The organism is Streptomyces sp. NPDC048257, assembly GCF_043201855.1.
GTDB lineage: Bacteria > Actinomycetota > Actinomycetes > Streptomycetales > Streptomycetaceae > Streptomyces.
In genome coordinates this window covers 54,147-107,190 of the sequence record NZ_JBICZI010000023.1, presented here as the reverse complement: position 1 = coordinate 107,190, position 53,044 = coordinate 54,147, and the positions used below count along the sequence as shown (strand labels likewise).

Genomic DNA, 53,044 nt, shown 5'->3' with positions numbered 1-53,044 from the left:
GCCCGCGCCCCCCCGCCCCCCCCCCCCCCCCCCCACACCCCCCCCCCCCCCCCCGCCCCCCCCCCCCCCCCCCCCCCCCCCCCCCCCCCCCCACACACCTCACCGACCCCGCCCGATCAGCCCCCGCCGCCCCCGTACAGCCCCGCTATCTCCCTCGCGTACCGGTCCGCCACCACCCCCCGGCGGAGTTTCAGCGACGGCGTCAGGGTGCCCGCCGCCGGGGTGAAGTCCTCCGGGAGGATGTGGAAGGCGCGGATGCGGGAAGGGCGGGAAAGCGTGGTGTTGGCCTCCGTGACCGCCGCATCGATGAGGGCGTGGACCGCCGGGTGCGTGCTGGGGGCGGGGCCCAGGTCGAGGGCCTCTCGGGCCGCCCACGCGCTGATCTCCTCCGCGTCCAGGGTGATCAGGGCCACCGGATACGGGCGGCGGTCTCCGATCAGGACCGCGCGGGAGACGTAGCGGGAGCGCTGGACGGCGAATTCGACCTCCGTCGGCGTGAGGTTCTTCCCGGCGGAGGTGATGATCAGCTCCTTCTTGCGGCCGGTGATGCGGAGATAGCCGTCGGCGTCCAGTTCGCCCAGGTCACCGGTGTGGAGCCAGCCCGCGGCGTCCAACGCCTCCGCGGTCGCGGCCTCGTTCGCGTGGTAGCCCGGGAACACCATCGCCCCGCGCGCCAGCACCTCCCCGTCCTGTGCGATCCGCACCTCGCAGCCCGCGATCGGGCGGCCCACCGTTCCCTGGCGCGCCGCCTCCGGGTGGTTGATGGAGATGACACCGCCCGACTCCGTCATCCCGTACCCCTCGTACACACGGATCCCGCAGGCCCGCAGGAAGTCCAGGGTCTCCGGGGCGATCGGGGCGCCGCCCGTGAGCACCCACTTGAGCCGGCCGCCGAAGGCGGCCCGGACCGGCGCGTACAGGGACTTGTCGGCGGCCTCGTGCTCCGCCCGGAGCTCCTGCGGCAGTCGGCCGTCCGCCGCCAGCACGCCCACCCGTACGGCCGCCTCGAAGCCTTCCCGGCCGCCCTCCTGCGACTCCGCCAGCGAGAGCACCACCGAGTGCAGCTTCTCGAACAGCCGTGGCACGGACGGCAGATGCGTCGGCGCGACCTCCGCCAGCTCCGCCAGCACGTCCTCGATCCGGCCGCCGAAGTAGCACAGCTCCCCGCCCTCGATCAGCGTCGTGTACTGGATCAGCTGGGCCAGCATGTGCGCGAGCGGCAGGTACAGGTACGTCGAGTCCCCCGGCCCGCCCTTGATCAGCGGGCGGGTGGCGTCCTGGATGGCGCCCAGGTTCCCGTGGGTGAGGCGGCAGCCCTTCGGCAGGCCGGTCGTGCCCGAGGTGTAGACGATCGACGCGTCCTCGCCGGGGGCGACGGCCGCCGCACGGGCCAGCAGTTCGGGCTCCGCGGCCGCGCCCGGCAGCGCGGGCAGTCCGTCCATCAGCACCACCGCCCGCAGGGCGGGCAGTTTCGGCCGCAGGGCCTCGACGCGGGCCGCCTGCCGTTCGTCGTCGCAGACGACGACCACCGCCTCCGAGTCCGCCAGGACCCAGCCGACCTCCTCCTCCCCCGCCGTCGGGTACACCGGTACGAGGACCGCGCCCGCCGCCAGGACCCCGAAGTGCGTGTACGTCCACTGCGGCCGGGTCTCGCCCAGTACGGCGACCCGTTCCCCGGCGGCCACGCCCAGGCCGAGCAGTGCGCGCCCGACGGCCCGTACCTCCGCGCCCAGTTCGCCGTACGTGCGGGTCAGCCAGCCGCCGTCCGGCGACCGGAACCGCAGGGCGGGCTCCGGCCCGTACCGCTCCCCGGTCCACTGGGTGAACACCGCCAGCGTGCTCGGCCGACCGTCCATCGCATGCCCTCCCGCGGGTTGGTGACCTCCGAACCTCCGGACCTCCGACGCTATGCAGCCGGAGGGCCGCCGCGGCATGACCGGAAGAGTCACCCCCGCTGACCCGAGCGCTCATCGGTGTGAGCGCGTCCGTATCGCCCCGCGCCGCGGCGGGCTACCGTCGGATCCATGGGGAGGCGGACGATCACCGTGCACCATGTGCGTGCCCTGCTCGCGGGGGCCCGCAGCAGTGGCATCGACACCGTGCCGCTGCTCCAGGAGGCGCAGATCCCGCCGCTGCTGCTGGGCGACGACCGGGCGCGGATCACGCCCGCGCAGTTCGCCCGGCTCTTCCGGGCGCTGTACCGGACCACTCAGGACGAGTTCCTCGCCCTGAGCGCCGTCCCGAGCCGCCCCGGGACCTTCGCGATGATGTGTCACGCCTCGCTCGGCTGCCGCGATCTGGGCGCGGCCGTGGAGCGTGCGGCGGCCTTCTACGGGCTCTTCCCCGGCGGGCCGGAGCTGGCGCTCGAAGTGGCGGGCGCGGAGGCCCGGTTCACCGTGCGCAACGAGTTCGCCCGGGACGAGGACCGGTTCCTCACCGAGTGCGTGCTCGCCATCTGGCACCGGCTCAGCAGCTGGCTGGTGGGTCGCCGCATCCCGCTCGCCTACGCCGCCTTCCGCTATCCCCCGCCGCCGCACCGGGAGGAGTACGCGACGCTCTTCGACTGTCCGGTGCGCTTCGGGGAGGACCGTACGGGCGCGGTCTTCGACGCGCGCTGGCTGACCGCGCCGCTCGTACGGGACGAGCCCGCGCTCGACGCGATGCTCCGCCGCGCCCCCTTCGACCTGCTGTCGCGTCCGGAGTACGGGACCACGGTCGCGGAACAGGTACGCCGCACCCTGACGCAGCGGCTGCGCACGTCGCCGCGGCTGCCCGCGCTCGGTGAGGTGGCGGCGCGCCTCGCGGTGTCCCCGGCGACGCTGCGGCGCCGGCTCCAGCAGGAGGGGACGTCCTTCCAGCAGCTGAAGGACCACGTGCGGCGGGACGCGGCGATCGCGGGCCTGGCGGAGAGCGGCGAGCCGATCGCGGAACTCGCGGCCCGGCTGGGCTTCTCGGAGGACACGGCCTTCCACCGGGCCTTCCGCCGCTGGACGGGGACGACTCCGGGGGCCTACCGGATCGCCTCGGGCGGCTAGGGCATCTCTTCCGGATCTTGCCGGGCCCGGAGTCGTCCCCGTCCGGCACGGGGTGCGAGGCCGGGTCAGGAAAGGTGAGCTGCGCGGTCAGCGACCTCCCTACCGGTCGGTCACTACCTTCACCTCACCTACCCCCCGCACGGAACGAGCCCCTGGGAGAGCCGCCCATGCGTTTCCGAAGCACCCCCCTCGCCACCGTGACCGCGCTCGCCGCCCTGGCCGCCTCGGCAGCGATCCCCACGGCCACCGCCGCCACCGCTTCCGCCGCCACCGCCGCCCCGGGTGATGTCGTCAGCAGCGCCCCCTCCGCCTTCCACCCGCTGCCCGGCCAGCCCACCGGCACCAAGGCCTGGAAGATCCACTACCGCTCCACCACCGCCGACGGCGCCCCGAACGTCGTCTCCGGCACCGTCATCGTTCCGCAGGACGGCCGCACCGGCCCCCGCCCGCTGATCACGTACGCCGTCGGCACGGTCGGCATGGGCGACTCCTGCGCGCCGAGCAACAACCTCCCGTACGGCACCGCCATGGAGGCCAACCTCATCCAGCAGCTCACCCTGCGCGGCTGGGCCGTGGTCGTCACCGACTACGAGGGCCTCGGCACCCCGGGCGTCCACACCTACACCGTGGGCCCCTCTGCCGGGCACGCCGTCCTCGATGCGGCGCGCGCCGCCCAGCGGCTGCCCGAGGCGGGCCTCTCGGCGACCGGCCCGGTCGGCATCATGGGCTACTCGCAGGGCGGCCAGGCCGGCAGCTGGGCCGCCGAGCTGCAGGGCTCGTACGCCCCCGAGCTCCAGGTCAAGGGCACGGCGACCGGCGGTGTCCCCGGGGACCTGCTGAAGGTGGCCGAGTTCAACAACGGCTCCTACGGGGCCGGGCTCATCTTCATGGCGGCCGCCGGGCAGGACGCGGCCTTCCCGGAGCTGAAGCTGGACTCCTACCTCAACCCGGCGGGCCGGCTGCTGGTCAACGGGATGAAGGAGAACTGCGTCGCGATCGACGCGATCGCCGGCTCCTTCAAGCGGATCTCCGACCTGACCACGCGCGACCCGCTCGCCCAGCCGGACTGGCGGGCCCGGCTGAACCAGAGCCGGCTCGGGGGGACGGCCCCGGCCGCGCCGGTGTACCAGTACCACGCGCTCGCCGACGAGTTGATCCCGTACGGGGTGGGCCGCCGGCTGCGCTCCGACTGGTGCGCGCGGGGCGCGAACGTCGAGTTCGACACGGTGTGGGTCGGTGAGCACGTCAGCGGCGTGATCACGCACTCCCTGGCGGCCGGGAACTGGCTGGCGGACCGCTTCGCCGGGCGCCCGACCCACGCCAACTGCTGATCGGCCGGGCCGGGTCCACTCCCCGGCCGGGCAGGACCGGGTGCCGGACGGCAGGCGCCCGTACAGGAGGAACGGTCGACGTCCCCCGGACCGGGCCAGGTGGCCCGGTCCGGGGGACGGTCTAGTCGATGGGGCGGAGCACCCGCTCCGAGCGGAGCAGCAGTTGAGCGAGCAGGGCGAAGGCCACGGTACAGACGGCGACAAGGGCCGCACTGACCCCCGGCGAGGGCTGCGGGGAGACCTGGACCCAGAAGTAGAAGCTGTATTGGGCCTCACCCGGGAGGGCCATCAGGTTGGAGATCCACGCGTGCGGGAGGAAGGGGCCGATCGGGAGAAGCAGCAACGGGGCGGTCACGAGCCACGGGCCGGCTCCCAGCGCCAGGGTGCCGATGGAATTGCGGAGGAACGCCGCGGCGCACCACCCGACCGAGAGATACAGCGCCTGGCCCAGCAGGGCACCGCCCATGGCGGTGAGCGCCTCGCCCCAGTCGGCCGATCCGGCATCGAGCACGCCGCTCGCGGACCCTGCATCGAAGGCGTTCGGCGGCAGTGCCGGAGTCGGCCGGAGTACGGCCATCCCTCGCATGACGATCCAGAGGGTCAGGCCGTTCACCACCTGCACCACGGCGAGGAACCCGAGGGCGGCGCAGAGCCTCCGGCCGTACAGCACGTACGTGCGGTGTTCGTACAGCCGGAGCGCACCCCAGGTGCCGCTCTCGATGAACTGGGCCACCCCGATCGTCACGATCACCGTGGCGAGGAGGAGGCCGCCCAGGGTGGCCGACTGCCACGCTGCGGCCCGCAGCGCGGACGCGGGTTCGACAAGGGCCGCCACGGTCGGGTGCTGGTACCCGAACGCCGCACCGCCCCACCACTTCCGGGCGCCTGCGGCTGCCGTGGCCACGGCCAGCAGAGCGCCGGTCACGTACACCGGGGGAACCCAGAGGGCGCGGAGTTCGCCCCTCCAGGCGACGCTCCGCCGATACCGCGCACGCTCTCTCGCTGTACTCCGACTCACACCAGGTCCCTCGTCCGAGCACGGCGCTGAAGGAAGGTCCAGAGCAGGGCGATGCCCAGCAGCGTCGGTACGGCCCTGAGGACGGCGGGCACCGTCGACGGGGCAGTGAACACCCAGAAATGGTCCCAGACTCGATCGAATCCACTGAAGCCGACGATGTCGGGCAACGCTCCGCCGGGCAACCAGGCACCCACGACCGGCGTACCGGCGGTCTGCACCACGAGCACCAGGAGCAGGAAGCCCGCGAGGGAACTGCGCAGGGGCAGGCGGACGAGGGCGGCGAGGGCCACGGCTGTGGCGACGGCGGCCGCCAGAACCGCAGCGCCCGCGACGAGGACCGTGGCCGTCTCGGCCAGGACCTCGCCGAGCGCACCGGGACTCGGCAGCGGAAACGCCGAGCGGGTGTAGAGCATGCCGACGGCCGCCGTCACGGCCGACGAAACGGTCACCAGGGTGAGCATCCACATCCACACCGCAGCCGCCTTGGCGGACAGCAGGCGGCTGAGACGGGCCTCGTAGAGCAGGCGCGGCACGATGCTTCCCCGGCTCCACTCACCCGCGACGAAGAACGCCGCCACGAGGATGACCAGTGCCAGTCCCGGGATGGACGCCGCGAGCTTCATCGTCCAGATCAAAGAGGCGACGGGGTGCTGCCCGTTGGCCGCCCTGCGGCCGTGTTCGGTGAAGTTCACCTCGTACTGCTGCAGGGTCTTCAGCTCAAGGGGAACGCTTTTCAGGCAGAGGGCTTTCTGCTCAGGGCTGTTCAGCCCCGTGTCGCACCCCTGCTCGACCGTCTCGATGTTGCTGCGGACGTTTCTGAGACTCTCCGACGCGGAGCTCTGACTGCCGAGTGCGCAGTAGAGGGATCCGAGCACGAAGAGAACGGCGAGCGTCATCCCCAGGGGATGACGGCACAACCGGCGGTACTCACCGAGGATCAATGACCTCATCGGGAGCCTCCGCCGCGCTGACCGACCAGTCCGAAGAACCAGTTCTCGAAGGCGTCGGGTCCGCTGTCGGGGTCATATCCGAGTTGTTCCAGCGTACCGGCGGCCGCCACACGACCATCGGCCACCATGATCACGCGATGGCAGATGCGCTGGATCTCGTCGAGTTGATGGCTGGAGACCAGAACGGTGGCTCCACGGGCCGACTCCTCGGCGATGACGCGACGGACCATCCGCAGACCCTCCGGGTCGAGGCCGTTCGTGGGTTCGTCGAGGATGAGCAGGTCCGGCCTCTTCAGCAAGGCCGCAGCGATGGCCAATCGCTGCCTCATGCCCTGGGAGTAGGTGCCGACCCGCTTGTCGGCCGCATGCGCGAGACCCACACGGTCGAGCACCGCTCCCGTGCGGCCGCCGTCGGGGCGCCCCGCGCTTTCGAGCAGCATGCGCAGGACCGCCCGGCCCGTGAGCCAGCGGGGGAAGGACGGCGCGTCGAGTGCGGCGCCGATGCGGGCGAGCTGCGCGGGGCGCATCGGCAGCGGCTCCCCGAACAGGTGGATGTCACCGGAGCTCGGCAGCGCGAGCCCGGTCATCAAACGCATGAGCGTGGTCTTGCCGGCACCGTTGAGGCCGAGGAGGCCGACGATTTCGCCGGCCTCCAGGCTCAGACTGATCCCGTCCAGCACGGAGTGCCGCCGGAATCTCTTGGTCACTTCGCGACAGGAAAGGACAGTCATTGTGTGCGCTTACTTGTTGTAGTTGACGCGCCCGTCGGAGAACACCCAACCCGGCGTCGACGCGATGGCCATGTAGAAGCTACCCGAATTGGAGCTGCTGAACGACTTCCAGAAGATGGAGTTGTCGCACGACCAGTTCAGGTGAGCCACATAAGCGTCCGGCAGGAATGAAATGTCGCGATTGAAGTCGTATCCGACACGGACACCATTGGACGCATTACCGGCGCTCGTGGCGCAGTGGTCCTGCGTGGCCGCCTGCGAGCCCGAACCGGCAGTCCAGCGACCCGTTTCGGCGCCCACACCCTCGTTGTTGAACGAGAAGTTCTTGTTGTAGCTATACGCCGCATTGGCGGCCGGCGCCAGGGCGCCGACCAGGGTGGCGGCAAGCGCACCGGTGACCAGCGCGGACTTGGTACGAGAATTCATGAAAAAAAATACCCCTCGGGCGGACGGAGCAATGCGCCCCGTCGACAGAATGCCATCTTCTTACGAAGATCATAAACCAGTCAAGCGGCCGGGCCTGGCTCAAAATCCCCCCAGTCCCAGCCGCCTCCCCCCGCACCGGAGGTGCGAACACAGCCATTCCCACAAGCAATCAACCGAACCCGGTAAAAACGCGAATTTCACGGCGACGGCGAGGAATGGAGGTTGCAGTGGCCACCTTCCCGCTTCGGCGGGCCCCGGCCGGTCCGGCGCGGTCGGCGGACTCCGACCTCGTGGGCGCGCGGTGCGCGGGCCCTGGCGCCGTACGATCCCCGTCTGACGAGCATGGACATGCTAACGCAGCGTCATGCGGGCTGCTCCGCACCCGGCGGCCGATCACAACCCGTTACACCAGCCCGACTTGGAGGCCCCGCGGGGCCGTTCGGCCGGACGCCCGTACGCCCGCCGCGGGCGCCGCACGTTCAGCCCTCCCGCGGTCCCCGGTACAGCTCCTGGATCCGGTCCGCGTAGTCACGGGCGATGGCGCTCCGCCTGAGCTTGAGCGACGGGGTGAGGTGGCCGCGCGCCTCGGTGAAGTCGCCCGGCAGGACGGCGAAGCGGCGGATCGACTCGGCCCGCGAGACCAGCCGGTTCGCCTCGTCCACCGCCCGCTGGAGGTCCGCCCGCAGCGCCTCGTCCCGCACCAGCTCGCGCATCGGCATGTTCTGCTTCTTGTGCATCTGGCGCCAGTGCTGGAGCCCGTCGGGTTCCAGCGTGATCAGCGCGGTGATGTAGGGCCGGTTGTCGCCGACGACCATGCACTGGCCGACCAGGGGATGCGCCCGCAGCCAGTCCTCCAGCGGTGCGGGGGCCACGTTCTTGCCGCCGGAGGTGATGATCAGGTCCTTCTTGCGGCCGGTGATGGTGAGGTACCCGTCGGCGTCGAGTTCGCCGATGTCGCCGGTGGCCAGCCAGCTCCCGTGCGGGGCCGCTTGCGCCGCGTTCCAGTAGCCGGCGAAGACGTGGCCGCCGCCCAGCAGGACCTCCCCGTCCTCCGCGATCCGTACGGCCGTGCCCGGCAGCGGCCAGCCGACGGTGCCGAGGCGGGGCCGCTGCGGCGGGGTCACGGTGCTCGCGCCGGTGGTCTCCGTCAGGCCGTAGCCCTCGAACACCTCGATGCCCGCGCCGGTGTAGAAGGCGGCCAGGCGCCGGCCCAGCGGTGATCCGCCGCTGAGGACGTAGCGGACGCGGCCGCCGAGCGCGGCCCGGATCCGCCGGTAGACGAGCGGGTCGTACACGGACCGGGCGAGGCGCAGCACGAGGCCGGGGGTCTTGCCCTCGGCGGTCTCGGCGAAGCGCTGCGCGATGCGCGCGGCGCGGTCGAAGGAGGAGGCGCGGCCCATCTTCTCCGCGGTGGCCCGGGCGGTGTTGTAGACCTTCTCCAGAACGTAGGGGATGGCCAGGAGGAAGGTGGGGCGGAAACCGGCGAGGTCGGCGAGGAGGTCCTCGGTACGGATGCTGGGTGCGTGGCCGAGTTTGACGCGGGCCCGCATGCAGCCGACGGCCACCATCCGCCCGAACACGTGGCTGAGCGGCAGGAACAGCAGGGTGGAGGCGGGGTCCTTGCTGAGGGACTTGAAGACGGGGTGCAGCAGCTCCACCGAGTTGTCCACCTGGGCGTAGAAGTTGGCGTGGGTGATCACGCATCCCTTGGGCTGCCCGGTGGTGCCGGAGGTGTAGATGAGGGTCGCGACGGAGTCGGGTGTGCGGGTGGCCCGCCGGTTGTGCACCACCGCGTCCGGTATGCGTTCCCCGGCCTTGACCAGCCGGGCGACCGCGCCGGTGTCGAACTCCCACAGGTGGGTCAGCCAGGGCAGGTTGCCCCGGTCGGCGCTGATGAGCCGGGCCTGCGCGGTGTCCTCGACGGCGCAGGCCACGGCCCCGGAGTCCTGGATGATCCAGCGCGCCTGGAGGGCGGAGGAGGTCGGGTAGATCGGTACGGTGACCAGGCCGGCGGCCCATCCGGCGAAGTCGAGCAGGGTCCACTCGTAGGTGGTCCGGGCCATGATGGCGAGCCGGTCGCCCTCGCGGAGCCCTTCGGCGATCAGGCCCTTGGCCACGGCGAGCACCTCGGCCGCGAATTCGGCGGCCGAGACGTCGCGCCAGGTGCCGTCCCGGTCCTTGCGGGCGAGCACCGCCTCCGCCGGAGCCTCCCGGGCGTTGTGGAAGGGGAGGTCTCCGAGGGTGCCGCGGTCCGGCGGTCCCGCGAGCGCGGGCACCCGTACCTCACGCACCACTCCATCGATCACGGTCTTGACGGGTTGTACCGGCGCTGCGGGCCTGACCAGCCTCAACTCGGGTGCCACGGTCCACTCTCCTCGGCTCGGCGCAAGCGTTACCGCCGGTAATCTACGGAGCGGTAACCGGCCCGGCCAGCCCCTGCGGCCGTTCTTCACGGACGCTCCACGCCACCACCCCACACCCCCGGTCGCCGCCGGCCGCGCCGCGGGAGTGGTTCAGCCGCCCGGAGGCCTGTCCGCCCGGGGCCGGGCAGGCCACGGGCTGTCGGCGCCGGCAGGTAGCGTAGGGGCGGCGTAAAGACCACGGGCAGGCATGCGTCGGTGCGTTGCGACTGCCGGGCCGTTGTTGCGTCCCACCCTCTGAGCAAGGAGCTCCACACGCATGTCCATACCACCGCAGCCTCCGTCGTCCCCCGGCCCGTACGGCCAGCCCGGACCGTACGGGCAGCCGGGGCAGCCCGGCCCCGCGCCGTACGGCGCCGGACCGCAGGCCTGGTACCCCCCGCAGCCGCAGAAGACCAACGCGCTGGCCATCGTGGCGTTCGTGATGTCGATCGTCTGCGCGCTGCCGCTGGTCCCGCTCATCCTCGGCTTCATCGCCCTCTCCCAGATCAAGTCCCGCGGTGAGAAGGGCAAGGGCCTGGCCATCGCGGCCATCGTCATTCACGGCGCGACCATCGCGCTCTACGGCATCTTCATCGCCCTCGGCCTCTCCGGAGCGCTGGACGACAGCACCACGAAGAAGCGCGACACCGGCGGCCAGGTCACCGCGCCGGTCGCCGGCGGCGTGAGCGACATCAAGACGGGCGACTGCTTCAACACGAGCGACGACCTGTCGAAGTACGACGACGAAGGGGGCAGCCAGGCGGCCCTCTCGGTGCGCATCGTGCCCTGCGACCAGCCGCACAAGGGCGAGGCGTACTCCGTCTTCGACCTGGAGGGCGGGCTGTACCCGGGCGAGGAGAAGGTCGTGGCCATCGCCGAGGAGAAGTGCGGCGGCACCGCGCTCACCTCGTACGTGGGCAAGGACGCGAAGGTCTCGGACAAGCTCGAGGTCTACTACTACTACCCGCAGGCCACCACCTGGATCAGCGGCGACCGCGAGGTCACCTGCTTCATCGGCGACCCCACCGGCCCCACCACCGGCTCGATCCGCACGACGGGCTCCTGACCCCCTCCCGCCCGGCCGCTCAGGCCGCCGCCGCGTTCAGGGCGGGCGGTGGGCAGTCGCGGCAGCGGCCCGGGTGGGGGGCGCGGAAGGCGCGGTCGCAGCAGTCGCAGGTCTGGAACGGGTCCGGCCGTTTGGCATCCCGGGTCGGTGGGGCCACGGGCATCGGGGGCAGCCGGGGCGGGATCAGCCTGGTGAGGCGGTACGAGACGACGGACGCGGGGTTCCGCAGGGGCTCGGGGAGGTTCGCGGACAGGGCCCGCGCGACCGCTTCCGGTTCGATCCCGCGCTCCAGCCAGGCATGGGCGTCCGGCGCGAGCCGCCGTACGTCGCGCTCGGAGAGCAGGAGCCGCGGGTCATAGCGCCGTAGCCCGGCGAGCAGTTCGACCGCCCCGGGGTGCGCGCGCAGGTGCGGCGCGGCCGCGGGCGGGGCGACGGGCTCCGGGTCCGATGCGGGCTCCGGGTCCGATGCGGGCTCCGGCTCCGGTGCAGGTTCCGGCTCCGGTGCGGGCTCCGGGTCCGGCTCCGGTGCGGCTTCCCGGTCCGGCGGCGGAGGGGGCGGGGGCAGCGGCGGAGGGGGCGGAGTGGGCCCGCCCCGGGCGGCCTCCGGCTTGTTGTACGAGTACGTCCGGGTGACCACCTGCCCGGTCTCCAGCCGCTCGCGCCGCCGCTCCAGGTAGCCGTGCCTCTCCAGCTCCCGCAGGGCGGAGCCGATTCGGATCTCCCCCTCGGGGAACCGTGCGGTGAGCGCCCTGATGCCGACGGGACTCCCGGCGGGCAGCGACTGGATGTGGGCCGCGACCCCGATCGCCGTCGCCGACAGCTCACGGTGCTGGAGGAGGCGGTTGCAGACCACCGTGTAGTGACTCACGTGCCGCGCATTGACGTGGATGACGCCGGTTCGGGTGGTCCCGGCGGGAACCCGGGACGAGGCGCGCGGCGGCGCGCTAGGGTGCTCAAGAGCCATGGGGAAGCAGCTACTTCCTACGATGGTCAGGCCCTCGACCGGGATGCCAGTCCCGCCGGGGGCCGTCTCATGTCTGCGGTTGTCGGGGCGAGCATATGCCAGCCAACCCGTGGTAAATCCAGTCCAGTTGGCACGATTCACCCGTCCGAGCGACGACGGCCGGTGGGGTGGGGTGGGTGGGTACTTTCCCCCGGTTCTTTGGCTCTTTATGCGTGTAGGCACGCCGCGTCGCGGCGCCCCGCGATCCGGCCGACGGCATGCGGGCGCGGGCGACCCGGCTGGACGGGGCCGGCCCCGGAGTCCGGGCAACCGGGCCCGGGGAAACGGGCCCCCGGTCCGCCGCCGGAACCGTACGACCGGCTTCCGCGTCCCGTTCCATATCGGCTCCGCGCGGGTCCATCCGCGGAGATCCCCGTATTAGCATGGACATGACCAGCTGATTCTGGCCATGTCCAGTTATCAACTCTCCAGGGGATACATGTCGTTCGACGCGGAGTGGGCTCAGCACAAGGCCACCGCCCTCGCACAGCAGTCACCCGCCATGCGGCTCAACCACGCGCCCTCCGACGGTGGCCCGCCCGGGGCGCCGGCCGGAAGTCTGGTCGCCGGGGCCTCGTCCATCAACGGCAACGCCAATCTCCTGATCGAGATCGCCGCGCTCCTGCACGAGGGCCGGCCCGACGGCGACGCCGGCACCATGGCCCGGGCACCCCGCGCCCACGTCGACGTCTCGGCGGAGGTCCTGCGCTTCGCCCGGTTCGCCGACGACCAGTTCAAGGACACGGTCAACCTGTTCGCCGCCCTGGCCACCCGGCTGAAGACGACCGGCACCGACTTCGCGCAGGTGGACGACGGCACGGCCCGGTCCTTCCTCGGCAACCTTCTCTCATCGGGGCAGTACGTGAAGCCGGAGTCCAAGTGAGCGGGCTGAGCCACCGCAAGGACGTCGAGTTCCTGGAGGAGTGCAACCCGGCGCTGGTGGAGCGCAACGCCGCCGAGTTCAAGCGCCTGCGCGATCTGCTCGTACAGGCCGAGGAGCCCGCCCGGCGCGCCGAGACCGGTACGCAATGGCACAGCGACGGCAGCCACACCTACACCTCGCGCCTCTCCGAGGCGCGGCAGCTCGTGCAGCACATCGCCGAGGGGTACGACAAGGCGGCGAGTGCCCTGCACGCGTACGCGGCGGCCCTGACGACCGCCAAGTCGCACTACGCGAACGGGAAGGGCTCCGAGCGCAAGCTCGCGGCGCTGATCGCCACGAAGGGCACCGCGATCACCCGCACCGCGCAGGAGGCGGAGCCGATGCGCCAGTGGGAGGACATGCGGGCGACGACCGGATTCCTCGACGGTCTCGCCGAGCTCACGATGGACGTGGACGACATCCGCGACGAGGCGAACCGCCTCCACGACGACGCGGGCGGCAACTTCCGGCTGGCGAAGACCGCCGAGCAGGAGGCCCGCAGCGTCTGCGTCCACGCGCTGAAGCAGGCGTACGAGCTGCTGCCCGAGTTCAGGCTGAAGGGAGGCGCGGGCGGGGTCGACATCTACGCGGCCATGGCCGACATCCGCCGCGAGGCCGCGGAGGCCCGCGCCAACCCCCTGACCCACCTGCCGGGCAGCGGCCCCAAGAAGGACGTGCCCGGTCCGGTCGGGCCGGACACCCCGGTGTCCCCGCAGCTCCGCGACATCCGGATGCGGGTCGCGGGGCTGCCGGACGCCGCCGACAACTACTGGGTCCCCCTGGTCACGGACGGCATGCACGCGGACTGGATCTCCCAGAACAAGGAGATCCTGCGGGCGGCGGCGAGGAACGCGGGCCTGCCGGAAGAGCTCGTCGCGGGCGTGGCCTGGCAGGAGATCGGCGGCTACCAGCCCGGCCTCGTGGACGACGTGACCGGCACGATCCGTGAACAGGCCGCGGCTCCGTGGGGCCTGAGCCCGGTCATCCCCGAGAATCTTCCGTGGCGGCTCGGCGGGAAGCTGGACGAGACCTCGTACGGGCCGATCGCCATCCAGCTGCGGCGCGGCGCCGAAGTGCTCGGCTACGATCCGGCGAACCTCACCGACCATCAGCGGACCCTGGTGGAAGAGGCCCTCCAGGACCCCAAGCAGAATGCATTCATAGCGGCCGGGTTCCTGGCCCAGATCAAGGCGGAGAGCGGTCTCGCCGACGTCCCGGCCGATCGGATGACGGAGGCCCAGATGCGGGAGATCGCCGCCCGCTACAACGGCGGTCCCTACTGGGATCTCCCCAAGGCCCAGGGCTACGGTGACCGGTTCGTCGGGAACCTCGGCCAGGCGAAGGACGCAATGCGATGACGTACCCCCGCGAGAGCATCGACCTGCCCGAGGACCGGGGATGTCTGCGGTGGGTGCTGGGCGTTCCGCTCGGCATCATCCACCTGATGAACGGCATCGCCGTGTTCGGAGCCCTGTTCGCCGGACCCCGGGGCGAGTGGGACGACCAGGGATACGAGGGCGTCAGCGCGATGTGCCTGGTCTCCGTCGCCCTGAGCGTGCTGGGCCTGCTGATCACCCTCGTACCGGGCGTGCGCCGGGCGATGGGCCCGTGGTGGTTCGCCCCGCCCCTCGTCCTCGGGCTGATCGCGTTCGTCCGCGGGGCGACTCTCTGATGGGGGCCGCCCGCGAGAGCATCGACCTGCCCGAGGACCGGGGCTGCCTGCAATGGGTGCTCGGAATCCCGCTCGCCCTCGTCTACCTCCCGGCAGTGCTCGGCTGTTACGCCGCCCTGGCGATGCGGCCGGGGCCGCACGACGAGGTGCTGCGCGAGGACGTCCGGTTCATCGCCGGCTGCTCGGTGTCCCTGTGTCTCGTGGGACTGCTGATCACCATCACCCCCGTGTTCCGGCGGACCATGGGCCGGTGGTGGTTCGCCGTGCCGTTCCTGCTGGCGTCGGTCGCGTACGTCCGCGCGCAGACGGTCTGACGGCAGGGGCGGACGCCGCACGAACGCCGCAGCCCCCGCCCGGACGGGGGCGGGGGCTGCGGCGCGGTGCGGCAGGCGCGGGTCAGGCCGCGATCACGACCGGCTCGGCAGCCGGGGCCGGCTCGTCCAGCGGCGAGGCCGAGGCGGAGGCGTAGGCCTCCTTGTCCAGGATTCCCTCGCGGGCCGAGACGATGACCGGGACCAGGGCCTGGCCGGCCACGTTGGTGGCGGTGCGCATCATGTCCAGGATCGGGTCGATCGCCATCAGCAGGCCGACGCCCGCGAGCGGCAGGCCCAGCGTGGAGAGGGTCAGCGTCAGCATGACGGTGGCGCCCGTCAGACCGGCCGTGGCGGCCGAGCCGATGACCGAGACGAAGACGATGAGCAGGTACTCCTTGATGCCCAGCTGCACGTCGAAGATCTGCGCGATGAAGATCGCGGCGAGCGCCGGGTAGATCGCGGCGCAGCCGTCCATCTTGGTGGTGGCGCCGAACGGGACGGCGAAGGAGGCGTACTCCTTCGGGACGCCGAGGCGCTCGGTGACCTTCTGGGTGACCGGCATGGTGCCGACCGAGGAGCGGGAGACGAAGGCGAGCTGGATGGCGGGCCAGGCGCCCTTGAAGAACTGGATCGGGTTGACCTTGGCGACCGTCGCGAGCAGCAGCGGGTAGACGCCGAACAGCACGAGGGCGCAGCCGATGTAGACGTCGGCGGTGAAGGTCGCGTACTTGCCGATCAGGTCCCAGCCGTACGTGGCGATGGCGGTGCCGATGAGGCCGATGGTGCCGATCGGGGCGAGGCGGATGACCCACCACAGGGCCTTCTGGAGCAGCTCCAGGGCGGACTCGGCGAGGTCGAGGACCGGCTTGGCCTTGGCTCCGAGCTGGAGGGCGGCGATACCGGCGACGACGGCCAGGAAGACGATCTGGAGGACCTTCAGCTCGGTGAAGGGCGTCACGATGTCGGTCGGGACGATCCCGGTCAGGAAGTCGATCCAGGAGCCGGCCTTCTTGGGGTCCTTGCCGTCGGCGGCGGTGAGGCCGGTGCCCGAACCGGGGTCGGTCAGCAGGCCGATGCCGATGCCGATGCCGACCGCGATCAGCGACGTGATCATGAACCAGAGCAGCGTGCGGGTGGCGAGCCGCGCGGCGTTGTTCACCTTCCGCAGGTTGGTGATCGACACCAGGATCGCGAAGAAGACGAGCGGGGCGATGGCCAGCTTCAGCAGCTGGATGAAGATGTCGCCGACCTTCTCCAGGGTGGTGCCGAGCCAGCTGATGTCCTGGCTGCGGGCTATCCAGCCGAAGAGGACACCGAGGGCGAGACCGGCGACGATCTGGGCCCAGAAGGGGAACTTGAACGAGGCCTTGGCGGGGGCCTGGGGGGTCGCGGACACGGACACTCTCCGGAGGTGGCGCACGTAGACAGGGGGGAGGTACTGCGGGGTGAAGCGGTGCGGCAGCAGCCAGGAAGGGCCGGCCGGGACGGCTGCTGTATCGATTCAGCTCAACAGCAACAGGCCGCGGACGCGCGGCGGCAGAGGTCGACGTGCAGGCGCATCACGAGCGGAACGCTCGTGATCATGGGGTGCGCAGCTGTGGTCAACATGTTCAACACGCTAACACTTCCCCTTTGAGAATCTCAAAGGGGCACTTTGAGACAGCGGCCCACGAGGCCCCCTTGCGCAGCCCCGGAAAACACCACCGCCCCAGCGTTACGGGCGGTATACCCGGTGCTGGGGCGGTTCGATGTGTGATGAAGCCAACTGGGCCGTTACGAGCCCACGCGCGCCGCGTCGTCGGCCTGGTCCTCCTGGCTGCGGTTCGCGGCGAGCTTCTCCTTCGCACCCGCGACGCGCCCGGAGATCTGGGTGGACATCTCGTCGCGCTGCTTGCGCAGGAGGACGAAGGAGAGCGGGGCGGAGAGCACCAGGGCCAGCAGCACGATCCAGGCGACGTTGGCGTCCCCGAGACCGGAGGGCACGAAGCCGAGCCGGACGAGGCCGGCGACGGCGACGAGGCATCCGACGAAGATGCCCAGGCGCATCGCGGTGTAGCGGATCGTTGCGCTCGGCTTGAGGGACACGGTGACCCCTTCTCTCTCGTCGGTGTCGTACGGCGGCTGGTGCCCGTCCAGTGAAGCACGCCGCCACCCCGCCGCGGCCCTCCGGGTCGGGCCGTGACCGCCGCGGCGGATCCATTGCCTCGTCTGCTCGTCCGGAAAAAGTCAAACCCCGGCCCAGGGGCCGGGGTCGACTCGTTCGGGAGGGATCGGGCGAGGCGTCAGACGCGCATCGCCTGCGGGGTCTCGCGCAGGTCCGCGTCCGGACCGGGGTACTCGCGGATGATCTCGTACCGCGTGTTGCGCTCGACCGGGCGGAAGCCCGCTTCCCGGATCAGCTCCAGCAGATCGTCACGGCCCAGCTTGTTCGGGGTGCCGTAGTTGTCCGCGTCGTGCGTGATCTTGTACTCGACGACCGAGCCGTCCATGTCGTCCGCGCCGTGCTGCAGCGCGAGCTGGGCCGTCTGCACGCCGTGCATCACCCAGAACACCTTGACGTGCGGCACGTTGTCGAAGAGCAGTCGCGAGACGGCGAAGGTCTTCAGCGCCTCGGCGCCGGTCGCCATCGTCGTCCGCGCCTGGAGCTTGTTGCGTACCTTGCCGTCCTTCATGTCCACGAAGTCGTGCTGGTACCGCAGCGGGATGAAGACCTGGAAACCGCCGGTCTCGTCCTGGAGCTCGCGCAGCCGCAGCACGTGGTCCACGCGGTGGCGCGGCTCCTCGATGTGCCCGTACAGCATGGTCGCGGGGGTCTTGAGACCCTTCTCGTGCGCGAGCCGGTGGATGCGCGACCAGTCCTCCCAGTGGGTGCGGTGGTCGACGATGTGCTGCCGGACCTCCCAGTCGAAGATCTCCGCGCCGCCGCCGGTGAGCGACTCCAGGCCGGCCTCGATCAGCTCGTCCAGGATCTCGGACGCCGAGAGACCGGAGATCGTCTCGAAGTGGTGGATCTCGGTCGCCGTGAACGCCTTCAGCGAGACGTTCGGCAGCGCCTTCTTCAGCTCCGAGAGCGAGCGCGGGTAGTAGCGCCACGGCAGGTTCGGGTGCAGGCCGTTGACGATGTGCAGCTCGGTGAGGTTGTCGTTCTCCATGGCCTTGGCCAGGCGCACGGCCTCCTCGATGCGCATCGTGTACGCGTCCTTCTCGCCCGGCTTGCGCTGGAACGAGCAGTACGCGCACGAGGCGGTGCACACGTTGGTCATGTTGAGGTGCCGGTTGACGTTGAAGTGGACGACGTCACCGTTCTTGCGCATGCGCACCTCGTGGGCGAGGCCACCGAGCCAGGCCAGGTCGTCCGACTCGTAGAGGGCGATTCCGTCCTCACGGGTCAGCCGCTCGCCGGAGCGAACCTTCTCCTCCAGCTCACGCTTGAGCCCAGCGTCCATGTGCCCGTCGCCTCCTCTAGATGCCTCTGCCTGTCCTGCGAACCCTGGTCAACCGTACTCTCAGGCTTCCTCGGGCAGTTCCCCGACCCGGTTCTCCCACTTGGTGGAGAGCACGATCGTGGTGCGGGTGCGCGAGACGCCCTTGGTGCCGGAGAGCCTGCGGATGATCTTCTCCAGGCCGTCCACGTCGTTGGCGCGCACCTTGAGCATGAAGGAGTCGTCGCCCGCGATGAACCAGCAGTCCTCGATCTCGTTGAGGTCGCGCAGCCGCCGGGCCACGTCCTCGTGGTCGGCGGCGTCGGACATGGAGAGTCCGATCAGCGCCGTGACGCCGAGGCCGAGCGAGCGCGAGTCCACCGTCGCGCGGTAGCCGGTGATGACACCGGCCGTCTCCAGACGGTTGATGCGGTCGGTGACGCTGGGGCCGGAGAGGCCCACGAGACGGCCCAGCTCCGCGTACGAGGCACGACCGTTTTCCCTCAGTGCCTGGATGAGCTGCCTGTCCACCGTGTCCATTTACGTGGAGCCTTCCATTATTCGGCGATCCTGCAAGTCTAGGTATAGAATCTAAGGCACACAGGGTCAACACCCTGTGAAATCTTATCGCTGATCAATGACGATCTTCAGGAGTGGTTCACCGTGTTCACGATCGAGATGGCCTACGCACACATGCGGGAGCTCCAGGAGCTGGCCAACCGATCCCGTGCCCACCAGCCCGCCGCGGCCCACCGCGTCGACAAGGCCCGCAAGCCGCTGGGCCGCAAGAAGAAGGCCTAGTCACCGCCACCTGCCCCCCGGGCAGTACGGGAGCCTCCCAGTTCCCCCTCCCAGCGGCGGTACAGCCGGTGCGGCACCCCTGCCGCGTCCAGCACCCGCCCCGCGACGAAGTCCACCAGATCCTGGATGTGCGTCGCACCCGTATAGAACGCCGGAGAGGCGGGCAGCACGACCGCGCCCGCCTCGTCCAGCGCCACCAGATGCCTCAGCGTCTGTCCGTTCAGCGGGGTCTCCCGCACCGCGACCACCAGCCGGCGCCGCTCCTTGAGCGTCACGCTCGCCACGCGCTGGAGCAGGTCCTTCGACAGTCCCAGCGCCACGCCCGCCACGCAGGCCGTGGACGCGGGGACGATGAGCATCCCCTTGACCGGGTACGAGCCCGAACTCGGGCCGGCCGCCAGGTCCCCCGCGCCCCAGTACCGGACGTCGTCCAGCTCCGGCCGCGCGAAGGTCGCGGGCTTCCCGTCGGCTCCCCGTCCCAGCCACTCCCCCAGGTCCTCGCGCCAGTGCGCGTCCCGGAAGGCGATCCCGGTCTCGTCCAGCAGGGTGAGCCGCGAGGCGCGGCTCACCACCAGGTCGACGCTCTCGCCCGCGGCGAGCAGCCCGCGGAGCACCGCCGCCGCGTACGGCGTCCCGGAGGCCCCGGAAACCCCGACCACCCACGGGGTGCGCTTGCGCTCAGTCATACCTCCGAGACTATCCGGCCACCACCGATGGGCACTCAGTAAGGTGTCCGCACGTTCCCATGACGGGACGCGGTGAGGGGGACGAGGATGAGCACCACGGTGGAACCGGGCCGGACACAGCTCGACCGGGCCAAGGCGGCCGGGAAGCTGATGGCCGGCTGGGTGGCCCTGCTGTGGCTGATCGAGCTGGTGGACCTGGCCACCGGCCATGCGCTGGACGGGTACGGGATCATCGCCCGCGAGCCGGACGGGCTGACCGGAATACCCCTCGCGCCGTTCCTCCACTTCGGCTTCGACCATGTGGCGGCCAACAGCGTCCCGCTCCTGATCCTCGGCTTCGTCGCGGCCCTCAGCGGCATCCGCCGCCTCCTCGCCGTGTGCGCCGCCGTCATCGTGGTCGACGGGCTCGGCGTCTGGCTGGTCTCCCCGTCCCACAGCATCACGGCGGGCGCCTCGGGCCTGGTCTTCGGCCTCTTCGGCTATCTGCTGGTCCGCGGCTTCGTGGAGCGGCGTCCGCTGGGCGTGGTGGTGGGCGTGGTCATCGCCGCCCTCTGGGGCAGCTCCATCTTCCTCGGCATCCTGCCGAACGACTCGGGAGTCAGCTGGCAGGGCCACCTCTTCGGCCTCCTCGCGGGCGCGGCCATGGCCTTCGCCCTCCCCAAGCGGGGACGCGAGACGGTCCGGGCGTAGTCAGCCGGCGGTTCCGGGATCCACCGGAAGGTCCGCGGTGTCCACGGAGGCCTTGCCGATCGCGGTCTCGACGACCACCTCTCCCCGTACGGGATGACGTCACGGCCCCGGTAGCCGTCCGGCCCCGGGTTCCACAGGGTCGTGCACTGCGCCTTGTACGGGTCGAAGATCAGGTAGTGCGGGATGCCCCGCCGGGCGTGGGCCCGGTCCTTGACCTCGTAGTCGTTGCGCACGCTGAACCGGCTGAGCTGTGAGTGCAGGCGGTCGCTGTCCGAGACGGTCACGTCGGCCTCCCGGTCCATGCACTCGATGGTCGGCCGCACCGTAGCTAGAGAGTGAGACCCCGCACGGCCAGATCGGCCAGAGCGCACACGAACAGGGCAATTCCGATGAAGCCGTTGACCGTGAAGAAGGCCCGGTTCAGGCGGGACAGGTCGTGGGGCTTGACGATCGTGTGCTCGTAGACGAAGGCGACGACGACGATCGCCAGGCCGGTCCAGAACAGCACGCCCGCGTCCGTGGCCAGCGCGTACCAGACCAGCAGGGCCGTGGTCACGACGTGCGCGCCGCGCGCGCCCCAGAGGGCGGCCGGGACGCCGAAGCGGGCCGGGACGGACTTGACGCCCTCCGCCCGGTCGGCGGCCACGTCCTGAGAGCCGAAGATCAGGTCGAAGCCACCGATCCACACGCCCACCGCGAGGCCCAGGATCACCGCGTCCCAGGACCACTCGCCGGTGACGGCCAGCCAGGCCCCGACCGGGCCCATCGCCTGGGCCAGCCCCAGGATGGCGTGCGGGAAGTTCGTGAACCGCTTGCCGTACGGGTAGACCACCATCGGGATCACGGCGACCGGCGCGAGCGCCAGGCAGAGCGGGTTCAGCAGCGCCGCCGAGCCGAGGAAGACGAGGAGAGCGATCCCGGCGCCGGTCCAGGCCGCGCGGACCGACACTGCGCCGGTGACCAGCTCACGGCCGGCCGTGCGCGGGTTCCTGGCGTCGATCTCGCGGTCGATGATCCGGTTGGCGGCCATCGCGAAGGTCCGCAGCCCCACCATGCAGATGGTGACGAGCAGCAGGACGCCCCAGTGGATGCGCCCGTCGAGCCGGTACATGGCGGTGAACGCCGCGATGTAGGCGAAGGGCAGCGCGAAGACCGAGTGCTCGATCAGCACGAGCCGCAGGAAGGCCCTGACCTTGCCGTTCGCCTCCGGCGCGGGGCCGGGTCCGAGGGCGTCTTCGGCGGTGGTCATCATGCGAGGCTCCTGCGGAACGACTCGACCTCGTCGCGCAGCTCGGTGACCGGGAGCGTGCCGAGCTCCAGGTCCAGCGGGCCGCCCTCGGCACCGGCCGGCGGTACCACCCGCGCGGCCAGGGCGTTGCGGTCCTCCCCGGCCGTGGTGACGGTGAGGACGAGGACGCCGTCGGCCAGCTCCAGCTCGCAGTCGCCGATACCGGCCAGCGCGACCAGCAGCTCGTCCGCGAAGACCGCGGCGTCGCCGTCGGTCAGTTCGGGCAGCTCGAAGGAGCGCCCCTCGCCGTCCGTACGGTCGGCCATGACCTGCCAGACGCCGGACTCCCCGGCGAACTCCTCCGGGGTGACCCCGGCCTGCTCGGCCGCGAGGCGCAGCCCCGGGTCGTTCACGTCGAGTTCGGGGCGTACCAGTGCCACGCACGGCGTGCCGTCGCCGAGGAACAGGGCGGGACCGCCCACCACGATCGGGCTCACAGGCCGTACTCCTTCCAGCGTCGGTCCACCAGGGCGGCGGTGGCCGGGTCGGACTCCACCATGTCGGGCCAGCCGCCGTCGCGGGTGTAGCCCTCCTCGGGCAGCTTCTTCGTCGCGTCGATGCCCGCCTTGCCGCCCCAGAACTGCTGGTACGAGGCGTGGTCCAGGTGGTCCACCGGTCCCTCGACGACGGTGAGGTCGCGGGAGTAGTCGGTGTTGCCGAGCGCCCGCCAGGAGACCTCGTGCAGGTCGTGGACGTCGCAGTCCTTGTCGACCACGATGATCAGCTTGGTCAGCGACATCATGTGCGCGCCCCAGATGGCGTGCATGACCTTCTGGGCGTGCTTGGGGTACTTCTTGTCGATCGAGACGATCGCGCAGTTGTGGAAGCCGCCCGACTCCGGGAGGTGGTAGTCCACGATGTCCGGCACGATGATCTTCAGTAGGGGCAGGAAGAACCGCTCCGTCGCGCGGCCGAGCGGGCCGTCCTCGGTCGGCGGCCGGCCGACCACGATCGACTGGATGAGCGGACGCCTGCGCATCGTCACGCAGTCGATCTTCAGGGCCGGGAAGGGCTCCTGCGGGGTGTAGAAGCCGGTGTGGTCGCCGAACGGGCCCTCCGGGAGCATCTCGCCGGGTTCCAGCCAGCCCTCGATCACGACCTCCGCGTGGGCGGGGACCTGGAGCGGGACCGTCTTGCAGTCGACCATCTCGATCCGCTTGCCCGCGACGAAGCCGGCGAAGAGGTACTCGTCGATGTCGCCCGGCAGCGGCGCGGTGGACGCGTACGTCACCGCGGGCGGGCAGCCGAAGGCGATGGCGACCGGCAGCCGCTCGCCCTTCGCCGCGGCGACGGCGTAGTGGTTGCGGCTGTCCTTGTGGATCTGCCAGTGCATGCCGATGGTGCGCTTGTCGTGGCGCTGGAGCCGGTAGAGGCCGAGGTTGCGCACGCCCGTCTCGGGGTGCTTGGTGTGGGTGAGGCCGAGGTTGAAGAAGGACCCGCCGTCCTTGGGCCAGGTGAAGAGGGCCGGGAGCTGGTCCAGGTCCACGTCGTCGCCGGTGAGGACGACCTCCTGGACGGGCGCGGACTCGCCCTTCACCTTCTTCGGCGGCACGTGGACCATCGAGCCGAGCTTGCCGAAGGCCTCGCGGACGCCGATGAAGCCCTGCGGGAGCTCGGGCTTGAGCAGGCCGCCGATCTTCTCGCTGATCTCGCCGTACGACTTGAGGCCGAGGGCCTTCAGGAGGCGGCGGTCGGTGCCGAAGACGTTCATGGCCAGCGGCATCGCCGAGCCCTTGACGTTCTCGAAGAGGAGCGCCGGGCCCCCCGCCTTGTTCACTCTGTCGACGATCTCCCCGATCTCCAGGTACGGGTCGACTTCGGCCTTGATGCGCTTGAGGTCGCCCTCCCGCTCCAGAGCCCGGAGCAGCGAGCGGAGATCGTCGTAAGCCATAGGGGTCAGTATCCGTCACCAACTACCCTGGAGGCGTCACCGGGGCCCGACGTGGGCCCCCCGTCACTGCCTGGGAGTCGGTCCCACACCGTGCTGCGCTATCTGCCCTTCCTGCTGATCCTCGCGCTGACCATCTACGCCTTCATCGACTGCCTGAACACTCCGGAGCAGGAGGTCAAGCACCTGCCCAAGGTGGTCTGGGTGATCATCATCCTGCTCTTCTCCATCGTGGGGCCGGTGGTGTGGCTGTTCGCGGGCAAGCAGCGGGTGGCATCGGGCGGTGGCCGGGCGCGTCGGACGCAGTGGGTGGCGCCCGACGACAATCCGGAGTTCCTGAAGTCGCTGCGCGACGAGCAGGAGAAGAAGGACCAGGACAAGGACCAGGACAAGGACTAGGACGAGGTCCTACGCAGGGGACCGGCCGCCCGCGGCCCTTGATCGCTTCTCCCGCACCACCTCGTACAGACAGAACACGGCCATGACGAGCAGCGTGAGCCCGCCGGTGAGTGCCGTCGGGCGCAGGGCCTCCGCGGCGCTGCCGCTCAGCATGCCCGTGGCTCCCCCGTAGACCCCCAACAGGGCCAGCCCGATGAACGGGACGCATATCTGCCAGGGCGCGGCCCGCCGGGAGTACGAGGAGAACCAGGCCAGCCAGACCCCCGTCCACAGCGTTCCCACGCCGAGCGGGATCAGCATGAGGGCGAGGCTGACCGGGCCCTGGTGGGTGACGTGCGGGTTCGCTCCGGTCATGACGCTGCCCGCGGCCCGGCCGGTGCCGGCGCCGCCGTAGGCTACGTCGCGGATCCCGCCCCGCCAGCTCACCAGCCGGACCGGGGCGCCTGCCGGCACGGGTGCCTCGTAGACCCCGTCGGCCAGGTGGATCAGCCGCACGGGGCCGTCGGCCGTCCTGACCTCGATGTCGGCGTGCTTCAGGCTCCCTTCCTCCGGGATCCGCACCACGGTGGCGGGAGCCTCGCTCAGGCAGTCCCGCGGCCGCTCCTGGACACAGGGCGCCGCCGCGTCGTACGCGCGCACCGAGTCCGTCGCGTTCGCGACGGGGCCCAGAAGCACTCCGGCCCCGACGAGTACGAGCAGCAGTCCGACCCCGGTGAACCCGGCGGCCACGCGCCGCGGGGACTGCCCGACGGTCCTCACGTCGTTGTTGTCGATCACACAGCTCAGCGTGCCTGACCGGCCGTCACACCGAACACCCGTGCGGGGCTCGGTTACGGACTCCGGACACGGAGGTGGCGCTTCCGTCACCCGGCCCTACCGGGCCCACGGCAGTACGCGGGTGCCCTCCTCCCCCGGGACCGAGACGACGCCGTCGGCGCGCATCACGACGTGGGCCTCGAAGGTCTCGGCGGCGTGGATCCGGCGCAGCGTGTCCGGGGGCAGCACGAGGGTCTGGCCTGCGGTGACCTTCTCGGTGCGGCCGTCGCTGGTGACCTCCAGGGCGCCGGCGGTCAGGGTCCACACCTGCTCGCGGCTGACGCAGTGTTCGGGACCGGTGCTGCCGGCGGGCATGACGACGTGCCAGCTGCAGAGCTCGGAGCTGCCGCGGCTGGGGGCGGCGAAGCCGGTCATCGTGGCGTTGGGAGTGGCGGTGACGTTCTCGGGCGAAGCGCTGATCACGTGCAAGGCGGGTCCTCGTCTTCCGGGCATGAGTGAGTAAAGCTGCTTTACTTCGAGTGAGTAAAGCAGCTTGACCCATTCGTGTCACCATATTTGTGTGACGAGAGACGAGAACGAGGGCGTCGAGCTGCTGTTCCTGCTCGGCCTGGGCTTCCAGCTGCTGCTGGGCGAGTTCACCCGGCGGGTCGCCGAGGCCGGGTACCCGGACCTGCGGCCGGTGCACGGCATGGCCTTCCAGGCCCTCAGGGGGCCCGGCGCCACCGCCACCGAGCTCGCCGAGCGGCTCGGGGTGACCAAGCAGGCCGCCGGGCAGATCGTCGACGACCTGGAGAAGCGCGGCTACGTCCGCCGCGAGCCGCACCCCGAGGGCGGCCGCCGCAAGCTGGTGGTCCTGGCCCCGGCGGCCCATGACCACCTCGCCGTCGCGGGCCGGATCCTGCACGAGCTGGAGGCCGAACTCGGCCGCGGCACCGACCTCACCGCTCTGCGCCAGGGGCTCGGCAGCGTCGTGCGCACGTTCCACGGGGAGGACGGCCTGCCGCCGCTGCGCCCGGTGTGGTGAGAGGAACCCCCTAAGGGCTGCCGTAATCCCCGGTGGATCAGCGCACGGCGTCAGATGCGGTGCATCGCAAGGCGGAGGAGCGTCCTCATACTGTGCGTATTCGGGCGTTCCGACAACGCAGCGAGGTGCCGTAGCTGTCGTCGTGCGCCCGCCGGGGATTACGGGACAGCCCTTAGGCGCGGGCGAGGGAGGCGTAGGCCTCGCGGAGCGCCGCCCAGCGGGTGTCCGTCCAGGCGGCCCAGTCCGTCGGCTGTCCGGCCAGCGCGGAGCCCAGCAGTTCGAAGTGCTCGTGCCAGCCCGCCAGGCAGTCGAGGCGCGCGGCCTCCGGCCCGCCCCGCTCGTTCACGAACCGGAGCACCGTCGAATCGGTCCCGACCGGCTCCAGGTGGAAGCGGATCCGCCCGTGCTCACTGACGGTGTACTCGGCGACCCGCTCCACGTCCCAGGCGGTGATCCGCCCGGTCGCCACGGTCGTGCCGTTCAGCCAGCGCAGCGTGATCGCCCCGCCGAGCCTGCGCTCCAGGACGTCCGCCGCGGCCAGCCAGCCGCGCAGCCCGTCCGCCGTGGTCAGGGCGGTCCACAGGGTCTCGTAGGAGTGCGGCAGGTGCAGCTCGAAGTGGAGCAGCCAGTGGTTCTCGCCGCGCGGCTCGCTGGTGGCATGGCTCACGAGAGACATGCCACCAGGGTCCCACTCCGGGCGGTCAGACGCCCGCGTACGAGTGCTTGCCGCTGAGCAGGATGTTCACGCCGTAGTAGTTCCAGATCCAGCAGGCGAAGGCGAAGAGCGCGAGGTACGCGGCCTTGCGGCCCTTCCAGCCGGCGGTGGCGCGGGCGTGCAGGTAGCAGGCGTACGCCACCCAGGTCACGAAGGACCAGACCTCCTTGGGGTCCCAGCCCCAGTAGCGGCCCCAGGCGTCGCCCGCCCAGATCGCGCCCGCGATGATCGTGAAGGTCCACAGCGGGAAGACGGCCGCGTTGATGCGGTACGAGAACTTGTCGAGCGAAGCCGCCGAGGGCAGCCGCTCCATGATCGAGGCGGTGAACCGCCAGGTGTTCGCACCGCAGACCAGCTTGCCCTCGTACGCGTCCCGGAAGAGGTAGAGGACCGCGCCCGCGGCGCCGATGTAGAAGACGGCACCGCAGAAGATCGCCGTGGAGACGTGGATCCACAGCCAGTACGAGTGCAGGGCGGGGACCAGCTGGTCGCTGTCGGTGTAGAGCCAGGTGACCGCGATGCCGAGGTCCAGCAGGACGGTGGTGACCAGGATCAGGCCGAGCCAGCGGACGTTCTTCTTCAGGGCGAGCAGCACCAGGTACGCGCCGACGGCCACCGTGGAGAAGGTGATCGAGAACTCGTACATGTTGCCCCAGGGGGCGCGCTGCACCGACATGGCGCGGGCGACGACCCCACCCGCCTCGACGAGGAAGGCGAGGGCGGTCAGCGAGACCGCGATCCGCCCGTACAGGTCGCCCTGCACGGTGCCGCCGGCGGCGCCGGGGCCGTCCGGTACGTCGCGGGTGCCCGCGGCGGAGCGGGTGGTGACCTTGGGCTGGTCGAGGACCGCGGTGCCGCCGGCCTTGCCGCGGACCTGCACGGCGGGGGCGGAAGCGGCCGCGCCGGCCGCTCCGGCCTCCCTGGCGGCGGTCAGCGCGGCGGCCGTACGGGCCACCTTGCTGCGGCTGCCGAAGGTCCACTCGGCGATGTGCGCGAAGAAGGCGAGCGTGTAGACCGCCATCGACGAATAGATCAGGTAGTTGCTGATCTCAGCCAGATTCTCGTTGGCTGCGGCTGCGAGCGGCGTCATCCGCGCTCTCCTTCAGGGGTTTCTTCAACAGGATCAGGCGCAGTCGGCGCCTGCTGGTGCAGCGTGGCGGCGAGCTCCGCCAGCTCCTGGGGGAGCCGGGCGGACTCGCTGCGGCCCAGGCCCGCCATCTCGACGACGGTGACGCCGTCCTTGCCGGCCACCGCACGGACCCAGATCCGGCGGCGCTGGATGAACAGCGATCCGGCCAGGCCCGCGATGGCGGCGATCGCGCCCGCGAGGGCGAGGCCGCTGCCGGGCTGGTGGGTGACGGAGAAGGTGGCCCACCGCTCGATGCCCTCGAACTTCACGGTGCCCGCGCCACCCGGCAGGGTCATCGTGTCGCCGGGCGCCAGCTTCTGCTTGAACTGCCCGCCCGACTCGTCCTTGAAGGCCTCCATCTTGGCGGTCTCGAGCCGGTAGACGTTCTGCGGCAGCCCCGAGTCCACGCCCAGGCTGCCGTGGAAGGCGTTGAGCATGAGCTGCGGGTTCAGGAGGGCGGGGAACTGCGAGAACATCGTGCCCTTGCCCTCGCCGGCGAAGGTCGGCACGAAGACGGCGTTGAAGCCGAGCTGCTCCTTCTTCCCGTCCTTGTCCGTGTACCCGTCGGTGACCTTGATGGCACCGGTGGAGGTGAGGTTGCCGTCCTGCGGGAGCACCGGGACGGCGTCCTTGAAGATCACCTTCCCGGTGGGGTCGGTCACCGAGATGACCGGCGCGTAGCCGTGGCCGAGCAGGTAGACCTTGGAGCCGTCGACCTCGAGGGGCTTGTTGACCTGGATCTCGCGCTTGTGCGGGGTGCCGTGGGCGCCCTCGCTCAGGGTGACGTACGCCTTGAAGTCGCGCGGGGTGCCCCGCTGCGGGCCGGACATCTCGTACGTGGCGTCGAAGCGGTCCAGCGTGAAGCTGAACGGCGGCAGGTCGTCCGGGTGGAAGAGGGTGCCGGGCTTGAAGTCGTCGTACTGGGTGAGGGTGTTCGAGAAGCCGCTGCCGCGCAGGACCAGCTTGCCGCCCTCGGACTTGAAGGACTGGCCCCAGGCGAAGGCGACCAGCATCACGATCAGCGCGACGTGGAAGATCAGGTTCCCGGCCTCGCGGAGGTAGCCCTTCTCCGCCGCGACGTGGCCCGGGCCCGCCTCGACGCGGAAGCGCCGCTCGCCGAGCATCGTCCTCGCGTACGCGAGGACCTCGTCCGGGGTCTTCGCGGTGCGCCAGGTGGTGTGGGCGGGCAGCCGGTCGAGCCGCCTGGGGGCGCCCGGCGGGCGGCCGCGGAGCTGGCCGACGAACTGCCAGGCGCGCGGGACGATGCAGCCGATCAGCGAGATGAACAGCAGCAGGTAGATCGCGGAGAACCACACCGAGCTGTAGACGTCGAAGAGCTGGAGGGCCTCGGCGACGCCCACGGAGGAGGAGTGCGTCCGCTTCCACTCGACGACCTTCATCGCGTCGACGTTGGTCTGGGGGATGAGGGAGCCGGGGATGGCGCCCAGGGACAGCAGGAAGAGCAGGATCAGCGCCACCCGCATGGAGGTGAGCTGCCGCCAGAACCAGCGGACCCAGCCGATCACGCCGATGCCGACGGCCGGCCCGCTCGGGCTGTCCTCCAGCGGGGCGGTGGAGAGCTGGGCACCTGCCGCGGCGTCGGTGGGGTCCGCCTCGGCGGACGTGTCGGAGCTCGCTTTGTCTGTCGTACTCATCTGCCTTTAGTCCTCAGATCCCCACCGTGAAGCTTTGGGTCCAGCTCTGCATGTCGCTGATGATGCTGTCCCACAAACCTGTGACGAGCAGCAGACCGGTGAGGATCAGCATGCCGCCACCGATGCGCATCACCCATGCATAGTGCTTCTTCACCCAGCCGAATGCACCGAGCGCCTTGCGGAAGGCGATCGCGGCGGCGATGAAGGGCAGGCCGAGGCCCAGGCAGTAGACGACCGTCAACAGCGCGCCCCGGCCGGCGCTCGCCTGGTCGATGGAGAGGGTGTTGACGGCGGCGAGGGTCGGGCCCATGCAGGGGGTCCAGCCGACGCCGAAGAGCACACCGAGCAGGGGCGCGCCGACCAGGCCCGCCGTCGGCTTCTTGTGGAAGCGGAACTCCCGCATCGTCAGACCCGGGATCGCCCCCATGAAGAAGAGGCCGAGCACGATCACCAGGCCGCCCAGGACCCGGGAGATGATCTCCTTGTTCTCCTGGAGCTCGGCGCCGAAGTAGCCGAAGAGCGCTCCGGTGGAGACGAAGACGGCGGTGAAACCGGCGATGAACAGGCTCGCGCCGGCCAGCATCCGGCCGCGCCGCGCCTCGGCGAGGTCGGCGCCGCTGACGCCGGTCACGTAGGAGAGGTAGCCGGGGACGAGCGGCAGCACGCAGGGCGAGAAGAACGACACCAGGCCGGCGAGCAGCGAGATCGGCAGCGCCAGGAGCAGCGCCCCGTTCAGGACCGTCTCGTTCACACCGGTGACTTCCGCGGCGAGGATGTGGTCGACCACCAGGTCACTGCTCCGCGAGGAGCGGGTCGATCATCGATCGCAGCTGCTCCTCCGTGACCGCGACCAGGGTGCGGGCCGCGATCTTGCCCTCCTTGTCGAGGACGACCGTGGAGGGGATGGCGTTCGGGTTGAGCGTGCCCTTGGGGAAGCGGAGCATCAGCTTCCCGGCGGGGTCGAAGAGGCTGGGGTAGGTGATCCCGTAGCTCTCCTCGAAGGCGGTCGCGTTCTGCTTCTGGTTGTCGCGGGTGTTGATGCCCACGAAGGCGACGTCCTTGCCGGCATCGGCGAGGTCCTTGGAGACCTTCGCGAAGGTGGGGGCCTCGGCCCGGCACGGCGGACACCAGGAGCCCCACACGTTGAGGACGACGACCTTGCCCTTGAGGGTGGTGGTGTCGAGGGTCTTCCCGTCGACCGTCTCCCCGTCGAGCTTGGGCGCCTCGGTGCGCTCCGCCTTCGCGACGGTGGAGATGCCGGTCGTGCCCGTGACGTAGTTGCCGCCGGAGCCGCCGGTGGGCTTGCCGCTGTCCGAATCCCCGCATGCCGACAGGGTCAGGGCGGCCGCGAGGGTCACCGCTGTCAGGGGGATGGCACGGCCGCCGGTCGAGCGGCGGCGTCGGGGGGCGCGGCTAAGGCTCATGTGAAAAGTTTCGCATGAGCAATTCGCGGATCTTCCGCACCCCCCGGAGGGATGTCAACGCCCTGGTCAGACGTTGGCCCCCGGGTCCGTCAGGCGGCGGTCAGGTACGCGCTCCAGCCGCCGGCCGGTGACTGGCCCGGGCCGAGCCCCCGGAGCCGGGCGAGGATCCTGGGGTCCTGGACTTCCAGCCAGTCGGTGAACTGCCGGAAGGATACGAGCCGTACATCCCTTTTGTCCGACATGCCCTTGAGCGCCTCCTCGACCGCATCCATGTAGATGCCGCCGTTCCACTCCTCGAAGTGGTTGCCGATGAAGAGGGGTGCGCGGTTGGTCTCGTAGGCCCGCCGGAAGCCGCCGAGGTAGGTGGCGGTGGCCTGGGTGCGCCAGGCCGGGTAGTTGGCGGGCACGCCCCTCGTGGTGTTCTTCGACTGGTTGGCGAGGATGTTGTAGTCCATCGACAGGACCTCGAAGGAGTGACCGGGGAAGGGCAGGGACTGCAGCGGCAGGTCCCAGACGCCGGACCTTCGGTCCGGCCAGACCTGGAGGCCGCCGGGCGAGCTGGAGTCGTAGCGCCAGCCCAGCCGCTGGGCCGTCGGCAGCAGGTTGTCCCGGCCGAGGAGGCAGGGGGTGCGGGCGCCCTTCAGCTCCCTGCCGTAGTCGAAGGGCAGCGGGTCGAGGTCGGTGAAGCCGGTGTTCGTGCGCCAGTTGGTGACGAACGACACGGCCTGGTCGATCTCGCTCTGCCAGTCCTCCGGGGTCCACCTGCCGACCGAGCCCGATCCGGCGCAGAAGTGGCCGTTGAAGTGGGTCCCCATCTCGTGCCCGTCGAGCCAGGCCTCGCGGACGTACTTGAGGGTGGAGCGGACGTTCTCGTCCTTGAGGTAGCCGATGTCCGAGGCTCCGACCGGGTTGTTCGGCGGCCGGTAGAGGTGCTGTTTCGACTCGGGCAGCAGATAGATGCCGGAGAGGAAGAAGGTCATGGCCGCGCCGTGGTCCTTGGCCAGCTTGAGGAAGCGCGGGAAGAGGCCGTTGCCGACCTCCCCCGCCCCGTCCCAGCTGAAGACGACGAACTGCGGCGGGGTCTCGCCCGGCTGGAGCGGCACGGGCGCGTCCGGCTGGTTCGGCTGCGGGCCGGTGTCGGCGGTGGAGCCGTCACCGATGGGCCTGGAAGCCGGCTTCTCGCCGGGCTTCGGGTTCCTGACGGGTCCGGGAGCGCCGGAACCGGACTGGCCCGATGAGCCGCAGCCCGCGATTCCCATCGCGGCGGCCGTACCGAGTCCCAGCCCCAGCAGCCCCCTTCGACTGACTCCCCTGATGTCGCGCATGTCACCGTCCCCACTGTCGATCACCCATACCGACCCGAAATCCATACAAACGGACGATCAGATCGGGCATGCGTGCTGACACGGTGATTCCCGCGCGTATTTAGTTCGGGAGAAACGTAACGGCCTGTAACAGTCCGTCGGTCGGGCCCGGATGGGCCCCGGGCCGGCCCGGATCAGGCCGGGATCAGGCCCGGGTCCAGCCCCGGATCAGGCCCGGGCTCAGCCCCGGATCAGGCCCGGGCTCAGCCCCGGCTCGGCCCGGATCAGGCGCCGAACGCCTTGGACTGGCCCTTCACCGGCTTGGCTCCGGCCAGCAGATGGGCCGGGACCAGATCCCGGGCCGGCTCGCTGTAGCCCACCGACACCAGCTTGTCGCCCTGGAACGTGAAGGACGTCATCGAGGCGAGGGTGCACTGGCGGCGCCGCGGGTCGTGCCACAGCCGGCGCTTCTCCGCGAAGCTGCGCACGATCCAGATCGGCAGCTGGTGGCTGACCGCCACCGCCTCCCGGCCGCGGGCCGCGTCGCGCGCCGACTCCAGCGCGCTCATCATCCGGACCACCTGCTCGACGTACGGCTCGCCCCAGGAGGGCTTGAACGGGTTCGTCAGGTGCTTCCAGTTGCCGGGCTTGCGCAGCGCGCCGTCACCGACGCCGAAGGTCTTGCCCTCGAAGACGTTCTCCGCCTCCAGCAGCCGCGCGTCGGTCGCGAGGTCCAGACCGTGGACCTTGGCGATCGGCTCCGCCGTCTCCTGCGCCCGCTCCAGCGGGGAGGACACCACGTAGGCGATGTCCCGGCCCTTGAGGTGCTCGGCGACCCGGTCCGCCATCTGGCGGCCCAGCTCGGAGAGGTGGTAACCGTCACGGCGCCCGTAGAGCACACCGTCGGGGTTGTGCACCTCGCCGTGGCGCACCAGGTGCACGACGGTGAGGTCCGCGGTGGCGGGCGTGGCGGGAGTGGGGCTGCTGCTCATGCGGTGGCCTCCGCGGCTGCTCGGGCGGCGGCCGGCAGCGCCGCCGCGATGCGCTCGATCGCCTTCTCGTCGTGGGCGGTGGACACGAACCAGGACTCGAAGGCGGACGGCGGCAGGTACACGCCCTGCGCCAGCATCGAGTGGAAGAACCCGTTGAAGCGGAAGCTCTCCTGCTTCTTCGCGTCGTCGTAGTTGCGCACCTCGTCCTCCGTGAAGAAGACGGAGAACATGTTGGACGCGGTCTGCAGCCGGTGCGCCACGCCCTCCTTGGCGAGCGCGCCGGTGACCAGGCCCTGGATATCCTTCGAGACCGCGTCGACCTTCTCGTACGCGGCCCCGTCGAGCAGCCGCAGCTGCGCGAGACCGGCGGCGGTGGCGATGGGGTTACCGGAGAGGGTGCCGGCCTGGTAGACGGGACCGGCCGGGGCGAGGTGGCCCATGACGTCGGCGCGGCCGCCGAAGGCCGCGGCCGGGAAGCCGCCGCCCATGACCTTGCCGAAGGTCATCAGGTCGGGCTTGACCCCGTCGACGCCGTACCAGCCGGCGCGGGAGGTCCGGAAGCCGGTCATGACCTCGTCGGAGATGTAGAGCGCGCCGTTCTCGCGGCAGAGGTCCGCGAGCCCCTGGTTGAAGCCCTCGGCGGGGGTCACCACACCCATGTTGCCGGGCGCGGCCTCGGTGATCACGCAGGCGATCTCGCCGGGGTGCGCGGCGAAGGCCGCCCGTACCGATTCGAGGTCGTTGTAGGGGAGGACGATCGTGTCGCCGGCCTGCGCGCCCGTCACACCGGGGGTGTCCGGCAGCGCGAAGGTGGCCAGACCGGAACCGGCGGCGGCCAGCAGCGCGTCCACGTGACCGTGGTAGCAGCCGGCGAACTTCACGACCTTGGCGCGACCGGTGAAGCCGCGCGCCAGCCGGATCGCCGACATGGTCGCCTCGGTGCCGGAGGAGACCAGGCGGACCTGCTCCACGGGTTCGATGCGCGCGACGATCTCCTCGGCCAGCGCCACCTCGCCCTCACCGGGGGTACCGAAGGACGTACCACGGGCGACGGCGGCCTGGACGGCCTCGATCACCTCGGGGTGCGAATGGCCGAGGATCATCGGTCCCCACGAGCACACGAGGTCGACGTACTCACGACCGTCGGCGTCGGTGAGGTACGGACCGGTCCCGGACACCATGAACCGGGGCGTACCGCCCACGGCGCGGAAGGCGCGCACGGGAGAGTTCACGCCGCCGGGGGTCACGAGGGAGGCGCGCTCGAAGAGCGTCTGCGAAACTGGGGCTTCATACGGGTACGGGTAGCTCACACCAGCCATGGTCTCAGAGGCCGCGACAGACTTGCGGACGGGCGTTTCACCGCGTCGCCGCGGGGGAGGTCACTGCCATGATGATCAGGCTGCGTGGCGGGGGCCGCGGGGCCGTGGCGAGCAAGACCAGTCGGGTGGAGATATGCAACGCGGTGGTGGACCGGGCGAGGGAACGGACGGCCTCGATCCGCAGCGCGCCCGCGAGGCCCGCCGCCGGGGCAAGCACCGCCGCCGTGGAACGGAAGCGGCCGACGCCGTCCCCGGGCCCACGGTCCCGTCCGATGACCTGCCCAAGGGCCGCGGCATGGGAGTGACGTACAAGTACTTCGGTGCCCCCGACGGCGCCACGGCGGCCCGGGTCCCGGTCACGATGCGGCCGGAGGAGCTCGGCGGCGACGAGCTCGGAATGGGCGGCCTCTTCACCAAGATCAAGCCGGAGACGGTGGCCGCGATGGTCCTGACCGGCATCGAGGGGATACCCCTCCACAAGGTGCCCCCGCTGGAGCTGGTCGTCCTCCACCCCGACTACGCGGTGGTCAAGCTCCCGATGACGGTGGTCGACCCGCTGCGCGGGATCGGCGAGGAATCGGTGGGCGCGGCGGCCTTCATCTGGTCCACGGTCCCGGACCGCGGCGGCCCGAGCGACGCCTTCAACGTCTACCAGCTGCTCCACGAGTGGCAGGACTTCAGCCACCGTCTGCACGAGGCCGGCCACCAGCCGTACTGCCTGGTCTGGCCCTGACCTGCTGGTCCTTCATGGTGACTGCGGTTTCCGGGCGGCGGTGAGGGGGCCAGTACCCACAGCAGGGCCCTGCCGGTCAGGGGTGTGGTGGCGATCAGGGTCAGGCTCTGGCTGGCGGCCAGCAGGTAGGCCGTCGAGACCGGCGCGTGGGAATCCTGCGCGCCGATCACGGCGGGCAGGATCACCCACAGCCATGCGAGCAGTGCCGGACCGACATGGAAGTGATCCACACCTCGCGGGGGGTGTGCGGCCGCGCGTGCCGGTCCGGTGATCGTACGCGCGCCGCTGCGGACCCGGCTTGCGGCACCGTGATCCGGGCCGGTTCCGTCCCCGATCACCCCTGCGGCCCCTCTCCCGACGCGGTCCTCGGCGTGATCGCGGTCGGGCGGCGGGCGCGGGCCGGCGCGAAACCCTGCTGCGGCGAAGTCGTGGCGGACACGCGAGCGGCCATGCCGGTGACCTCCTGGTGCGCCTGCCACGCAGCGCTCCGGCCACCGGGGAGGTTGGGGGCAGGGCATGCACTGCGGCGGGGGTGGAGTCGTGAACGGGAACTCGGGTCGTCACCGTCGGCAGGTACTGCTCGCCACGGTGCGTTCGCTGGTGACGGCGGCGCTCCTCGTGACCGCCTCCTACCTGCTGCCCATGGATTCGGCCTTCACGGCCACCACCGTCCTCGCGCTCACCGCTGGCCTTGCAGCCGTGGCGGTGCTCCTGTCCTGGCAGATCCGGAGGATCACCCCGTCGCCGTGGCCCGGGCTGAAGGCCATGGAGGGGATGGCGATCACCGTGCCGCTCTTCGTCCTGCTGTACGCCGCAGCCTGCTTCCTACTGGAACACAGCGCGCCGGGCAGCTTCAGCGAGCCCCTGTCGCGCACCGACGCGCTGTACTTCGCGATGACCGTGTTCAGCACGGTCGGTTTCGGCGACATCACCGCGCGCAGTGAGCCGGCCCGGCTGCTGACCACGGGGCAGATCACGCTGAACCTGCTGCTCCTGGGCGTGGCGGCCCGGCTCCTGGCCAACGCGGTCCAGCGGGGCCGGGAACGCCGTGATCAGTCCGCCGGTCCCGGGGGCGGGAGCGGCACCACGCCGCCCGCTCCGTGACACGTCCAGGTCACGGTGGTCCTGGAATCGGGGCCGGCCCGTGGGAGTGCCCACGCACTGACCGGAGCAAAAGAGAGAGACCGGTTCAGGCCATGTTTGGCACTTCGTCAACTGGCGCCGCTCTTACCCCGGTTAACCGTTCCAGGCACTGTCGAAACGAAAGCGGGCGGTTGCGAGGGGAACGCCCGATCGATCCTCTGGAGTACCGATTTCCGGACGCCAGGGCAAAGGCCCTCTTTGCCCTGGCGTACGACCTGACCCACTATGTGCGTGCCGCTCGGGTCACCGGAGGTCGCTCAGCACGCCGCTCACGTTGAGCACTTCGTGACACTCCTGCGCCTGACGGCCGGTGGCCGGGGTGCCTGGCTTCGCACAGGTCACCTGCACGGTCACGGTCTGACTCTCGGTGATGCTGATGGGGGTGACCCAGTGGTAGTCCTGGTTGCGGAAGGTCTCCAGCGCGATCGTGGTGATCTTGCGGTCGCCGAAGTCGATGGTCACCACTCCTTCGTCGCCCTGGAAGTTCGCGACAACGATGTCCGTGATCCCGAAGACCTTGCCGGCGGGCACCGTGTAGGTACCGGTCTTGCTCTGCCCACCGCCGGTCTGCAGGTCGATGGTGGCCGAGCTCTGCTGGCCTCCGGTGCCGGTACCGCCGCCTCCGGTACCCCCGCCGGTACCGCCTCCCGTGCCGGCTCCGCCCGCACCGGGCTGGGTGCCCCTGCCGCCGCCCGGCTGCTTGCCGTCGCCGGTCACCGGGGTCTGCCCGTTCAGGTCCGCACTGGGCGTCGGCTTCTTCTGGACCGCCTCGTCGGCGGCCTCCTTGGCCGTACTGCGCACGGCCGGACGCACCAGCAGGAACCAGGCGAGCAGCAGCGCGAGCAGCGCGGCCAGTACCGCGAGCAGCCACGTCGGGAAGATCGGGATCTGGACGAACTCCGCATCCAGCGAGGTCCGGACGCGGTCGGGCTCCGGCCGCTCCCTGCCGTCCCCGCCGCCGGCGGCGTCAGTACCGTCAGCGCCACCGTCGCCGGCCGCGGCTTCGGCTTCGGCCACGGCGACGGTGAACGGCCAGGTCACCGGGGCCCCGAACCACACCGGCCGGCCGGTGCGGACCCGCAGCCCCACCTCCGCCGACTCCCCCGGCTCCAGCTTCAGCTCCGCGGGGGTGAAGGCGAACTTCAGCTCCTCTCCCGGCTGGGCGGGCGTGAAGCCCAGCCGTACGGGGCAGTTGCCCTCGTTGCGCACGGCCAGTCGATAGCGTCCGCGCAGCCAGCCGCGGCGCCGCTTGGGAGCGCTCTCAGCCCGCAGCTCCCGGAATTCCTCGACGTGCACGGTGGTCTCGGGGACCCGCACGGCCTCGGGCTGCTCGGTGGGCAGCACGCGGACGGCGAGCGGGACGTCCCCCGCCCGTACCTGCGGTGAACGGGGCGGTGCCAGACGGATCGTCACCGTTTCCGAGGTGCCCGGGTAGAGCGAGACGCGCTCCGGCTCCACCGTGGTCCAGGCAGCGCAGTCGCCGACCACCTCCAAGCGGTACGCCTCGACGATGTCGCTGTCGTTGCGGACGGTCAGGCTGGTGGATGCGGTACCGCCCGGCGTCACCGTCACCGGCGGGATGTCGAGGCCGGGCGCGCCAGGGCTTGAAGAGGCTGCTGGGGATATCACACCGCGACGCTATGCCGCCGCCCGCGCCACCTCCACGGACGCAAGGGCAACGACCCGGGCAACCCGAATGCCCCTGCGGACGCTCATCAGTTACGAGTGCCCAACCTCTTGTCGATCATTCCTCTCCATCCGTAACCCCACATACGCATCATGGAACAGGTACACCACACATGGCCCAGCCTGAGAACAACGGACCCGTCTCCTCATCCGGCGCCGGCGAGCGGGTCACCGTGGCCGTGTACGCACCGGACCCGATCCTGCACGTCGGGGTCGTCCACCAGCTGCGCCAGCGCCCCGAGATCGAACTCGTCGACGCCGCCGACGGCGCACAGGTCTCGCTCGTCGCCGTGGACAGCGTGGACGACGAGACGGCCGCCCTGCTGTACCGGCTGCGGCACGACTCCGGCACGCGCACCGGGCTGGTGGTCGGCACGTTCGAATCCGGGGACGCCCTGCAGCGCGCCATCGAATGCGGGGTCACCGCGGTGCTGCGACGCAGCGAGGCCGACCAGGACCGGCTCCTGCGGCTGGTCCTGGCGATAGCCAACGGCGAGGGCGTGCTGCCGGGCGACCTGCTCGCGAAGCTCCTCGACCACGTGGGCAGCCTGCAGCGTTCGACCCTCGACCCGCACGCCGTGTCCCTGTCCACCCTGACCGCGCGCGAGGCCGACATGCTGCGCCTGGTGTCGGAGGGCCTGGACACCGCGGAGATCGCGCGCAAGACCTCGTACTCCGAACGGACCGTCAAGAACGTGCTGCACGAGATCATCACGCGGCTGCACCTGCGCAATCGCACGCATGCGGTCGGCTACGCCCTGCGCAACGGGCTGATCTGACCGCACGACGGGACCCGGCTGCGGGACGCGTCTGCGGGACCCGGCTGCGGGACGCGTCTGCGGGACCCGGCTGCGCGTGCCGTCGGTCCGCCGGTCCGGGCGGCCCGCACCCCCACTGCCCGAAAGCGCACCGGGTGCTTCCCCCGGGTGCGGCCCCACGGCCCTGCCGGCCGTACGTGCCGGGCCGCAGAGTGGCGGGGTCATACGTGAATGCTGTACCGGACTGTGAGGTGGACCGTGATGGGCACGGGTGGCTCCGGCAGTCGTCGACGCCGCTGGGGGAGGGCCGGCGCACCACTGCTGCTGCTGGTCCCCCTGCTCGCGGTGACGGCGGCCACCGGCCCGGGCGACGCCGAGGCGCGCCCCCTGGCGGCCGACGCCGGTGACGGCCGGGTCGTGTACGCCGGCACGCGCCACCGCAGCCTGGGCCGGGTGGGGCCCGGCACGTCCCCCACCAGCGCCCCGCTGTTCGGTGCGGGCCCGGTCCACCTGGACGTCCAGCCCGCCGCGCTGGGCAACCAGTTGGTCTTCGCCGGCCGCCGCGACGAGAAGACCCCGCAGGTCTACCTGCGGTCCCCGGACGGCTCGGTGCGCCGGCTGACCAGCGGCCTGGACGTCGCGAACCCGCGGCTGACCCCCGACGGGCGGGCGGTCGTCTTCGACTCGGCCCAGCGCGCGGGCAGCGGTGGCGTGCAGCGCGACCTGTGGCTCGTGCGCGCCGACGGCTCCGGCCTCACCCGGCTGACCGACACTCCCGCGAACGAGGAGCACCCCACCGTCTCGCCGGACGGCGGACGCCTGGCCTACTCCTCCGACGGCGACCGGGCCGCCGGACGGCAGGTCTACGTACGCCCCCTGCGGGGCGGCGCCGCCACCCGCGTCACCGACCCCGCCAACGGCAGGGCCACCGAGCCGGTGTGGAACCCGGTGGACGACGCGACGAACCGAGACGTGATCGCCTACACCGCAACCGGAGACTCCGGGCCCCGCCTGCGGTGGACGAACGGGCGCACGGACGGGCCGCTGCTGGCCGGCGCCCAGGCCGGCTGGCGTACCCGCGGGGCAGCCTGGCTGCCCGACGGGAACGGGCTGCTCTTCCTCAGCCCGGACCGCACCTGTGACTGCAAGGGCGACTGGGACCACGTCTTCCGGGTGCCCGCGCACTCGGCGGACACCCCCGAGCTCGTACTCAGCGAGGACCGCGAGGTCGGCTCGCCGACCTGGCTCGGCCCCCTGAAGGGCGGCGGCGCGGTGGTCGAGCGGACCTCGGCGGCCGGGCCGCACGTGGTGACGCTGCAGGACGCCCGGATGGACGGCTCCGACCCCCGCGACCTCGGCCTGACCATCCTCAAGGAGGACCCGGCGGCCGACACCAACAGCGACCCCGCCAAGGACCCGCTGTTCCAGCCGGCACCCGGCTTCGACCCGTGGACCGAACGGCAGAACTACACGCCCGACGGGCGCCGGATCGTGCTGACCCGCTTCGAGGACACGCCCGACGGCCGGATCGAACGGATCTGGACCGCGGACGCCGACGGTACCCACGAGGCGGCCCTGCCGCTCGCGGGACGCGGCCCCAAGGACTGGGACACCGACCCGGCGTTCTCCCCCGACGGCCGGTTCCTGGCCTTCACCCGGACCTCGCCCGGTGGCGTCGGCGGTGACACGGGCCTCGCCCGCATCCTGATCGCGGACGCCGCCACCGGAGCGATCCGCGGCGAGATCACCCCGCCCGCCGGCCAGGCCCGGAGCGGCGACGCCCAGCCCACGTGGTCCCCCGACGGCACGACGCTGGCCTTCACCCGCAACCTCGTGATCAACGGCGGTGGCGGCAACAAGCACATCTGGACCGTGCCCGTGGACCACCTGGACCGGCAGCGCGACCTGAGCGCGACCCTCTGTCCCGGTACCTGTGAAGTCATCGACGACAGCCCCGCGTTCTCCCCGGACGGCGCCACCATCGCCTTCAACCGCAAGAACGGCGGCGGCCGCGTCGACGAGCGCAGCGGCATCCTGCTCGCCTCCGCGGTCGGCGGTGCCTGCCGGGTCCTGCTGCCCGACGCCGCCCGCGACGTGCCGGGAGCCTGCGGCCGGGAACTGCCCGAACCCACGGCCAAGGGGCCGTTCCAGCCGCGCGACGCGGCGTGGACCGCCGACGGCAAGAGCCTGGTGCTCAGTGCCCGCGGCTCACGGGCCCCCAACAGCCCGGAGAAACTGAAGCTGGTGGACGTGGCCTCCGGTGACCACAGCCTGCTCGTCACGGGTCTGCCGGGCCGCCAGAAGGAGCCCGGCGTACAGCAGTCGGTGGACCTCGCGGTGCGGGCACCCGAGAAGAGCGCGCCGCTCACCGTCGGCGGCTCCGCCCCCGTCCGGGTGGACGTCGTCAACCAGGGTCCGGCGGCCTCGCCCGGTACCCGGCTGACCGTCGCGCCCCCGCTCGGCGTGAGCGTCACCGCGCTCACCGCACCCGGCGCCACGTGTGACGCGGCCGCGCTCACCTGCACCCTGGGCGTGGTGCGCCCCGGCGCCACCGTCCCGGTGACCGTCACCCTCACCGGTGTCACCCCCGGGGACCAGCCGGTGGACTGGTCGGTGACCGGCACCGTGCTCGACCCCCGGCCCAGCGACAACTCCGGCCGGACCGTGGTGCCGGTGCGCGAGGCACCCGTACCCCCGAAGCCGACCCCCACCCCGCCGACGCCGACCCCGGCCCCGCCCACTCCGGCCCCGCCGACCCCGGCCCCGCCGCAGCCGGAGCCGCCCGCACCCACGGCCGGCCCCGGTCTGAGCGTCACGGCGCAGCCGAACCCCGGCTACGTGGGCGGCCGCGTCGTCGTCACGTACACCGTCCGCAACGGCCGCAACGCCCTGGCCACCGGTCTGCGGCTGCGCATCGGCCTCCCGCAGGGCGTGCCCAGCGCCGGGCCGCCGCCGGGCTGCGACCGGAACTGGGAATGCGCCCTGCCGGACCTGGCGCCGGGCGCACGGACCGTCCTGCGGGTCGTCCTCAACCCGGACAAGGCGCTCACCGCGCCGGTGACCGGCAGTCTGACCACGACCGGCACGGATGCCGACCCCGGTGACAACACCGCCCGGCAGCAACTGCGCATCCTCCAGCCGCGCATCGTCGCCGTGCCGCCGATCGGCAGGCCCGGCTTCGTCACCTCGGTGCGCGGCGAGGACTTCCCGCCCGGCGTGCCGGTGCGGTTCACGTGGAAGCCGGGCATCACGGCAGCGGCGGCACCGACCCTTCCCCAGCGCGACGGCACGTTCATCGGCCAGTTGCTGATCCTGGCCAAGGACCAGACGGGCCCCCGTGTCATCACCGCGAACGGCCCCGGCTTCTCGCCGGTGCAGACCGGCTTCCTGGTGGTCAACGGCTCGGTGCAGCCGCCCGACGAGGTGTCCCGCCGATGATCCACGAAGTCGACGAGGGGCTGCGCCGGCTGCTGGCGGAGTCCGGTCTGGAGGCGTCGGGCGTCGAGGTGGTCTTCGACGCCCCGACGAGTGACTGGGCGGCGCGCCGCAGCGCGCCCACGGTCTGCGTGTTCCTGTACGACATACGCGAGGACCACGCCCGGCGCGGCAGCGGCGGGGGCGAGGTGTACGACGCGGACGGGTTCGTCGTGGCGCGCCGCACCCCGCCGCGCTGGTTCGAGCTGACGTACCTGGTCACCGCGTGGGCGAGCCGGCCGCAGGACGAGCACCGGCTCCTCTCCCAGGTGCTCTCCACCCTCGTGAACACCGACACGCTGCCCCCGCACCTGCTCACCGGCACGCTCGCCCGACTCGGCCTGCTCGTGGACGTGGACGCGGGCGGCACCGGCACGGACGCACCGGCCGCCTCCGACGTGTGGTCGGCGCTCGGCGGCGACCTGAAGCCGTCCCTCGGGCTGCGGGTGAAGGCACCGCTGGCGGGCGTCAGCAGCGTCACGGCCCCGCCGGTCACCGAGGGGCTCGTCGTGAACTCCGTACCGCAGGCCGCACCGGACGGGACCGGGGGCGGGGACGCCGGTGCGGGCACGGGCGCGGGCACGGGCGCGGGCAGGCGCCGGCTGCGCTACACCGAGCTGGGCGAGCCGGGAGCGGAGGGCTTCGGCGGATCCCGGGAACGCCCGGGCGCTCCCGCCCGCCGCCGGCGGGGGGAACGGCAGCCGTGACGCACACCCTGGAGCCGGTGGCCGCGCCCGCGGCCCCGGCCGACACCACCCCGTACCTGTGGACACGGCTCCGGCTCGTCGAGGAGCGGGTGCGCCGGGCGGTGGAGCTCCGGCGGGCCGTCGATCCCGACCCGGACGACCCCTACCGGGGCCAATTCCTCACGCCCGAGGCGGTCGCCCGCATCCTGGACGCACCGCACGGCCCCGGCCTGCCCGCGCTCGCACCGGGCGCGCCACCGTCCGGCTCGCCGCTCGGCGTCCTCGCCGCGCGCTTCGCGCTGGATCCGCTCGACGTGGACCTGCTCCTGGTGGCCGTGGCGCCGGACCTGGACGCCCGCTTCGAGCGGCTCTACGGCTACCTCAACGACGACCTGACGCGTCGCCGGCCCACCGTCGGCCTCGCCCTCGAACTGTGCGGCCGCACCGGTTCGGCGGCCGCGCGGCTGCGGCTCTCCCCCAGCGCACCGCTCGTCGCGGGCGGTCTGCTGGAGGTCACCGAGCCGGAGCGGCCGCCCCTGTCGAGGGTGCTGGCCGTCCCGGACCGGGTCACCGCCCATCTGCTGGGCGACGCCTCGCCCGACCCGCGGCTGGCCGAGGTGCTCGGTCAGGCCCACGAGGACCCGGCCGTCGACCCGGACGAACTGCGGCGGGCCGTCGCCGCGGCCGGCAGCGGCACCCGCCACGTCCACCTGCGGTCCCGCGGCGGCGATCCGGAGGGCCTGGCCGCGGCCGCGCTGCACGCCTGGGGGCCGGGTCCCCTGGCCCTGGACACGGCGGCCCTGGCCCGGCACGCCGGTGCCGTGCCCGAACTCGCCCGGGCCGCCGCCCGCGAAGCCCGCCTGACGGGCGCCGGTGTGCTGCTGGGTCCGATGGAGGAACTGCCCGGCCGACCCGACGAGCGGGCCCGCCTCCTGCGCACGCTGTGCACCGCGCTGCGCGGCATCCCCCTGTTCACCTATGGAACGAGCGGCTGGGAACCCGCCTGGGCGGCCGACACCCCCGTCACCCTGACGGTGGCGGCTGCCACCCCCGACCGGCACGTCACCCGCTGGCGGCACGCCCTGGAGGGGGCTGCCGCAGGACGTGGCACGGACGGGGACATCCCGGCGCTGGCCCGGTCGGTGTCCGCGCACCGGCTCGACGCCGGGCAGTTGCGGCGCGCCGCCGAGACCGCGGTGCGCACCGCAGCCCTCGACGGGCGGCCGCTCTCCCCCGCCGGGCTGCGCACCGCCGTACGGGCCCAGAACGGCGCGGGGCTCGCCCGTCTCGCCCGCCGGGTGGAGCCCGCGGTGGGCTGGGACGACCTGGTGCTGCCGGCCCCCACCCACCGCCGGCTGCGTGAACTCGCCGTGCGCGCCCGCCATCGCGACCAGGTGCTCGGGCAGTGGGGCATGCGGCCCGGCGGCGGGCGCGGGCGCGGGGTGATCGCACTGTTCGCCGGGGCCTCCGGCACCGGCAAGACCATGTCCGCCGAGGTGGTGGCGGCCGACCTGGGCATGGACCTGTACGTGGTGGACCTGTCCACGGTCGTCGACAAGTACGTCGGCGAGACCGAGAAGAACCTGGAGCGGATCTTCACCGAGGCGTCGGCCGTCAACGCGGTGCTGCTGTTCGACGAGGCCGACGCGATCTTCGGCAAGCGCTCGGAGGTGAAGGACGCCCACGACAAGCACGCCAACATGGAGTCGGCCTACCTGCTCCAGCGGATGGAGTCGTTCGACGGCATCGCCGTCCTCACCACCAATCTGCGGGCCAACCTCGACGAGGCGTTCACCCGCCGCCTGGACGTGGTCGCGGACTTCCCGGTGCCGGACGCCGCCCAGCGCCTGGCCCTGTGGGAGCGGTGCCTCGGCGACCGGCTGCCCCGGGCCGGCGACCTCGATCTCGGCTTCTGCGCGGACCGGTTCGAACTGGCCGGAGGCTCGATCCGGGCCTGCGCCGTGACGGCCGCCTACTTCGCGGCCGCGTCGGGTGAACCGCTGACCATGGGCCAGGTGGTGACGGCCGTCGCCCAGGAGTACCGCAAGCTCGGCCGCCTGGTCCTGGAGGGCGAGTTCGGGCCGTACCTGGGCCAGGTCACCGGCGTGTGAGCCGGGGCCGGCCAGCGGGCGGGAGGCAGTGCCTAACCGGTCCGGCGGGGGCGACCGGGAGGGCAGCGCACTTGCCCCCGGCCAGGTCCGAACGCCCTTGTCCCGGGCGGCGGCCGACGGAAAGGCTGTGGTCAGACCTGATTGCGCAGCTGTGACCCGAAGGAGCGAGCATGCCGACGTACCTCACCCCGGGCGTGTACGTGGAGGAGGTGCAGTCCGGTGCTCGCCCGATCGAAGGAGTCGGCACCGCCGTCGCCGCGTTCGTGGGGTTCGCCCAGAGCGGCCCGTTCCACGAGCCCACGCTGGTCACCAACTGGGACCAGTACTCCCAGCACTTCGGCGGCTTCACCGAGGGCACCTACCTGCCGCACGCCGTCTACGGGTACTTCGCCAACGGCGGCGGCGCCGCGTACGTGGTCCGCATCGGCGGGCCGGCCCAGGACGCCTCCGCACCGGCGGCCGTGGGCACGGTCCCCCAGCCCCGCGCCGCGGAGCCGGTCGAGCTCGGCGGCTTCCTGATCGCGGCCCGGCCGGGCGTCACCGGAGTGTCCGTGGAGATCGCCGAAGCGGAGGGCGAGAGCCCGGCCGAGGACCGCTTCAGGGTCCTGGTCCGCCAGGGCGAGCAGGTCGCCGAGAGCTACGAGGTGTCCGCCCGCAAGAACGTCAAGGGCTACCTCGTCACCCAGGCCCGCGCCTCGAAGCTGATCGAGGTCACCGAGCAGCGGGGCGCGACACAGACCCGGCCCGCCGGGCAGACCGTCGTCGTGCCCGACGCCGCCGCCATCTCGCCCGCTCCGGCCGGCGGCAACGGCGTGGCCCGGCTCGACCCGGCCGAGTACGTCGGCGACTCCGCCGCCCGCACCGGGTTCGCCGGTCTGGAGACCATCGACGAGATCACCATGGTCGCGGTACCGGACCTGATGAGCGCCTACCAGCGCGGCGACATCGACTCCGAAGGCGTGCGCACCGTGCAGCTCGCGGTGATCTCGCACTGCGAGCAGATGGGCGACCGGGTGGCCGTCCTGGACACCCCGCCCGGCCTCTCCGCGCAGCAGGTACGCACCTGGCGCAACGACGAGGCGGGCTACGACTCCCGCTACGCCACCCTCTACTACCCCTGGGTTCGGGTCTTCGACCCGGCCGCCGGGCGCAACACGACCGTCCCGCCGAGCGGCCACGTCGCCGGTGTGTGGGCGCGCAGCGACGCCGAGCGCGGTGTGCACAAGGCCCCGGCCAACGAGGTGATCCGCGGCGCGGTGGACCTGGAACTGCGCCTGAGCAAGGGCGAGCAGGACCTGCTCAACCCGATCGGTGTGAACTGCGTACGGGCCTTCCCCGGCCGGGGCATCCGGATCTGGGGCGCCCGCACCCTCTCCTCGGACCCGGCGTGGCGCTACCTGAACGTGCGCCGCCTCTTCAACTACCTGGAGGAGTCCATCCTCCTGGGCACCCAGTGGGTGGTCTTCGAGCCGAACGACGACCGGCTCTGGTCGAGCATCCGGCGCAACGTCACCGCGTTCCTCACCGAGGAGTGGCGCCGCGGCGCGCTGTTCGGCCGCACGGCGGCGGAGGCGTTCTACGTCAAGTGCGACCGGGACAACAACCCGCAGGAGTCGATCGACCAGGGCCGCGTGGTCTGTGAGATCGGTGTGTCGCCCGTCAAGCCCGCCGAGTTCGTGGTGTTCCGGCTGGCCCAGTTCTCCGACAGCACCAGCCTCATCGACGAATGACCCTCCGGGGCAGCAGCAAGGAAAGGTGAAGGACAGTCATGGCAGAGGGCGATGCTCTTTCCACCCATATCTTCGGCGTCCAGCTCGGCGGCTACCTGGTCGAATCGGTCCAGGAGATCAGCGGCCTGACCGTCGAGGAGGAGGTCGTCGAGGTCCGCCAGGTCAGCGCGGAGGGCAAGCAGATCATCCGCAAGCAGCCCGGCGCACGGCAGGCGGGCGAGGTCACGATCACCCGGGGACTCGACAAGAGCAGCGAGTTCACCAAGTGGATCAAGGAGACCCTGAACAACGGGGCCGTCGACACCGCGCGGCAGAACCTCACCATCGAGATCAAGGACTCCACGGGTGCGACGGTCCGCCGCATCCAGCTGATGCAGGGCTGGGCCTCCAAGTGGGAGGGCCCCTCCCTCAAGGCCGGCGAGTCCGCCGCGGCCACCGAGTCCGTGACCATCGTGTTCGAGGAGATCATCGTCGAATGAGACGCCGTACGGTGACGGCGGGCAACCTGGAGGAGATCCTCCAGGTCACTGCGCCCGCGACGGCCCCGGAGCAGGCGGCGGCGCCTCCGGCCGCCGCCGCTCCGGCGGGGCGCGAGGACCACGGGCTGCGGACGGAGTTCGAGTTCGAGCTGCCGCGCGGGTACGTCGACGAAGCGGGCACGGTGCACCGGCACGGCTCGATGCGCCTGGCCACCGCCCGCGACGAACTGCGCCCCCAGATCGACCTGCGGGTCAAGGAGAACCCGGCGTACCTGAGCGTGGTGCTGCTCAGCCAGGTGATCACCCGGCTCGGCACCATCACCGACGTGCACGCGGGGATCGTGGAACGGATGTACGCGACCGACGTCGCGTTCCTCCAGGACTTCTACCGGCGCGTCAACAGCGAGGGACACACCCGCGCGGCGGTCACCTGCCCGCATTGCGAAGGCGGCTTCGAGGTCGACCTCTCCGGTGGGCGCCTGGGGGAATCGTGACGTACGCCCTCCCCCGGCTCAGGGAGGAGATCGCGTACATCGCCTACCACTTCCACTGGCAACGCGACGAGATCCTCGACCTGACCCACGGCGAGCGCCAGGAGTGGGTCACCGAGATAGCTCGAATCAACACCCGTGTGAACGAAGGCGGTTGAACGCATGGCATGGCGGGACAGGCTGCGTCGGCGTGCCGCCGTGCCGGAGGCCGCGACCGCGGCGCCGGTGGCCCGGAACACGGCCGCCGCACGGGAGACCGGTGTACCCGGCGACTGGGACGGCGGCTGGCGCATGACGGCGCCGCCCGCACTGACCGTGTCGCGCGCGGCCATCGGCGTCAGCGACGGGCTCGCCTTCCGGTCCGGTCTGGCCGCATGGCGCGATCCGTCGTTCGACACCGGGCTCGCCCACGCCCTGCTGCCGTCCGCCCCGGCCGGCCTCGTGCACGGGGTCACCCGCCCCGCCGGCCCCCGCACCTCCGCGAGCGGCGGCGGCCCGCTGCTGCTGCGGGCGCTGCGGCAGCCGCACGAAGCGGAGCCGTCCGGTGCGGGCGACACCCCGCAGATCTCCCGACGGGTACGGCCGGACGCCGCCCCGTCCGGTGCCACGCCGCCCCGGCCGGGCGGCCCGGGCACGGATCCGGTGGTGTCCGGACCGGCCGCGTCCGTGCCGGACTCCGTGCCGCCGTCGCCGTCCCGCGGGGGCGCGTCCACGCACGCCGTGGCCGTACGCGGCACGCCCGCTCCCGCCGTGCAGCGGGCCGGGGCGACGGGCAGCGGCGCGGCCGTTCCCCCTGCCGCACCCGGCCCCGCGCCGAAGCCTCCGCGGTTCCCGCTGGTCCGCCGCATCGCAGTGGTCCCCGACGCATCGACGGCCCGGGCGGCCTCCGCCGGGGCCAGCGCCCCTGCGCCCTCCGGCCCGCCGGTCCAGCGGGTCGCGACGGGATCCTCGTCCGCCCCGGCGGCCGCCGGGGTCCGGCCGCGCGCCGTCGGCCGTACGCTGACCGTCGCCCGGGTTCCCGCCACGCCCCGGCGCCGTGTGCCCGCCGTCCGGCCCGCCCCCGCGCACACGACCACGTCCGCCCCGGTCGCGCCGGTGCAGAGCGCGGGCGGCCGAGCGCCGCTCGGCACGCCCGTCACCGAACTGCCGCCCACGGCCCCGCCGTCGGGCCACCCCGCAACGGCCCCCGCACCCGCCCCGGCCCTGCCGGTGCTCCAGCGCCGGGCAGAGCCTGCGCCCGAGGGCGCCGCCGCGACGACATCGACCGGCCAGTCCGCTCATGCGGCCACCCCCGGCGGCCCGGGCCCGCAGCACCGCACGGAGAAGCCTGCCGCGAGCACCCCGGCACCCGTGCGGCGTGCGGGAAGCCGCCCGCCACTCGGCGCCCCCCTGAGCGAAGTTCCTGCCACGGCCGCGCCGTCGGACCGCCCGGCATCGGCGCCGGCGCCCGCCCCTGCGATGCCGATGGTCCAGCGCCGGGCCGAACCCCCGGCCGCCGGTGCCGCCGCACCGGACACCAAGGGTGCGAAGCCCTCCCCGCAGGACCGCGCGGAGGAGCCCGCCGCCTCGACACCGCTCATGGCGCGGCCCTCAGCAGACCCGGACGCACCCGTGCAGCGCGCGCAGACCCGCGCACCGCTCGGCACCCCTGCCGCCGAACTGCCGCTCGCTGCCGCGCCGTCGGACCACCCCCCGACGGCCCCCGCGCCCACCCCGGCCCTGCCCGTAGTCCAGCGCCAGGCCGAGCCCTCGGCCGGCGCAGACACGCCCGTGCAGCGCGCGGGAAGCCGCCCACCGCTCGGGACCCCCCGCGCGGAACTGCCCGCCACCGCGACACCGCCGGACCGTCAGGCGGCGCCCCCGGCACGCGGCGCGGCCCCTCCTGACAGCAGCGGGCCGGAGCCCGCCGCAGGCGCCGAGGCGGCCGTGCAGCGTGCGAGGACCCGCGCACCGCTCGGGGCACCCCTCACCGAACTGCCCGCCACAGCCGTGCCGTCGGGCCGCCCCGCACCGGCCCCCGCGCCCGCCCCGGCGATGCCCGTCGTCCAGCGGCAGACAGAGCCCGCGGCCGGCCCCCAGGCCGACCGCGGGTCCGGCCCGGGACGGCCCACGCCACGCGTCCGCACCGGCCTGGGGGCGCCGCTGCCCGCGCTGCCGCCCAGCGCGGCGCCGCCCGCTTCCGCCTCGTCCCGGGCCCGGGCGGCCCGGCCCGCCTCCCCCGCCGACGTACAGCGCGCGCCCGTGCCCGGTGCGCCGGCGCTGCCCACGGATCATGCGCCCGTGCTGGGGGCGGCCTCTGCCGCCCGCCGCGCTCCCCTGACCGGCGGCCCCGGTGCACCCCCCGGGGCCGCCCACCCGGTACCGCTCGTCGTTGCGCGCCAGGTGACCGACCCGAGCACGGCCCCGCACCTCACCGGGGACACCACCGCGTCCCGCACCCTCCAGCTCCTGGCGGCCCGGCCGCTGCCCCTCGGCACCCGTGACATGGGGAGCGCAGCCGGCCCCGCCGCCCGCCCGGCGAGCCGTCCCGTGGTCCCGGCCCGCTGGTCCGCCCCGCCCACCCCGCACGCCGCACCACCCCAGGTCCAGCGAGCCGCGATGGCCGGGCCGCGCGGAACGACTCCGCCGCCCGCAGTGCGTCCCGTACGTGCCGTACATGCCGTGCGCCCCGCAGCGCCCGCGGCACCCACCCGCGCCGCGGCCACCCCCCTCCCCGTGACCGGCCCGCACGCACCGCCGCTCGTGGTCCAGCCGGCACCGGCCGCGTCGCCGGCGCAGCCCGTACCCGTCGTGCGCCCCAGGACACCGCCCCCCGCCGCCGCCCCGGTGGCGACCGGCCCCGCGCCACCGGCGCCGGTGCAGCGCACCCCGGGCGGGCCCCGGACCGGCCCCGGGCCGGCCGGGAGCGCCGGGCCCGCCCCGGCCGACCGGCACACGGCACCGCAGGTCCCCGACTCCGATCTGGACGATCTCGCACGCCGCCTGCTGGATCCGGTCTCCCGTCTGCTGCGCACCGAGTTGCGGCGCGGCCGGGAACGCGCGGGCCGGCCCTTCGACGGCCGTCGCTGAGAACACGTACGAACGAGAAACGGACGACGGACCGATGACGGACAACATCTTCGCCACCAGCGTGTTCTTCCGGCTGGCGATCGGCGGCAACGACCTGGGCGCCTTCCACACCTGCTCCGGCATGGGCGCCGAGGTCGAGATGGAGAGCTACGCCGAGGGCGGCAACAACGGCTTCACCTGGCAGCTGCCGGGCCGCGTGACCTGGTCGAACATCACCCTCACCCGGCCCGTCACCGCAGACACGGCGAAGATCGGCCGCTGGCTGGACGAAACGCTGCGGCGGGTCGAGCCCAAGGACGGGGAGATCGTGGCACTGCGTCCCGATCTCAGCCGGATCATCAGCTGGCAGGTGTTCGGGATCGTCCCGGTCCGGTGGCAGGGGCCGTCCTTCGATCCCGCCAACTCCGCGGCAGCCGTGGAGACGTTGGAGATCGCCCACCAAGGGCTGCTGCCCTCCTGACCGCCCGGCACCCCGCCCGTATCCGTCCCCGTACGCCGCCCCCGCTCCGGAAGGGATCCACGCCATGGCCTCATCGGCACGCGCCAGCCGCGCCAGGGCCCAGCTCACCCTCAAGGAGCCCCCGACCTCGGTCGGGGCCAAGCCGGGCGGGGTGATCGCGAAGCTCGATCTCCAGTTCAACCCGTCGACCCTGCAGTTGGGCAAGACCACCGAGTGGCGGCGTTCCCCGTCCCGGATGGCCGGGCAGTCGGCGCTGCCCGAGTTCGTGGGCAGCGGTCCGCGCACCCTGAGCCTGGAGGTGTTCCTGGACGCGACCGCCACCCACGACAACTCGGTGGAGCAGGCGGTGGAGAAGCTGATGAAGGCGTGCGTGCCGACCCCGGCCAGCCTCGGCCGCAAGAAGCCGGCGAGCCCCTGGGTGCGGTTCGAGTGGGGCAGCGCGCGGACGACGTCGTTCGACGGGGTCCTGTCGAACCTGTCGGTGTCGTACACGCTCTTCGACGTGGACGGCAAGCCGCTGCGGGCCACCTGCTCGCTGTCCATCGAGGAGGCGAGCGTCGACCCGCCGGGCCAGAACCCGACCTCCGGCTCACGCACCGCCCGCAGCACGCACATCGTGGTGGCGGGCGACAGCCTGGCGATGCTCGCCTGGCGCGAGTACGGCGATGCGACGGCCTGGCGGGCCATCGCGGAGGCCAACAACATAGACGACCCGATGGCCCTTGTCCCCGGCACCGAGATCGTGGTGCCCGGCACGCTGGACCAGCACGGCGAGGAGGAGCAGCGGTGAGCGGGTCCGAATCCGGAGGCCGGTCGTTCGCGGCCGACCCGATCGTGGAGGCCCCCGGCGAACTGCCGCCGATCTGGGCGGCACAACTGGTGAGCTGCGTGGTCGACGAGAACGTGGGTCTGCCGGACACGGCCGTGCTCACCTACCGCGACCCCGACCACGAGTTCCTGCGCGCCACCGGCATCACCATCGGCTCCCCGCTGCGGGTGTCGGTGATGACGGTGAAGGGGCAGGCGCGGGAGCGGCTGTTCAACGGCGAGGTCACGGCCCTGGAGATCGACCGGGACCGCACCGGCTCGTTCACCGTCGTCCGCGCCTACTCCAAGGCGCACCGCCTCCAGCGCGGCCGCAGGGTCGTGGCGTACCGGAACATGACGGCCGCCGCCATCGTCCGCAAGGTGGCCGCCGGAGCGGGCCTTGCCGTCGGGAAGGTGGAGGCGGCGCCGGTGACGTACGAGCAGCTGTCCCAGGCGAACGTGTCCGACTGGGACTTCCTGCAGTACCTCGCCGGGGAGAGCGGCGCGCAGGTGCGCGTCGACGACCAGGGGCTGCTCCAGTTCACCCGGCCGGTGAAGGCGTCCGGGGCGCCCGCCCCGTCCACGTCGGCCGTCCGCAGTCCGATGGTCCTGGAGTACGGGAGGAACCTCCTGGCCCTGCGGGCCGCGCTGTCGGCCGCCGACGGCTCCTCGACCGTGCAGGTGCGCGGCTGGGACGTGACCACCAAGCGGCCACTGGTCGCCCAGCAGCCGTCGGTGGTCAGCGACACGGTGGTGCCCGGCCTCAGCCCCGCGCTCGCCGCGCGCTTCGGCAAGTCGGCCGTGGCCGTCACCGACACTCCGTACCGTACGCAGGCCGAGACCACGGCGGTCGCGAAGGCGGCGGCGGACCGGATCAGCTCCGGTTTCGGCGAGCTGGAGGCGGTGGCCGAGGGGAACCCGCTGCTGCGGGCCGGCAAGGCGGTGGCGCTCGGCAACGTCGGGCAGGCGTTCTCCGGCCGGTACACGGCGACGGCGGTGCAGCACGTCCTGGAGCCGCACGGCGGCTACCGCAC

The 53,044-nt window shown here is 72.1% G+C and carries 51 protein-coding genes (1 of these 51 running past the window's edge); 25 read left to right on the top strand and 26 right to left on the bottom strand.

Going from position 1 to position 53,044, the window contains the following annotated elements:
• Positions 1 to 116: 116 nt before the first annotated feature.
• Positions 117 to 1,856 (bottom strand): AMP-dependent synthetase/ligase, encoded by a 1,740-nt coding sequence (locus ACGFZK_RS30885; RefSeq protein WP_393852145.1) that lies wholly within the window; start codon positions 1,854 to 1,856, stop codon positions 117 to 119.
• A 168-nt stretch (positions 1,857 to 2,024) separates the two neighbouring features.
• Between ACGFZK_RS30885 and ACGFZK_RS30880 the strand changes: the two genes are divergently transcribed.
• Both ACGFZK_RS30880 and ACGFZK_RS30875 read left to right on the top strand, forming a co-directional pair.
• Positions 2,025 to 3,035, top strand: a complete 1,011-nt coding sequence (locus tag ACGFZK_RS30880) for an AraC family transcriptional regulator (RefSeq protein WP_393852144.1) — start codon at positions 2,025 to 2,027, stop codon at positions 3,033 to 3,035.
• A gap of 167 nt (positions 3,036 to 3,202) precedes the next feature.
• A complete protein-coding gene (locus ACGFZK_RS30875; RefSeq protein ID WP_393852143.1) occupies positions 3,203 to 4,366 on the top strand; it encodes a lipase family protein in 1,164 nt (387 codons plus the stop codon).
• 121 nt (positions 4,367 to 4,487) lie between these two features.
• On the opposite strand, the gene ACGFZK_RS30870 is transcribed toward ACGFZK_RS30875, so the two are convergent.
• The 5 genes from ACGFZK_RS30870 to ACGFZK_RS30850 form a co-directional block, all read right to left on the bottom strand.
• The gene (locus ACGFZK_RS30870; protein ID WP_393852142.1) at positions 4,488 to 5,291 is read right to left on the bottom strand and encodes a hypothetical protein; all 804 of its coding nucleotides are present in this window, start codon (positions 5,289 to 5,291) and stop codon (positions 4,488 to 4,490) included.
• 89 nt (positions 5,292 to 5,380) lie between these two features.
• A complete protein-coding gene (locus tag ACGFZK_RS30865) occupies positions 5,381 to 6,280 on the bottom strand; it encodes a hypothetical protein (RefSeq protein ID WP_393852141.1) in 900 nt (299 codons plus the stop codon).
• Between the two features lie 50 nt (positions 6,281 to 6,330).
• Positions 6,331 to 7,014, bottom strand: coding sequence for an ABC transporter ATP-binding protein (locus ACGFZK_RS30860; RefSeq protein ID WP_393852140.1), 684 nt, complete (start codon positions 7,012 to 7,014; stop codon positions 6,331 to 6,333).
• Between the two features lie 60 nt (positions 7,015 to 7,074).
• A complete protein-coding gene (locus ACGFZK_RS30855; RefSeq protein ID WP_393852139.1) occupies positions 7,075 to 7,491 on the bottom strand; it encodes a hypothetical protein in 417 nt (138 codons plus the stop codon).
• A gap of 479 nt (positions 7,492 to 7,970) precedes the next feature.
• The gene (locus ACGFZK_RS30850) at positions 7,971 to 9,836 is read right to left on the bottom strand and encodes an AMP-dependent synthetase/ligase (protein ID WP_393852156.1); all 1,866 of its coding nucleotides are present in this window, start codon (positions 9,834 to 9,836) and stop codon (positions 7,971 to 7,973) included.
• Positions 9,837 to 10,170: 334 nt separating this feature from the next.
• Here ACGFZK_RS30850 and ACGFZK_RS30845 point away from each other — a divergent pair, with 334 nt between their 5' ends.
• The gene (locus ACGFZK_RS30845; RefSeq protein WP_393852138.1) at positions 10,171 to 10,959 is read left to right on the top strand and encodes a DUF4190 domain-containing protein; all 789 of its coding nucleotides are present in this window, start codon (positions 10,171 to 10,173) and stop codon (positions 10,957 to 10,959) included.
• A gap of 19 nt (positions 10,960 to 10,978) precedes the next feature.
• Here ACGFZK_RS30845 and ACGFZK_RS30840 read toward each other — a convergent pair whose 3' ends face one another.
• Positions 10,979 to 11,827, bottom strand: coding sequence for a helix-turn-helix domain-containing protein (locus ACGFZK_RS30840; RefSeq protein ID WP_393852137.1), 849 nt, complete (start codon positions 11,825 to 11,827; stop codon positions 10,979 to 10,981).
• Between the two features lie 544 nt (positions 11,828 to 12,371).
• On the opposite strand from ACGFZK_RS30840, the gene ACGFZK_RS30835 reads away from it, so the two are divergent.
• From ACGFZK_RS30835 to ACGFZK_RS30820, 4 genes are read left to right on the top strand one after another with little or no spacing between them, the layout of a single operon-like run.
• Positions 12,372 to 12,845 (top strand): hypothetical protein, encoded by a 474-nt coding sequence (locus ACGFZK_RS30835; RefSeq protein WP_393852136.1) that lies wholly within the window; start codon positions 12,372 to 12,374, stop codon positions 12,843 to 12,845.
• Positions 12,842 to 14,242 carry a hypothetical protein gene (locus tag ACGFZK_RS30830; RefSeq protein ID WP_393852135.1) on the top strand — a complete coding sequence of 467 codons (1,401 nt, stop codon included), beginning with the start codon at positions 12,842 to 12,844 and terminating at the stop codon, positions 14,240 to 14,242. Before ACGFZK_RS30835 ends, ACGFZK_RS30830 begins: the two co-directional genes overlap by 4 nt.
• The gene (locus ACGFZK_RS30825; RefSeq protein WP_393852134.1) at positions 14,239 to 14,556 is read left to right on the top strand and encodes a hypothetical protein; all 318 of its coding nucleotides are present in this window, start codon (positions 14,239 to 14,241) and stop codon (positions 14,554 to 14,556) included. Before ACGFZK_RS30830 ends, ACGFZK_RS30825 begins: the two co-directional genes overlap by 4 nt.
• On the top strand, positions 14,556 to 14,870 hold the full coding sequence (locus ACGFZK_RS30820; protein ID WP_393852133.1) for a hypothetical protein: 315 nt from the start codon (positions 14,556 to 14,558) through the stop codon (positions 14,868 to 14,870). Before ACGFZK_RS30825 ends, ACGFZK_RS30820 begins: the two co-directional genes overlap by 1 nt.
• Before the next feature lie 82 nt (positions 14,871 to 14,952).
• On the opposite strand, the gene ACGFZK_RS30815 is transcribed toward ACGFZK_RS30820, so the two are convergent.
• The 4 genes from ACGFZK_RS30815 to ACGFZK_RS30800 form a co-directional block, all read right to left on the bottom strand.
• Complete coding sequence (locus ACGFZK_RS30815) at positions 14,953 to 16,272, bottom strand: dicarboxylate/amino acid:cation symporter (RefSeq protein ID WP_393852132.1); 1,320 nt, start codon at positions 16,270 to 16,272, stop codon at positions 14,953 to 14,955.
• 371 nt (positions 16,273 to 16,643) lie between these two features.
• Complete coding sequence (locus ACGFZK_RS30810; RefSeq protein ID WP_393852155.1) at positions 16,644 to 16,916, bottom strand: DUF4229 domain-containing protein; 273 nt, start codon at positions 16,914 to 16,916, stop codon at positions 16,644 to 16,646.
• 236 nt (positions 16,917 to 17,152) lie between these two features.
• Positions 17,153 to 18,316: an aminofutalosine synthase MqnE gene (gene mqnE / locus ACGFZK_RS30805; RefSeq protein ID WP_393852131.1), complete on the bottom strand. Its 1,164-nt coding sequence runs from the start codon at positions 18,314 to 18,316 to the stop codon at positions 17,153 to 17,155.
• A 60-nt stretch (positions 18,317 to 18,376) separates the two neighbouring features.
• A complete protein-coding gene (locus tag ACGFZK_RS30800; protein ID WP_030710106.1) occupies positions 18,377 to 18,832 on the bottom strand; it encodes an Lrp/AsnC family transcriptional regulator in 456 nt (151 codons plus the stop codon).
• A 123-nt stretch (positions 18,833 to 18,955) separates the two neighbouring features.
• Here ACGFZK_RS30800 and ACGFZK_RS30795 point away from each other — a divergent pair, with 123 nt between their 5' ends.
• A complete protein-coding gene (locus ACGFZK_RS30795; RefSeq protein ID WP_189733807.1) occupies positions 18,956 to 19,093 on the top strand; it encodes a hypothetical protein in 138 nt (45 codons plus the stop codon).
• Here ACGFZK_RS30795 and ACGFZK_RS30790 read toward each other — a convergent pair.
• On the bottom strand, positions 19,090 to 19,779 hold the full coding sequence (locus ACGFZK_RS30790) for a UbiX family flavin prenyltransferase (RefSeq protein WP_393852130.1): 690 nt from the start codon (positions 19,777 to 19,779) through the stop codon (positions 19,090 to 19,092). The two genes, ACGFZK_RS30795 and ACGFZK_RS30790, sit on opposite strands and share 4 nt — an antisense overlap.
• An 87-nt stretch (positions 19,780 to 19,866) precedes the next feature.
• On the opposite strand from ACGFZK_RS30790, the gene ACGFZK_RS30785 reads away from it, so the two are divergent.
• Positions 19,867 to 20,469, top strand: coding sequence for a rhomboid family intramembrane serine protease (locus ACGFZK_RS30785; protein WP_393852129.1), 603 nt, complete (start codon positions 19,867 to 19,869; stop codon positions 20,467 to 20,469).
• A gap of 328 nt (positions 20,470 to 20,797) precedes the next feature.
• Here ACGFZK_RS30785 and mqnP read toward each other — a convergent pair whose 3' ends face one another.
• From mqnP to ACGFZK_RS30770, 3 genes are read right to left on the bottom strand one after another with little or no spacing between them, the layout of a single operon-like run.
• Positions 20,798 to 21,721: a menaquinone biosynthesis prenyltransferase MqnP gene (gene mqnP / locus ACGFZK_RS30780; protein ID WP_393852128.1), complete on the bottom strand. Its 924-nt coding sequence runs from the start codon at positions 21,719 to 21,721 to the stop codon at positions 20,798 to 20,800.
• Entirely contained in the window at positions 21,718 to 22,194 is a 477-nt protein-coding gene (locus ACGFZK_RS30775; RefSeq protein WP_393852127.1) for a hypothetical protein, read from the bottom strand. Before ACGFZK_RS30775 ends, mqnP begins: the two co-directional genes overlap by 4 nt.
• Positions 22,191 to 23,648, bottom strand: coding sequence for a menaquinone biosynthesis decarboxylase (locus tag ACGFZK_RS30770; RefSeq protein ID WP_393852126.1), 1,458 nt, complete (start codon positions 23,646 to 23,648; stop codon positions 22,191 to 22,193). Before ACGFZK_RS30770 ends, ACGFZK_RS30775 begins: the two co-directional genes overlap by 4 nt.
• Positions 23,649 to 23,738: 90 nt before the next feature.
• Here ACGFZK_RS30770 and ACGFZK_RS30765 point away from each other — a divergent pair, with 90 nt between their 5' ends.
• A complete protein-coding gene (locus ACGFZK_RS30765; protein ID WP_393852125.1) occupies positions 23,739 to 24,044 on the top strand; it encodes a PLD nuclease N-terminal domain-containing protein in 306 nt (101 codons plus the stop codon).
• A gap of 9 nt (positions 24,045 to 24,053) precedes the next feature.
• Here ACGFZK_RS30765 and ACGFZK_RS30760 read toward each other — a convergent pair whose 3' ends face one another.
• Both ACGFZK_RS30760 and ACGFZK_RS30755 read right to left on the bottom strand, forming a co-directional pair.
• On the bottom strand, positions 24,054 to 24,821 hold the full coding sequence (locus ACGFZK_RS30760) for a hypothetical protein (protein WP_393852124.1): 768 nt from the start codon (positions 24,819 to 24,821) through the stop codon (positions 24,054 to 24,056).
• Positions 24,822 to 24,917: 96 nt separating this feature from the next.
• On the bottom strand, positions 24,918 to 25,283 hold the full coding sequence (locus ACGFZK_RS30755) for a cupin domain-containing protein (protein WP_393852123.1): 366 nt from the start codon (positions 25,281 to 25,283) through the stop codon (positions 24,918 to 24,920).
• Between the two features lie 97 nt (positions 25,284 to 25,380).
• On the opposite strand from ACGFZK_RS30755, the gene ACGFZK_RS30750 reads away from it, so the two are divergent.
• Complete coding sequence (locus ACGFZK_RS30750) at positions 25,381 to 25,845, top strand: MarR family winged helix-turn-helix transcriptional regulator (RefSeq protein WP_393852122.1); 465 nt, start codon at positions 25,381 to 25,383, stop codon at positions 25,843 to 25,845.
• Between the two features lie 172 nt (positions 25,846 to 26,017).
• On the opposite strand, the gene ACGFZK_RS30745 is transcribed toward ACGFZK_RS30750, so the two are convergent.
• The 8 genes from ACGFZK_RS30745 to hemL all read right to left on the bottom strand — a co-directional run bounded on the left by ACGFZK_RS30745 (position 26,018) and on the right by hemL (position 34,383).
• On the bottom strand, positions 26,018 to 26,521 hold the full coding sequence (locus ACGFZK_RS30745) for an SRPBCC domain-containing protein (protein WP_393852121.1): 504 nt from the start codon (positions 26,519 to 26,521) through the stop codon (positions 26,018 to 26,020).
• A 25-nt stretch (positions 26,522 to 26,546) separates the two neighbouring features.
• A complete protein-coding gene (ccsB, locus tag ACGFZK_RS30740) occupies positions 26,547 to 27,650 on the bottom strand; it encodes a c-type cytochrome biogenesis protein CcsB (protein WP_393852120.1) in 1,104 nt (367 codons plus the stop codon).
• A complete protein-coding gene (locus ACGFZK_RS30735; protein ID WP_393852119.1) occupies positions 27,647 to 29,344 on the bottom strand; it encodes a cytochrome c biogenesis protein ResB in 1,698 nt (565 codons plus the stop codon). Before ACGFZK_RS30735 ends, ccsB begins: the two co-directional genes overlap by 4 nt.
• A gap of 13 nt (positions 29,345 to 29,357) precedes the next feature.
• Positions 29,358 to 30,134 (bottom strand): cytochrome c biogenesis CcdA family protein, encoded by a 777-nt coding sequence (locus ACGFZK_RS30730; RefSeq protein ID WP_393852154.1) that lies wholly within the window; start codon positions 30,132 to 30,134, stop codon positions 29,358 to 29,360.
• A gap of 1 nt (position 30,135) precedes the next feature.
• Positions 30,136 to 30,768, bottom strand: coding sequence for a TlpA family protein disulfide reductase (locus ACGFZK_RS30725; RefSeq protein WP_393852118.1), 633 nt, complete (start codon positions 30,766 to 30,768; stop codon positions 30,136 to 30,138).
• An 89-nt stretch (positions 30,769 to 30,857) separates the two neighbouring features.
• A complete protein-coding gene (locus tag ACGFZK_RS30720; RefSeq protein WP_393852153.1) occupies positions 30,858 to 32,084 on the bottom strand; it encodes a hypothetical protein in 1,227 nt (408 codons plus the stop codon).
• 272 nt (positions 32,085 to 32,356) lie between these two features.
• Positions 32,357 to 33,064, bottom strand: a complete 708-nt coding sequence (locus ACGFZK_RS30715) for a histidine phosphatase family protein (RefSeq protein WP_393852117.1) — start codon at positions 33,062 to 33,064, stop codon at positions 32,357 to 32,359.
• Positions 33,061 to 34,383, bottom strand: a complete 1,323-nt coding sequence (gene hemL, locus ACGFZK_RS30710; protein ID WP_393852116.1) for a glutamate-1-semialdehyde 2,1-aminomutase — start codon at positions 34,381 to 34,383, stop codon at positions 33,061 to 33,063. The genes ACGFZK_RS30715 and hemL overlap by 4 nt, the downstream gene beginning before the upstream one ends.
• Positions 34,384 to 34,516: 133 nt before the next feature.
• Between hemL and ACGFZK_RS30705 the strand changes: the two genes are divergently transcribed.
• Both ACGFZK_RS30705 and ACGFZK_RS30700 read left to right on the top strand, forming a co-directional pair.
• Complete coding sequence (locus ACGFZK_RS30705) at positions 34,517 to 35,116, top strand: hypothetical protein (RefSeq protein WP_393852115.1); 600 nt, start codon at positions 34,517 to 34,519, stop codon at positions 35,114 to 35,116.
• A 540-nt stretch (positions 35,117 to 35,656) separates the two neighbouring features.
• On the top strand, positions 35,657 to 36,220 hold the full coding sequence (locus tag ACGFZK_RS30700; protein WP_393852114.1) for a potassium channel family protein: 564 nt from the start codon (positions 35,657 to 35,659) through the stop codon (positions 36,218 to 36,220).
• Between the two features lie 282 nt (positions 36,221 to 36,502).
• Here the strand turns inward: ACGFZK_RS30700 and ACGFZK_RS30695 are convergent, their stop codons facing one another.
• A complete protein-coding gene (locus tag ACGFZK_RS30695; RefSeq protein ID WP_393852113.1) occupies positions 36,503 to 37,888 on the bottom strand; it encodes a hydrolytic protein in 1,386 nt (461 codons plus the stop codon).
• A gap of 170 nt (positions 37,889 to 38,058) precedes the next feature.
• On the opposite strand from ACGFZK_RS30695, the gene ACGFZK_RS30690 reads away from it, so the two are divergent.
• From ACGFZK_RS30690 to ACGFZK_RS30635, 12 genes are all read left to right on the top strand, one after another.
• A complete protein-coding gene (locus ACGFZK_RS30690; RefSeq protein WP_393852112.1) occupies positions 38,059 to 38,724 on the top strand; it encodes a response regulator transcription factor in 666 nt (221 codons plus the stop codon).
• A gap of 240 nt (positions 38,725 to 38,964) precedes the next feature.
• Positions 38,965 to 42,141 (top strand): hypothetical protein, encoded by a 3,177-nt coding sequence (locus ACGFZK_RS30685; RefSeq protein ID WP_393852111.1) that lies wholly within the window; start codon positions 38,965 to 38,967, stop codon positions 42,139 to 42,141.
• Positions 42,138 to 42,884: a DUF4255 domain-containing protein gene (locus tag ACGFZK_RS30680; RefSeq protein WP_393852110.1), complete on the top strand. Its 747-nt coding sequence runs from the start codon at positions 42,138 to 42,140 to the stop codon at positions 42,882 to 42,884. Before ACGFZK_RS30685 ends, ACGFZK_RS30680 begins: the two co-directional genes overlap by 4 nt.
• Positions 42,881 to 44,974, top strand: a complete 2,094-nt coding sequence (locus tag ACGFZK_RS30675; RefSeq protein WP_393852109.1) for an AAA family ATPase — start codon at positions 42,881 to 42,883, stop codon at positions 44,972 to 44,974. The genes ACGFZK_RS30680 and ACGFZK_RS30675 overlap by 4 nt, the downstream gene beginning before the upstream one ends.
• Positions 44,975 to 45,144: 170 nt before the next feature.
• Entirely contained in the window at positions 45,145 to 46,704 is a 1,560-nt protein-coding gene (locus tag ACGFZK_RS30670; RefSeq protein WP_393852108.1) for a phage tail sheath subtilisin-like domain-containing protein, read from the top strand.
• Between the two features lie 38 nt (positions 46,705 to 46,742).
• A complete protein-coding gene (locus ACGFZK_RS30665) occupies positions 46,743 to 47,183 on the top strand; it encodes a phage tail protein (protein ID WP_393852107.1) in 441 nt (146 codons plus the stop codon).
• Positions 47,180 to 47,677 carry a hypothetical protein gene (locus ACGFZK_RS30660; protein ID WP_393852106.1) on the top strand — a complete coding sequence of 166 codons (498 nt, stop codon included), beginning with the start codon at positions 47,180 to 47,182 and terminating at the stop codon, positions 47,675 to 47,677. Before ACGFZK_RS30665 ends, ACGFZK_RS30660 begins: the two co-directional genes overlap by 4 nt.
• Positions 47,674 to 47,832 (top strand): DUF6760 family protein, encoded by a 159-nt coding sequence (locus tag ACGFZK_RS30655; RefSeq protein WP_167739575.1) that lies wholly within the window; start codon positions 47,674 to 47,676, stop codon positions 47,830 to 47,832. The genes ACGFZK_RS30660 and ACGFZK_RS30655 overlap by 4 nt, the downstream gene beginning before the upstream one ends.
• A 4-nt stretch (positions 47,833 to 47,836) precedes the next feature.
• Positions 47,837 to 50,743, top strand: a complete 2,907-nt coding sequence (locus ACGFZK_RS30650) for a hypothetical protein (protein WP_393852105.1) — start codon at positions 47,837 to 47,839, stop codon at positions 50,741 to 50,743.
• Between the two features lie 34 nt (positions 50,744 to 50,777).
• Complete coding sequence (locus ACGFZK_RS30645) at positions 50,778 to 51,203, top strand: phage tail protein (RefSeq protein WP_030710062.1); 426 nt, start codon at positions 50,778 to 50,780, stop codon at positions 51,201 to 51,203.
• Between the two features lie 64 nt (positions 51,204 to 51,267).
• Complete coding sequence (locus ACGFZK_RS30640) at positions 51,268 to 51,993, top strand: LysM peptidoglycan-binding domain-containing protein (protein WP_393852104.1); 726 nt, start codon at positions 51,268 to 51,270, stop codon at positions 51,991 to 51,993.
• A protein-coding gene (locus tag ACGFZK_RS30635; RefSeq protein ID WP_393852103.1) for a VgrG-related protein crosses the window boundary here: on the top strand, positions 51,990 to 53,044 show its 5' portion. 763 nt of this gene lie beyond the right edge of the window; the window shows 1,055 of its 1,818 coding nt (coding positions 1–1,055); it begins with the start codon at positions 51,990 to 51,992; the stop codon falls past the right edge of the window. Before ACGFZK_RS30640 ends, ACGFZK_RS30635 begins: the two co-directional genes overlap by 4 nt.

What these genes read in the sequence shown, in the direction of transcription:
- ACGFZK_RS30770 (WP_393852126.1), bottom strand. Translation starts at nt 23,648, where the DNA reads ATGGCTTACGACGATCTCCGCTCGCTGCTCCGGGCTCTGGAGCGGGAG.
- ACGFZK_RS30715 (WP_393852117.1), bottom strand. Translation starts at nt 33,064, where the DNA reads ATGAGCAGCAGCCCCACTCCCGCCACGCCCGCCACCGCGGACCTCACC.
- ACGFZK_RS30875 (WP_393852143.1), top strand. Translation starts at nt 3,203, where the DNA reads ATGCGTTTCCGAAGCACCCCCCTCGCCACCGTGACCGCGCTCGCCGCC.
- hemL (WP_393852116.1), bottom strand. Translation starts at nt 34,383, where the DNA reads ATGGCTGGTGTGAGCTACCCGTACCCGTATGAAGCCCCAGTTTCGCAG.
- ACGFZK_RS30665 (WP_393852107.1), top strand. Translation starts at nt 46,743, where the DNA reads ATGGCAGAGGGCGATGCTCTTTCCACCCATATCTTCGGCGTCCAGCTC.
- ACGFZK_RS30820 (WP_393852133.1), top strand. Translation starts at nt 14,556, where the DNA reads ATGGGGGCCGCCCGCGAGAGCATCGACCTGCCCGAGGACCGGGGCTGC.
- ACGFZK_RS30885 (WP_393852145.1), bottom strand. Translation starts at nt 1,856, where the DNA reads ATGGACGGTCGGCCGAGCACGCTGGCGGTGTTCACCCAGTGGACCGGG.
- ACGFZK_RS30645 (WP_030710062.1), top strand. Translation starts at nt 50,778, where the DNA reads ATGACGGACAACATCTTCGCCACCAGCGTGTTCTTCCGGCTGGCGATC.
- ACGFZK_RS30835 (WP_393852136.1), top strand. Translation starts at nt 12,372, where the DNA reads ATGTCCAGTTATCAACTCTCCAGGGGATACATGTCGTTCGACGCGGAG.
- ccsB (WP_393852120.1), bottom strand. Translation starts at nt 27,650, where the DNA reads ATGACGCCGCTCGCAGCCGCAGCCAACGAGAATCTGGCTGAGATCAGC.
- ACGFZK_RS30650 (WP_393852105.1), top strand. Translation starts at nt 47,837, where the DNA reads ATGGCATGGCGGGACAGGCTGCGTCGGCGTGCCGCCGTGCCGGAGGCC.
- ACGFZK_RS30865 (WP_393852141.1), bottom strand. Translation starts at nt 6,280, where the DNA reads ATGACGCTCGCCGTTCTCTTCGTGCTCGGATCCCTCTACTGCGCACTC.
- ACGFZK_RS30690 (WP_393852112.1), top strand. Translation starts at nt 38,059, where the DNA reads ATGGCCCAGCCTGAGAACAACGGACCCGTCTCCTCATCCGGCGCCGGC.
- mqnP (WP_393852128.1), bottom strand. Translation starts at nt 21,721, where the DNA reads ATGATGACCACCGCCGAAGACGCCCTCGGACCCGGCCCCGCGCCGGAG.
- ACGFZK_RS30640 (WP_393852104.1), top strand. Translation starts at nt 51,268, where the DNA reads ATGGCCTCATCGGCACGCGCCAGCCGCGCCAGGGCCCAGCTCACCCTC.
- ACGFZK_RS30810 (WP_393852155.1), bottom strand. Translation starts at nt 16,916, where the DNA reads ATGCGCCTGGGCATCTTCGTCGGATGCCTCGTCGCCGTCGCCGGCCTC.
- ACGFZK_RS30825 (WP_393852134.1), top strand. Translation starts at nt 14,239, where the DNA reads ATGACGTACCCCCGCGAGAGCATCGACCTGCCCGAGGACCGGGGATGT.
- ACGFZK_RS30680 (WP_393852110.1), top strand. Translation starts at nt 42,138, where the DNA reads ATGATCCACGAAGTCGACGAGGGGCTGCGCCGGCTGCTGGCGGAGTCC.
- ACGFZK_RS30745 (WP_393852121.1), bottom strand. Translation starts at nt 26,521, where the DNA reads ATGTCTCTCGTGAGCCATGCCACCAGCGAGCCGCGCGGCGAGAACCAC.
- ACGFZK_RS30855 (WP_393852139.1), bottom strand. Translation starts at nt 7,491, where the DNA reads ATGAATTCTCGTACCAAGTCCGCGCTGGTCACCGGTGCGCTTGCCGCC.
- ACGFZK_RS30685 (WP_393852111.1), top strand. Translation starts at nt 38,965, where the DNA reads ATGGGCACGGGTGGCTCCGGCAGTCGTCGACGCCGCTGGGGGAGGGCC.
- ACGFZK_RS30845 (WP_393852138.1), top strand. Translation starts at nt 10,171, where the DNA reads ATGTCCATACCACCGCAGCCTCCGTCGTCCCCCGGCCCGTACGGCCAG.
- ACGFZK_RS30790 (WP_393852130.1), bottom strand. Translation starts at nt 19,779, where the DNA reads ATGACTGAGCGCAAGCGCACCCCGTGGGTGGTCGGGGTTTCCGGGGCC.
- mqnE (WP_393852131.1), bottom strand. Translation starts at nt 18,316, where the DNA reads ATGGACGCTGGGCTCAAGCGTGAGCTGGAGGAGAAGGTTCGCTCCGGC.
- ACGFZK_RS30705 (WP_393852115.1), top strand. Translation starts at nt 34,517, where the DNA reads ATGCAACGCGGTGGTGGACCGGGCGAGGGAACGGACGGCCTCGATCCG.
- ACGFZK_RS30800 (WP_030710106.1), bottom strand. Translation starts at nt 18,832, where the DNA reads ATGGACACGGTGGACAGGCAGCTCATCCAGGCACTGAGGGAAAACGGT.
- ACGFZK_RS30670 (WP_393852108.1), top strand. Translation starts at nt 45,145, where the DNA reads ATGCCGACGTACCTCACCCCGGGCGTGTACGTGGAGGAGGTGCAGTCC.
- ACGFZK_RS30785 (WP_393852129.1), top strand. Translation starts at nt 19,867, where the DNA reads ATGAGCACCACGGTGGAACCGGGCCGGACACAGCTCGACCGGGCCAAG.
- ACGFZK_RS30735 (WP_393852119.1), bottom strand. Translation starts at nt 29,344, where the DNA reads ATGAGTACGACAGACAAAGCGAGCTCCGACACGTCCGCCGAGGCGGAC.
- ACGFZK_RS30880 (WP_393852144.1), top strand. Translation starts at nt 2,025, where the DNA reads ATGGGGAGGCGGACGATCACCGTGCACCATGTGCGTGCCCTGCTCGCG.
- ACGFZK_RS30660 (WP_393852106.1), top strand. Translation starts at nt 47,180, where the DNA reads ATGAGACGCCGTACGGTGACGGCGGGCAACCTGGAGGAGATCCTCCAG.
- ACGFZK_RS30725 (WP_393852118.1), bottom strand. Translation starts at nt 30,768, where the DNA reads ATGAGCCTTAGCCGCGCCCCCCGACGCCGCCGCTCGACCGGCGGCCGT.